The 57,671-nt window shown below is 52.5% G+C and carries 48 protein-coding genes and 1 pseudogene (1 of these 49 only partly in view); 19 read left to right on the top strand and 30 right to left on the bottom strand.

Annotated features, from left to right (window positions below; genetic code table 11):
• Positions 1 to 746, top strand: partial view of a glutamate/aspartate:proton symporter GltP gene (gene gltP, locus AACH44_RS06980; RefSeq protein WP_261847851.1) — the 3' portion only. It extends 571 nt beyond the left edge of the window; the window shows 746 of its 1,317 coding nt (coding positions 572-1,317); the start codon falls outside the window, past its left edge; it ends in the stop codon at positions 744 to 746.
• Positions 747 to 838: 92 nt separating this feature from the next.
• Here gltP and AACH44_RS06985 read toward each other — a convergent pair whose 3' ends face one another.
• The 4 genes from AACH44_RS06985 to AACH44_RS07000 form a co-directional block, all read right to left on the bottom strand.
• Positions 839 to 1,942 (bottom strand): iron-containing alcohol dehydrogenase family protein, encoded by a 1,104-nt coding sequence (locus tag AACH44_RS06985; RefSeq protein ID WP_261847852.1) that lies wholly within the window; start codon positions 1,940 to 1,942, stop codon positions 839 to 841.
• 117 nt (positions 1,943 to 2,059) lie between these two features.
• Positions 2,060 to 2,926, bottom strand: coding sequence for an ABC transporter permease (locus AACH44_RS06990; RefSeq protein WP_261847853.1), 867 nt, complete (start codon positions 2,924 to 2,926; stop codon positions 2,060 to 2,062).
• The gene (locus AACH44_RS06995; RefSeq protein WP_261847854.1) at positions 2,898 to 3,752 is read right to left on the bottom strand and encodes an ABC transporter ATP-binding protein; all 855 of its coding nucleotides are present in this window, start codon (positions 3,750 to 3,752) and stop codon (positions 2,898 to 2,900) included. Before AACH44_RS06995 ends, AACH44_RS06990 begins: the two co-directional genes overlap by 29 nt.
• Before the next feature lie 57 nt (positions 3,753 to 3,809).
• Positions 3,810 to 4,832 carry an ABC transporter substrate-binding protein gene (locus tag AACH44_RS07000; RefSeq protein WP_261847855.1) on the bottom strand — a complete coding sequence of 341 codons (1,023 nt, stop codon included), beginning with the start codon at positions 4,830 to 4,832 and terminating at the stop codon, positions 3,810 to 3,812.
• Positions 4,833 to 5,147: 315 nt separating this feature from the next.
• Between AACH44_RS07000 and AACH44_RS07005 the strand changes: the two genes are divergently transcribed.
• Genes AACH44_RS07005 through AACH44_RS07030 form a run of 6 tightly spaced genes read left to right on the top strand, consistent with a single transcriptional unit; the run spans position 5,148 to position 10,570 of the window.
• Positions 5,148 to 6,170, top strand: a complete 1,023-nt coding sequence (locus AACH44_RS07005; protein ID WP_261847856.1) for a malate/lactate/ureidoglycolate dehydrogenase — start codon at positions 5,148 to 5,150, stop codon at positions 6,168 to 6,170.
• Between the two features lie 58 nt (positions 6,171 to 6,228).
• Positions 6,229 to 7,242, top strand: a complete 1,014-nt coding sequence (locus AACH44_RS07010; RefSeq protein ID WP_261847857.1) for a glycine betaine ABC transporter substrate-binding protein — start codon at positions 6,229 to 6,231, stop codon at positions 7,240 to 7,242.
• Between the two features lie 6 nt (positions 7,243 to 7,248).
• Positions 7,249 to 8,022, top strand: coding sequence for an ABC transporter permease (locus tag AACH44_RS07015; protein ID WP_261847858.1), 774 nt, complete (start codon positions 7,249 to 7,251; stop codon positions 8,020 to 8,022).
• Positions 8,019 to 8,822: an ABC transporter ATP-binding protein gene (locus AACH44_RS07020; protein WP_261847859.1), complete on the top strand. Its 804-nt coding sequence runs from the start codon at positions 8,019 to 8,021 to the stop codon at positions 8,820 to 8,822. Before AACH44_RS07015 ends, AACH44_RS07020 begins: the two co-directional genes overlap by 4 nt.
• A 21-nt stretch (positions 8,823 to 8,843) precedes the next feature.
• Entirely contained in the window at positions 8,844 to 9,857 is a 1,014-nt protein-coding gene (locus AACH44_RS07025) for a D-cysteine desulfhydrase (RefSeq protein ID WP_261847860.1), read from the top strand.
• Complete coding sequence (locus AACH44_RS07030) at positions 9,854 to 10,570, top strand: aspartate/glutamate racemase family protein (RefSeq protein WP_261847861.1); 717 nt, start codon at positions 9,854 to 9,856, stop codon at positions 10,568 to 10,570. The genes AACH44_RS07025 and AACH44_RS07030 overlap by 4 nt, the downstream gene beginning before the upstream one ends.
• Before the next feature lie 84 nt (positions 10,571 to 10,654).
• On the opposite strand, the gene AACH44_RS07035 is transcribed toward AACH44_RS07030, so the two are convergent.
• The 8 genes from AACH44_RS07035 to AACH44_RS07070 all read right to left on the bottom strand — a co-directional run bounded on the left by AACH44_RS07035 (position 10,655) and on the right by AACH44_RS07070 (position 22,852).
• Positions 10,655 to 11,995: an anaerobic C4-dicarboxylate transporter gene (locus tag AACH44_RS07035; protein ID WP_261847862.1), complete on the bottom strand. Its 1,341-nt coding sequence runs from the start codon at positions 11,993 to 11,995 to the stop codon at positions 10,655 to 10,657.
• 751 nt (positions 11,996 to 12,746) lie between these two features.
• Complete coding sequence (locus AACH44_RS07040) at positions 12,747 to 14,102, bottom strand: TolC family outer membrane protein (RefSeq protein ID WP_261847863.1); 1,356 nt, start codon at positions 14,100 to 14,102, stop codon at positions 12,747 to 12,749.
• A 2-nt stretch (positions 14,103 to 14,104) separates the two neighbouring features.
• Positions 14,105 to 15,463, bottom strand: a complete 1,359-nt coding sequence (locus tag AACH44_RS07045) for an HlyD family type I secretion periplasmic adaptor subunit (RefSeq protein ID WP_261847864.1) — start codon at positions 15,461 to 15,463, stop codon at positions 14,105 to 14,107.
• A gap of 64 nt (positions 15,464 to 15,527) precedes the next feature.
• Positions 15,528 to 17,375 (bottom strand): type I secretion system permease/ATPase, encoded by a 1,848-nt coding sequence (locus AACH44_RS07050; protein ID WP_261847865.1) that lies wholly within the window; start codon positions 17,373 to 17,375, stop codon positions 15,528 to 15,530.
• A gap of 250 nt (positions 17,376 to 17,625) precedes the next feature.
• Positions 17,626 to 18,213, bottom strand: a complete 588-nt coding sequence (locus tag AACH44_RS07055) for a heme acquisition protein HasA (protein ID WP_261847866.1) — start codon at positions 18,211 to 18,213, stop codon at positions 17,626 to 17,628.
• A gap of 120 nt (positions 18,214 to 18,333) precedes the next feature.
• Positions 18,334 to 21,030 (bottom strand): TonB-dependent receptor, encoded by a 2,697-nt coding sequence (locus AACH44_RS07060; protein WP_338659535.1) that lies wholly within the window; start codon positions 21,028 to 21,030, stop codon positions 18,334 to 18,336.
• Between the two features lie 259 nt (positions 21,031 to 21,289).
• Positions 21,290 to 22,243, bottom strand: a complete 954-nt coding sequence (locus AACH44_RS07065; protein ID WP_338659536.1) for a FecR family protein — start codon at positions 22,241 to 22,243, stop codon at positions 21,290 to 21,292.
• Between the two features lie 102 nt (positions 22,244 to 22,345).
• On the bottom strand, positions 22,346 to 22,852 hold the full coding sequence (locus AACH44_RS07070; protein ID WP_338659537.1) for a sigma-70 family RNA polymerase sigma factor: 507 nt from the start codon (positions 22,850 to 22,852) through the stop codon (positions 22,346 to 22,348).
• A gap of 259 nt (positions 22,853 to 23,111) precedes the next feature.
• Here AACH44_RS07070 and AACH44_RS07075 point away from each other — a divergent pair, with 259 nt between their 5' ends.
• The 3 genes from AACH44_RS07075 (at position 23,112) to ygjG (ending at position 26,552) form a co-directional block, all read left to right on the top strand.
• Positions 23,112 to 23,273 (top strand): hypothetical protein, encoded by a 162-nt coding sequence (locus AACH44_RS07075; protein WP_338659538.1) that lies wholly within the window; start codon positions 23,112 to 23,114, stop codon positions 23,271 to 23,273.
• Between the two features lie 120 nt (positions 23,274 to 23,393).
• Entirely contained in the window at positions 23,394 to 24,818 is a 1,425-nt protein-coding gene (patD, locus tag AACH44_RS07080; RefSeq protein WP_338659539.1) for an aminobutyraldehyde dehydrogenase, read from the top strand.
• Positions 24,819 to 25,145: 327 nt separating this feature from the next.
• The gene (ygjG, locus tag AACH44_RS07085; protein ID WP_261847872.1) at positions 25,146 to 26,552 is read left to right on the top strand and encodes a putrescine aminotransferase; all 1,407 of its coding nucleotides are present in this window, start codon (positions 25,146 to 25,148) and stop codon (positions 26,550 to 26,552) included.
• Between the two features lie 103 nt (positions 26,553 to 26,655).
• Here the strand turns inward: ygjG and AACH44_RS07090 are convergent, their stop codons facing one another.
• A complete protein-coding gene (locus AACH44_RS07090) occupies positions 26,656 to 27,642 on the bottom strand; it encodes a class I SAM-dependent methyltransferase (RefSeq protein WP_338659540.1) in 987 nt (328 codons plus the stop codon).
• A gap of 66 nt (positions 27,643 to 27,708) precedes the next feature.
• Here AACH44_RS07090 and AACH44_RS07095 point away from each other — a divergent pair, with 66 nt between their 5' ends.
• The 3 genes from AACH44_RS07095 to AACH44_RS07105 all read left to right on the top strand — a co-directional run bounded on the left by AACH44_RS07095 (position 27,709) and on the right by AACH44_RS07105 (position 32,165).
• Positions 27,709 to 28,701, top strand: coding sequence for an AraC family transcriptional regulator (locus AACH44_RS07095; RefSeq protein ID WP_338659541.1), 993 nt, complete (start codon positions 27,709 to 27,711; stop codon positions 28,699 to 28,701).
• A gap of 283 nt (positions 28,702 to 28,984) precedes the next feature.
• Complete coding sequence (proP, locus tag AACH44_RS07100; RefSeq protein WP_338659542.1) at positions 28,985 to 30,487, top strand: glycine betaine/L-proline transporter ProP; 1,503 nt, start codon at positions 28,985 to 28,987, stop codon at positions 30,485 to 30,487.
• Between the two features lie 358 nt (positions 30,488 to 30,845).
• Entirely contained in the window at positions 30,846 to 32,165 is a 1,320-nt protein-coding gene (locus AACH44_RS07105; RefSeq protein ID WP_261847876.1) for a hypothetical protein, read from the top strand.
• Positions 32,166 to 32,329: 164 nt separating this feature from the next.
• On the opposite strand, the gene AACH44_RS07110 is transcribed toward AACH44_RS07105, so the two are convergent.
• The 10 genes from AACH44_RS07110 to AACH44_RS07155 all read right to left on the bottom strand — a co-directional run bounded on the left by AACH44_RS07110 (position 32,330) and on the right by AACH44_RS07155 (position 45,699).
• Positions 32,330 to 33,790: an AMP nucleosidase gene (locus AACH44_RS07110; protein ID WP_261847877.1), complete on the bottom strand. Its 1,461-nt coding sequence runs from the start codon at positions 33,788 to 33,790 to the stop codon at positions 32,330 to 32,332.
• A 136-nt stretch (positions 33,791 to 33,926) separates the two neighbouring features.
• Entirely contained in the window at positions 33,927 to 35,705 is a 1,779-nt protein-coding gene (locus AACH44_RS07115) for an ABC transporter permease subunit (protein WP_338659543.1), read from the bottom strand.
• A gap of 36 nt (positions 35,706 to 35,741) precedes the next feature.
• On the bottom strand, positions 35,742 to 37,250 hold the full coding sequence (locus AACH44_RS07120) for an ABC transporter substrate-binding protein (protein ID WP_261847879.1): 1,509 nt from the start codon (positions 37,248 to 37,250) through the stop codon (positions 35,742 to 35,744).
• Positions 37,251 to 37,260: 10 nt separating this feature from the next.
• The gene (locus AACH44_RS07125; protein ID WP_261847880.1) at positions 37,261 to 38,508 is read right to left on the bottom strand and encodes an MDR family MFS transporter; all 1,248 of its coding nucleotides are present in this window, start codon (positions 38,506 to 38,508) and stop codon (positions 37,261 to 37,263) included.
• A gap of 56 nt (positions 38,509 to 38,564) precedes the next feature.
• Positions 38,565 to 39,410, bottom strand: coding sequence for an ABC transporter ATP-binding protein (locus tag AACH44_RS07130; protein WP_261847881.1), 846 nt, complete (start codon positions 39,408 to 39,410; stop codon positions 38,565 to 38,567).
• Positions 39,407 to 40,240: an ABC transporter ATP-binding protein gene (locus AACH44_RS07135; protein ID WP_261847882.1), complete on the bottom strand. Its 834-nt coding sequence runs from the start codon at positions 40,238 to 40,240 to the stop codon at positions 39,407 to 39,409. Before AACH44_RS07135 ends, AACH44_RS07130 begins: the two co-directional genes overlap by 4 nt.
• 183 nt (positions 40,241 to 40,423) lie before the next feature.
• Complete coding sequence (locus AACH44_RS07140; RefSeq protein ID WP_261847883.1) at positions 40,424 to 41,332, bottom strand: Rpn family recombination-promoting nuclease/putative transposase; 909 nt, start codon at positions 41,330 to 41,332, stop codon at positions 40,424 to 40,426.
• Positions 41,333 to 41,505: 173 nt separating this feature from the next.
• The gene (locus tag AACH44_RS07145; protein WP_261847884.1) at positions 41,506 to 43,299 is read right to left on the bottom strand and encodes an aryl-sulfate sulfotransferase; all 1,794 of its coding nucleotides are present in this window, start codon (positions 43,297 to 43,299) and stop codon (positions 41,506 to 41,508) included.
• Positions 43,300 to 43,315: 16 nt separating this feature from the next.
• Positions 43,316 to 44,125 carry an ABC transporter ATP-binding protein gene (locus AACH44_RS07150; RefSeq protein ID WP_261847885.1) on the bottom strand — a complete coding sequence of 270 codons (810 nt, stop codon included), beginning with the start codon at positions 44,123 to 44,125 and terminating at the stop codon, positions 43,316 to 43,318.
• A complete protein-coding gene (locus AACH44_RS07155; protein WP_261847886.1) occupies positions 44,122 to 45,699 on the bottom strand; it encodes an ABC transporter permease in 1,578 nt (525 codons plus the stop codon). The genes AACH44_RS07150 and AACH44_RS07155 overlap by 4 nt, the downstream gene beginning before the upstream one ends.
• 237 nt (positions 45,700 to 45,936) lie before the next feature.
• Between AACH44_RS07155 and AACH44_RS07160 the strand changes: the two genes are divergently transcribed.
• Positions 45,937 to 47,067, top strand: a complete 1,131-nt coding sequence (locus AACH44_RS07160; protein ID WP_261847887.1) for an ABC transporter substrate-binding protein — start codon at positions 45,937 to 45,939, stop codon at positions 47,065 to 47,067.
• 10 nt (positions 47,068 to 47,077) lie between these two features.
• On the opposite strand, the gene AACH44_RS07165 is transcribed toward AACH44_RS07160, so the two are convergent.
• The 3 genes from AACH44_RS07165 to AACH44_RS07175 form a co-directional block, all read right to left on the bottom strand.
• A complete protein-coding gene (locus AACH44_RS07165) occupies positions 47,078 to 48,016 on the bottom strand; it encodes a LysR family transcriptional regulator (RefSeq protein ID WP_261847888.1) in 939 nt (312 codons plus the stop codon).
• 150 nt (positions 48,017 to 48,166) lie between these two features.
• Positions 48,167 to 48,904, bottom strand: a complete 738-nt coding sequence (locus tag AACH44_RS07170; protein ID WP_261847889.1) for a LuxR family transcriptional regulator — start codon at positions 48,902 to 48,904, stop codon at positions 48,167 to 48,169.
• Between the two features lie 507 nt (positions 48,905 to 49,411).
• On the bottom strand, positions 49,412 to 49,585 hold the full coding sequence (locus tag AACH44_RS07175) for a hypothetical protein (RefSeq protein ID WP_261847890.1): 174 nt from the start codon (positions 49,583 to 49,585) through the stop codon (positions 49,412 to 49,414).
• Between the two features lie 389 nt (positions 49,586 to 49,974).
• On the opposite strand from AACH44_RS07175, the gene AACH44_RS07180 reads away from it, so the two are divergent.
• The gene (locus AACH44_RS07180; RefSeq protein WP_261847891.1) at positions 49,975 to 50,940 is read left to right on the top strand and encodes a chemotaxis protein; all 966 of its coding nucleotides are present in this window, start codon (positions 49,975 to 49,977) and stop codon (positions 50,938 to 50,940) included.
• Positions 50,941 to 51,070: 130 nt separating this feature from the next.
• Here the strand turns inward: AACH44_RS07180 and yghU are convergent, their stop codons facing one another.
• Entirely contained in the window at positions 51,071 to 51,910 is an 840-nt protein-coding gene (gene yghU, locus AACH44_RS07185) for a glutathione-dependent disulfide-bond oxidoreductase (protein ID WP_261847892.1), read from the bottom strand.
• A gap of 119 nt (positions 51,911 to 52,029) precedes the next feature.
• Between yghU and AACH44_RS07190 the strand changes: the two are divergent.
• Together AACH44_RS07190 and AACH44_RS07195 are read left to right on the top strand one after the other, a co-directional pair.
• Positions 52,030 to 52,194 (top strand): annotated as a pseudogene (locus AACH44_RS07190) (helix-turn-helix domain-containing protein); the annotation flags it as partial.
• 6 nt (positions 52,195 to 52,200) lie between these two features.
• The gene (locus AACH44_RS07195) at positions 52,201 to 52,482 is read left to right on the top strand and encodes a helix-turn-helix domain-containing protein (RefSeq protein WP_338659604.1); all 282 of its coding nucleotides are present in this window, start codon (positions 52,201 to 52,203) and stop codon (positions 52,480 to 52,482) included.
• 471 nt (positions 52,483 to 52,953) lie between these two features.
• Here AACH44_RS07195 and AACH44_RS07200 read toward each other — a convergent pair whose 3' ends face one another.
• Both AACH44_RS07200 and AACH44_RS07205 read right to left on the bottom strand, forming a co-directional pair.
• The gene (locus tag AACH44_RS07200) at positions 52,954 to 53,172 is read right to left on the bottom strand and encodes a KTSC domain-containing protein (protein WP_261847893.1); all 219 of its coding nucleotides are present in this window, start codon (positions 53,170 to 53,172) and stop codon (positions 52,954 to 52,956) included.
• Positions 53,173 to 53,446: 274 nt separating this feature from the next.
• A complete protein-coding gene (locus tag AACH44_RS07205) occupies positions 53,447 to 53,695 on the bottom strand; it encodes a GGDEF domain-containing protein (protein ID WP_261847894.1) in 249 nt (82 codons plus the stop codon).
• A 201-nt stretch (positions 53,696 to 53,896) separates the two neighbouring features.
• Between AACH44_RS07205 and dsrB the strand changes: the two genes are divergently transcribed.
• Positions 53,897 to 54,100 carry a protein DsrB gene (gene dsrB, locus AACH44_RS07210; protein ID WP_261847895.1) on the top strand — a complete coding sequence of 68 codons (204 nt, stop codon included), beginning with the start codon at positions 53,897 to 53,899 and terminating at the stop codon, positions 54,098 to 54,100.
• A 66-nt stretch (positions 54,101 to 54,166) separates the two neighbouring features.
• Here dsrB and AACH44_RS07215 read toward each other — a convergent pair whose 3' ends face one another.
• Positions 54,167 to 55,888: a methyl-accepting chemotaxis protein gene (locus tag AACH44_RS07215; protein WP_261847896.1), complete on the bottom strand. Its 1,722-nt coding sequence runs from the start codon at positions 55,886 to 55,888 to the stop codon at positions 54,167 to 54,169.
• A gap of 309 nt (positions 55,889 to 56,197) precedes the next feature.
• On the opposite strand from AACH44_RS07215, the gene AACH44_RS07220 reads away from it, so the two are divergent.
• Positions 56,198 to 57,124, top strand: a complete 927-nt coding sequence (locus AACH44_RS07220) for a DMT family transporter (RefSeq protein WP_261847897.1) — start codon at positions 56,198 to 56,200, stop codon at positions 57,122 to 57,124.
• Positions 57,125 to 57,671: the final 547 nt, after the last annotated feature.

Here is a 57,671-nt window from a genome sequence, read left to right on the forward strand (position 1 = left end):
GCGTGTCGGAAACCATGTTTAAAGTGACACACATGATCATGCGTTATGCCCCGATTGGGGTGTTTGCGCTGATTTCCGTTACGGTTGCCAACTTCGGTTTCGCTTCGCTGTGGCCATTGGCTAAGTTGGTGATGCTGGTTTACGCGGCGATTTTCTTCTTCGGGTTGGTCGTGCTCGGTGCGGTGGCGCGGTTGTGCAAGCTGCGTATTACGGTGTTGATTCGTATCCTGAAAGATGAACTGATCCTCGCGTATTCCACCGCCAGCTCAGAAACCGTGCTGCCACGCATCATCGAAAAAATGGAAGCCTATGGTGCGCCGAAATCGATTACCAGCTTCGTCGTTCCGACTGGCTACTCCTTTAATCTCGATGGTTCGACGCTGTACCAGAGTATTGCGGCCATCTTTATCGCGCAGCTATACGGCATCGACCTGTCGATTGGGCAGGAGATCGTACTGGTGTTGACGCTGATGCTGACGTCCAAAGGCATTGCGGGCGTACCGGGTGTGTCGTTTGTCGTGCTGCTCGCCACGTTGGGCAGCGTTGGTATTCCGCTGGAAGGCCTGGCATTTATTGCGGGCGTTGACCGTATCCTCGACATGGCGCGTACGGCACTTAATGTGGTGGGGAATGCGCTGGCGGTGCTGGTGATTGCCAAGTGGGAACACCAGTTCGATGAAAAGAAAGCACAGGCCTATGAGCGTGAGCTAAAAGGGATAAGTACACAGCCTGCTCAGCAGGGATAGTTCTGGCAACAAGAAGCTGGCAAGAAAAAGAGAAACGGGTGCATTGATTATTCGATGCACCCGTTTCCATTTGGAATGAATGGCGATGCTCACTATGCCGCGTGGCTGTTGATCGTATTCTCTTCCAGCGTTTGTGTTCGCCATAGCGCCTGTTCAATACGTTCGGCATCCGTTGCGAAAGGCAGACGGGCGGCAATTTTCGGTGCAATTTTCACGTTCTGCGCAATACTTTCAACTAATTGTTGGCGTTCACTCAGGCCAAGGGCACTCAGCGTCATTGGGCTACCGTAGCGACGTAACTGTGAGAACAGCTCTTCGCGGTCGGTGTCGTTATCGTGCTCCAGAAACGCCTGTGCGGCCAAACCAAAACCCACTTTCTCGCCATGCAGCCAGTCATGCAGTTCCGGCAGACGTGTCATACTGTTGTGAATGGCATGGGCGACGCCGATACGCGGCACCTCATCTTTCATGCTGTTTGCCACGCCAGCCAGTGCGATAACGGCGTCGATTACGCGGCGTAGGGCTGGCGTGATCAAACCTTGCTCATTATCCGCAAGGGCCTGCTCGCCGTATGCATTAAATGTGTCCACGGCCAGCCGTGCCGCCTGCGCTTTAAGCGCCAACGCCAGCCCATCATCGCCGTGACGCAAATAAGGCTGAAATTCGTACCACTTTGCCAGCGCATCCACGATACCGGCTTTGAGATAGCGTGGAGGGCTGTGGGCGATAATCTCGCTGTCTACCAGCACCCATAGGGGTAAGCGCGTCAGTGGAAAGGGGCCGTTGTGTGCGCCACTGTCACTGTAAATCACACTGATCGGCGACCAGGCGGCACAGGTCGCGGCAATCGTCGGTACGGTGATGACAGGGAACTGCCCCAGAATGTCACCGACGGCTTTGGCTGCATCCAGCACGCGCCCGCCGCCAATGCCTAAAATCAGTTCTGCGCCGAATGTTCGTGCCTGTGCGGTCAGCGCTTCTATCGCTGGTTTGGTGCAATCACCCGGCAAAAATTCGACCTGATACCGTAGGCTATGTTCATTGAGACTGCGCTCGACGGCATCGGCTGTCTTTTCCCACGCCTGCGAGCTGGTCACAATCAACAACGTGCTGGCGTGAGGGGCAACATAGTCGCCGACAGAACGAATGACGCCATCACGATTCAGATAGGTTTGTGGCGCTTGTATTGCAATCATGTTTGCGATCTCTCATCTCTGTGGGAAAAGACAAATCAGTTGTAACAGCGATAGGGAGCGTCGCAAAAGAACAATTCTGGCTATGAATGGGCAGATTTTGCATAACCAGAATGACGTTTAGCGCTGCATTCCCCAGCGTTTCACCGTGACCTTTTCGATAGTGGAAAATACCAGTCCTTCAACCAGCAGCCCGATGATGATGACGGAAGCCAGTCCGGCGAAAACGCGATCGGTATAAAGCTCGTTACGGTTCTGGAAGATGTACCAGCCCAAACCGCCATTGCCGCTGGATGCACCGAATACCAGTTCGGCGGCGATCAGCGTGCGCCAGGCGAATGCCCAGCCGATCTTCAGGCCAGAGAGGATCGATGGCAATGCCGCAGGGATCAGAATGGCATTGATGTAGCGAAAGCCGGTCAGGCCGTAGTTGCGGCCTGCCATACGCAGCGTTTCCGAAACGCCAAGAAAACCGGAATAGGTATTCAGCGCCATCGGCCACATTACGGAGTGGACGAGCACGAAAACCAGACTCTTTTCCCCCAGCCCAAACCACAGCAGCGCCAACGGTAGCAACGCAATCGCGGGAAGCGGGTTGAACATGGAAGTCAATGTACCTAAAAGGTCGCGGCCAAAACGGGTGGACACTGCCAACGCGCTGAGCGCTAGCGCGAGCAGGCTGCCGATGATATAGCCTTTCAGCAGCGTGCCGAGTGAAACCACCATCTTATTCGGTAGTTCGCCGCTAGCGAGATCGTCGCGAAATGCCTGAAACGTTTGCAGGAAGCTGGGCAACATCAGATCGTTATTCTGCCAGCGAGCACCTATTTCCCACAGGAATAGCAGCCCAGCCAGCAGCACGAGCTTGCGAACCCAAGTCTGATTCCACAGGCGGGTTACCAGCGGCAGAGGCTGAGTGAGGGTAAAATCTTTCAGCGGCGCCAGTTCACGCTCATACTCAGGCCGCACGGGGGGCTGAATGCTCATAGGGTTCACCTTGCGTGGATGCGGCAGGCGAACGCGTGTCGGCATCGGTTGGAAAAAGAAGATGGTGAATGCGCTGTGCGGTGGTTTGAAAAGCTTCACTGCCCTGATCGTTCAGTGTGAATTGGTGGCAGTTGATTTCCGCCCGCACGCGGCCTGGGTGCGGTGAGAGCAACAAGATGCGACTGCCGACGATCAGCGCTTCCTCAATCGAGTGGGTGACAAACAGCAGCGTGCAGCGCACCTCTTCCCACAGCGCCAGTAGTTCTTCCTGCATTTTGCGGCGGGTCAGTGCATCCAGTGCCGCGAACGGCTCATCCATGAGCAGCACTTTCGGCTGCATTGTTAGCGCCCGCGCGATGGCGACGCGTTGTTTCATCCCGCCGGATAAGGTATGCGGATAGGCATCGGCAAACTTCGCCAGCCCGACCTTATCGAGAAAATAACGGGCGCGCGCTTCCGCTTCGGCCCGTGTTGCCTGGCGGCTGGCAACCAGCGGAAATAATGTATTCTCCAGCACGGTTTTCCACGGCGGCAACTGGTCAAACTCCTGAAAGACCATGATGCGGTCTGGGCCCGGCCGCGTAACACGCTGGCCGTCGAGGCGGATTTCACCGTCTACCGGAGACAAAAAGCCGCCGATGGATTTGAGCAAACTGGATTTACCGCAGCCGGAAGGCCCTAACAGCACAAAGCGCTCGGCGGGAAAGACGTCAAAACTCACATCATGAGTAGCACGTACCAGACTGTGCCGCGTGCGGTATTCCAGCCCGACCCGATCCACTTGCAATAGCGGTTTGCTGGCAGCGTCGTGAGAGTGGTGTGTCATGCTTGTTCTCCTGCGTAGCGACAAGGGTTCTCGTCGAATGAATCTGACATTGGTCGTTTAGCTACCCGGCTGGTCATGGATTTCAGCAAAGAAATAGTCTTTCCAAGAGGCGGCTTTGTTTTTCAACACGCCAAGCTGTTGCAGTTTTTCGGCATAAACATAGGTGCGCTCTGGCGTGATGGTAAAATCGATCTCAGGATCGGAGACGATACGTTTCACGAGCTCAGGATCCAGCTTCGATTTCTCGACCCGAATATAGGTTTCGGCCGCTGCGGCTTTATCGGCTTTGACGATCTGCGAGGCTTCCTTCAGCGCTTCGTAAAAAGCGCGGTAGGTTTTCGGATTTTCATCATGAAATTTCTGCGTGGTATACAGCACGTTAAATGTTGCCTGACCACCCAGCACATCGTAAGAGCTAAGAATTTTGTGCACATTGGCATGTTCCAGCGCCTGATATTGGAAAGGCGGACTGGAGAAGTGGGCATTGATTTCGGAACCACCCGCGATTAGCGCCGCACTGGCATCGGGATGCGGCAGGCTGACGGAAATTTTGTCGAAGCGTTTGAAATCCTCTGTCCCGTAAAGCTTTGCGGTTTCGATTTGCAGCGTGCGTGACTGGAAGCCAACACCAGCAGCGGGCACGGCGATACGATCTTTATCGCTCAGGTCGCGAATGGTTTTCACCGCCGGGTTATTGCTGAGCAAATAGTTGGGCATAGAACCGAGCGAGGCGATCGCTTTTACATTCTGACGACCCTGTGTGCGATCCCACACGGTGAGCATCGGTGGGACACCGGCGGAGGCCACATCCAACGCGCCGGACAGCAGCGCTTCGTTAATTGCCGTCGCGCCAGACAGCGTGCGCCAGTCTACCTTGATATCCAGCCCTTGCTGCTTACCATGCTTTTCTATCAGGCTTTGGTCGCGCACCACATCCAGAATCAGATAACCAATACCAAACTGTTGTGCAATGCTAATGGTGCCTTCGGCATTGGCACCACATGCCGTTAATGTTAGGCCAATCACAGCGGCAAGGCGTGTGAAACGCGTCGATTTTTTCGCGGGTAGTGAGTGATTCATTATCGGTGTCTCATTATTAATAGTAATAGGGGTGGCAATAAAATTAGAGAAAAACGACAAGGTATTATTTCAATAAATCATTCGTCGGAATAATGAATTAAAGAAGTCATCCTATTTTCTTAGCGGCCCGCTGCTAAAGTGTTTTTTGGAATAAGTTAGAATAAAGGTGATTTTAAATAGCCATGCGCACGAAAAAACAAGCAAGCAACCGCCTTAGCTAAATATTCGCTATAGATAGTTTTATTTTTCAGTTATGGATAAAGACCTGCGCGTTATAGTGAGCCTACATTTCTATTTCAGTATACAGAGAATAATATGCCTGTTTTTAGCCATCATTATTTACGTGATTATTTGCGGGATCGACTAACAGATAATGAGGTAAACGCATCAATTGCAGACATTGTGGCGGATAATCTTGTCGAATCCAGCCTGAAAGGGCATGACTCGCACGGTGTAAGCATGTTGCCACGTTATATCGATGCGATTCGTGAAGGCGGACTTTCACCCCACGCACAGGCGGAAAAAACGCTAGATTTCGGCCCGCTGATTTCCTTTGACGGCCAGCAGGGTTTCGGGCAAGTGGTGGCAAAACAGGCCGTGGCAGAAGGCATCGCTCGTGCACAAACGCATGGTCTGGCGGTGATCAGTCTGGCAAATACTCACCATCTTGGGCGTATCGGCGCATGGGCGGAACAGGCGGCGGAGGTCGGGCTGGTGTCGCTGCATTTTGCCAACGTGTATACCAAACCGGTAGTGCTGCCGTGGCAGGGCCAGCAGGCGCGTTTCGGCACGAACCCGTTCTGTGCCGGTATTCCGGTCGAACAGGGTGACCCCGTAATTCTGGATTTTGCTACCAGCGTGATTGCGGGTAACAAGGCGCGTATCGCGTGGAATGAGGGTAAACAGGTTGCACCTGGCTGTATCGTCGATAATGAAGGCAATCCAACGGTGGATCCACGTTGGCTGATGGAACAGCCGTTGGGGGCGCTACTGCCGTTTGGCGAACATAAAGGGTCGGGGCTGTCGCTGGTTTGCTCGTTACTTGGCGCGGCGTTGACTGGTGGGAAAACGGAACGCACGGCGAAAGGCGAAGGCAAGCAGATTATTAACAGTATGCTGTCTATTTTAATTGATCCGCAAAAATTAGGTGGGGCGGCAACCTATCAGCAGGAAATTCCAGCGTTATTAGAATGGGTACGCCAATCTCGTGATGATAATGAATTATTACTGCCAGGTGACAAAGAAAAGCAAACCTATCGTCATCGGTTGGATAACGGCATTTTTGTCGATGATGTCAGTTGGGGGCAATTATCTTATTTAAATAACAATGCGGCCTGATGTATTGGTTTATTAACTTATTTAACTCATATTTAATTTAACGCCATAGGAAAGAACAATGAAAAATATATTGAGTGCTGTGGGTGTCGGTAGTTTGTTATTAATGACAACATCTGTACTGGCGGCGGAAAAGTATCCTGATGAAGTTCGCGTGGCCTACAGCGGCGGCTCACAGGTATTAGTGTTAGCCAAAGCCGACGGTTCGCTACAAAAAGCATTGGGTGCGCCAGTAAAGTGGGTGCAATTCGCTTCCGGTGCAGATGCGCTGAATTATTTCGCCAGTAACGCGATAGATATCGCCAACTTCGGCTCCAGCCCGGCGACGGCTGGGATTGTCAGAAAACTGCCGGTAGAGATTGTCGGCGTATCCGGCGTGATCGCGACGTATGAGCGACTGATTGCCAAGTCTGGCATCACTACGCTGAAAGAGATCGAAGGGAAGCGCGTCGCCTATCCGCCAAATTCAACGGCGCAGTATGCGCTGGAAGCGGCAATCGCGGTCAACAAGCTCGACCGCAGCAAGATTACCCTTATTCCGCTACGTCCGGCTGAGATGGTAGCGGCATGGAAGCGCGGCGACATTGATGCAGGCTACGTCTGGGCTCCGTTCGCACAAGAGTTGGAGGCTTCCGCCGGACACGCGATTTTCGCGACCAAAGATCTGCAAAAAGATGGCTACCTGATTTACAACAACTATGTGGTCAGGAAGGCGTTTGCCCAACAGTATCCAGAAACGGTGGCACGCTTCCTGCGGGTACATCAGCAGAAAGTGGAGGAGTTCCGTCAGGATCCAGAAAAGGCGGCGGCGATTGTGGCAAAAGAAGTTGGTGCGCCCGTCACAACGGCAACCAATACGCTGTCAGGGCTGGAATATCCGACGCTAGAGCAGCAGGCGACGGAACAGTGGCTAGGTGATGGCACCAATACGGATCGCAGCGGCATCGGTCAGGCGGTCGCCAAAACGGCACATTTTCTGGAGAGTATTGGCGAGGTTCGCCAGCGCGATATTCCCGCGTCGTTCGCTGACTCCATTAATTCCTCTTACCTGAAGCAGGCAGCAAAAGGGAATTAACGGGTCGTGAAAAGAACGCATTATGTGTTATTGAGCATCACTGCTGTGGCGGCGGTGCTCGCGTTGTGGCAATGGGCAGGAGCGGAGCAGTGGGTTGATCCGCTGCTGTTACCGCCGCTGTCGGATATTCTCCTGACCGCTGGAGAACTGGCGCAAGATGGCTATCGGCAGGTATCGCTATGGGAACACATTGCCGTCAGCGTCGCTCGGGCGCTAAGCGCTTTTAGCGTGGCGATTATTCTTGGCGTGCCCCTTGGTCTGTTGATGGGACTATCGCCGCCGATTGCTGCCGTATTTAATCCTTTCGTTCAGTTTCTGCGGCCATTGCCTAAAATCGCGCTGATCCCGCTGGCGGTCGTCTGGCTGGGAATTGGCGAAGCATCCAAATTCTTTCTGATTTTTATCGCGACTTTTCTCAGCGTCGTGGTTGGTGCCTGTGCCGCCGTGGAGCGCGTGGAACGTTCCCGTATCCGCGTCGCGCAAACGCTTGGTGCGAACCCTCGCCAGATCTTTTTTCACGTGGTGCTGCCCGATACGCTGCCGGAGCTGTTTACTACGGTGCGGCTGGCTATCGGTATCGGCTGGACGTCCCTGATAGCGGCGGAAATGGTCGCCGCGACCTCGGGTATTGGCTGGATGGTAATGAATGCCAGCGCTTATCTGCGTACCGATATTGTCATGTTGGGTATCTTACTGTTGGGAGGGATTGGCTATGTGCTCGATCTACTCTTGATCGGAGCGCAGCGCATCTTTGTGCCGTGGGCGGGGAAATCATCATGACAGAACAGGCTCAGCCTACTGCACCCCATATTGCTGTAGAACACGTTAGCCTCACGTTTCCATCACAAAGTGGCACTTTAACGGTGTTGGATGATGTTTCTCTCCAGATCGCCAAAGGTGAATTTGTGGTGCTGCTGGGGCCTTCTGGCTGCGGCAAATCGACCATTCTTAATTTAATCGCCGGCTTTGAAACCGCTGACGTGGGACAGGTGCGATGCGGTGGTGCGCCGGTTCGGCGTCCGGGACCATCGCGCGGCATGGTATTTCAGCAGGCCAATTTATTTCCCTGGCTCACCGTGCTGGAAAACGTGACGTTTGGTCCACGGATGCAGGGCGCAGATAAAATCCGCATTCAACGAGAAGCAAAAGACTATCTGGCACTGGTTGGGCTAGAGGGCTTCGAGCAGCACTCTCCGTGGCAGCTTTCCGGTGGGATGAAACAGCGGGTGGCGCTGGCGCGAGCCTGGCTGCCGAACCCTGAAGTGCTGTTGATGGACGAACCCTTTGGTGCATTGGATGCACAAACCCGTTTGATGATGCAGGAGCTACTGCTGTCCGCCTGGCAGAAAACCGGCACTACGCTGCTGTTTGTTACACATGACGTCGACGAAGCGCTGTTTCTGGCCGACCGCGTTGTGGTGATGTCTGCACGTCCCGGCCGTATCGCTGAGACGATCCCACTGCCGTTTGGTCGTGAGCGGGACATTGAAACGCTGGCTCAGCATCCTGACTATGCCGCATTGAAGCAGCGTATTTTACATCGCGTGCGTGAAGAAGCGCGCCGTCACCTTAATTTGTAATCAATTTCTCAGGAGAACATCATGCACCTTGCCCGATTCCCCCGTTTATCACTCGGTCATTTCCCTACGCCGCTGGAGGCGCTACCGAACTTGTCAGCGTATCTGGGCGGGCCGACGATTTATATCAAACGCGACGACGCGACAGGATTAGCGACCGGTGGGAATAAAACCCGCAAACTGGAGTTCCTGCTTGCCGATGCGCAGCAGCAGGGCGCGGATGTCATCATCACGCAGGGCGCGACGCAGTCTAACCATGTGCGACAAACCATTGCGGCAGCGGCAAAGCTCGGGCTGAAAACCAAGGTGCTGCTGGAAAAACGCGTGGAGGACTACGGTGAAGACTACCAGCGCTCCGGTAACGTGCTGCTGGATAACCTGCTGGGCGGTGAAATTATCGATCATCTGCCAGCGGGTACGGATATGCAGCAGGCGATGGAAACGTTAGCGGAATCACTGCGTAAAGAAGGATTGAAGCCTTATGTCATCCCCGGCGGCGGCTCCAGCCCGGTAGGCGCGTTGGGCTACGTTGCCTGTGCGGAAGAACTGTTGTTCCAGTCCAGCCAGCAGCGTCTGCGCATCGATCATATTGTGCATGCGACGGGCAGTACCGGAACGCAGGCGGGATTGGTTACCGGACTGGCGGCAACACACAGCCAGATTCCACTACTAGGCATCAGCGTCAGAGCGCCGAAAGCGAAGCAGGAAGAGAATGTTTACGCATTAGCACAGCGTACCTGGCAACTGCTGGGGATTCCCGGTGAACTGCCGCGTAGCGCGGTGCAGGTAAACAGCGACTATGTTGGCAAAGGCTACGGCATTCCCACTGAAGGAACGCTGGAAGCGCTCAGGCTGTTAGCGCAGTTGGAAGGCATTTTGCTCGATCCCGTTTATTCAGGCAAAGGGATGGCGGGGCTGATCGATCTGATTCGTCAGGGACATTTTCGCGCCGATGAAAACATTGTTTTCATCCATACCGGTGGTTCGGCGGGGTTGTTTGGCTACCGTCAACTGTTCGAACAAACGGCCGCACAATGAGTACGCCACTGATTGGCGTGCTGGGTGGCATGGGGCCGCTGGCGACGGTCGATCTGTTGCATAAAATCGTTGAAGAAACGCCCGCCAGCCGCGATCAGGATCATGTGCCGGTGGTCGTCTGGAACGTACCGCAAATTCCCGATCGCCAACAGGCGCTGGCAGGCAACGGTGAATCGCCGCTGCCGACGCTGTTGCACGCTATCCGGCAGTTGAATCGCCTGTCGGTCAGCCATATTGTGGTGCCGTGCAATACGGCGCACCACTGGTTTGACGCGTTCGCTGAGGTCAGCCCTGCACCGCTGGTGCATATTGCCGATGCCACGCTGTACGCGCTGACACAGGCCGATGAGGCAAAAGCATCACCGCGTAAAATCGGGTTGATTGCGACTCACGGGACGCTCAATGCAGGATGGTATCAGCAGCGTTTTGCCGCGCAGTTAGGTGCGGAAACCGTGGTGCCGAACGAACAGGAAATGACAACGCTTTTTGTTCCGGGGTGCTATGCGGTAAAGCGTGGAGAATTACAGCACGGTGGGCGGTTGCTGGAGCAGCTTGCGGCACAGTTGGTGGAACGGGGAGCAGAACGTCTGGTGCTGGCCTGCACGGAAGTACCGCCTGCGCTGGAGGCGGTATCGTCACGCTGGAGGGATATCAGCATCGACCCCACGCGTGCATTGGCACAGGCGTGCGTTCGCCTCTGGCTACAGAGATAAAAAAACACCCTGCCAGCGTGCTGCTCACAGGGTGGAGTGACAATCTCATTAAAGCTGCCTATTGCTGGGCGGTTTTTCGGCGGATTACAGGAAGCCGTACATCGCGGCGAACACCCAGCCAAAGACGCAAGAGGTACTTACGCCGATCAAACCTGGCAGAATGAAGCTGTGGTTGATAACGAAACGGCCGATTTTGGTGGTGCCTGAGCGGTCGAACTGGATGGCAGCCAGATCGCTTGGGTAGGTCGGCAGAATATAGTAACCGTAGCAGGCCGGTGCTGAGGCCACGATGTACGCCGGATCGACCCCGATGGCCAGCGCAACAGGAACTATCGCTGCCAGTGCTGCCGCCTGCGAGTTAACGAATTTGGACACGATCAGCAGGATAATGGCGTAAGCCCAGGGATAGACTTTCACCAACGAGCCAAGCGTGGATTTGATTTCTTCCAGATGTGCACCGAACATGGTTTCCGCCATCCAGGCGATACCATATACCGCGACGATGGCAATCATCCCCGAACGGAACACTTCGTTTTTCGAGATTGATGACGGATTGGTTTTGGTTGCGATAATGATGATTGCGCCAGAAAGCAGCATAAACATCTGGATCACCAGGACCATCGACAGCGGCTTGCCAGCGAAAACCGGACGCAGCTCTTCAACCGCCCCGAGAATGGCCACCGCACCGATAGTTGCCAGAAAAATCCACATGGCGATCCAGTTGCTGCGCGGCAGTTTTCTGTCTAGCAGCGTAGCGGTATCGCCATACACATACTGTTTGTTTTCTGGATCGGCGATGAATTTCTGAAAGTCTTCATCCTTGTCCAGATCCTTACCGCGGAACCAACTGAAAATCCCTATCGCCAAGATACCCAGTAGGGTGGAGGGGATGGTAATTGCGAGCAGATCAAGGAATCCCAGATGTTTACCCTGGAAGGTGAAATTAGCCAGCATGGCAACTAGCGATACCACCGCAACAGAAACCGGACTGGCAATAATTCCCATCTGTGCACCGATGGAACTGGCAGCCATCGGTCTTTCAGGACGGATATTATTCTTGATGGCGACATCATAAATAATCGGCAGGATGGTATACACCACGTGGCCTGTACCGCACAGGATCGTCAGAATACAGGTGACAAACGGCGCGATAATCGAAACGTATTTCGGGTTACGCCGCAGCATACGTTCTGCGAGTTGCAGCATGACATCCAGTCCGCCCGATGCCTGAAGCGTTGCCGAGGCGGCCACCACGGCAATGATGACCAACATGACGTCAACAGGGGGTTTACCCGGTTGCAGTTTAAAGATAAAGACCAGAATAACAAGTCCGACCCCGCCTAATAAACCCAGCGCGATCCCGCCTTTTCTTGCCCCGTAAAAAAGGCAGATTAGGACAATGACTAATTGAATGATGAAATCCATAGTAGCCCCATTGCATTGCTTAATATAATGAAATAATTCGTTAGAATTAAAATAGGTAGAGATTTACTGTGGCTACTATATGGACGGGTTGTTATTTGTTTTCTTGATCTAAATCTATTTAATTTTACCTTTATGTTATTTGCTGGAAATAAAAGATCTTGCTCGCAATAATTGAGTATTTTTGATTTATTTAGTTTATTAAGTGTGATTTTAGTTTGTTAATAATGGGTGTGATCGGCGTTTGACGAGGTTGTTAATGGTCTTTGGGGTGTTTTTTAAAAATAATTAATGCTTTGTTTTTATTTTGTTATGGCTTGTGTTGTTTTGGTTTCTGTTTTCGTTAATGTTTACCATAAAAAATGCATCTCGATGTTAATTAATCTACCATTAACGGGGTATTTCCCCATATTCTATTGTTTTTAAATGATTAGTTTAAAAATTGAAAAATGAATCCCTCTTTGGCAATGAAGTCAACATTAGGCCATTGTGGTTTTGTCGGGAAATAAAAATCTGCACGTTGATGCGACTCATTCTAGAAATATAGCTGATGTGTTTTTTGTTATTTTTTCCTTTGATGCGAAGGGCGACTATTTTTATAGAGTGATTGGTTATTAAGATAAAGTTTCTATAAATTTTTTAGAATATCTGGATAGCGGATATTTCCCTTTCAAAGCAGAATATAGCCGAATATCGGTGTGGTTATTCTCTTTTTGAGCGGCACCCGCTATGCGACTAACTATGCACTATGCGACTAACTGTGCGCGAAATAGGTCGCTAACTGGCGTAATGTCTGCTCATCCAGCGTGCCTGCGTAGTAACGCAGTTGTAGCCAGGCTGTTAGCCAGGTATAACGCGCTTCGGTCAGGTCGCGTCGTGCACCGTAAAGCTGTTGTTCGGCATTCAGTACATCAAGGTTCACACGTTCCCCACCCTGAACGCTCTTCTGTGTGGCGGTGACCAGCGCCAGTGCTGATTTTTCTGCCAGTTCATAAGCACGGATTTTCGCCTGACTGCTGGTGACTAAATTGAACTGGCGGCGCAATTCCGTCTGAATGGTTGCCGTTTGTTCGTCCTTTTCCCGTGCGGTCTGCTGATAGCGCTCCTTTGCCTGACGCGTTGCGGCAGAGACGCCACCGCCTGCAAAAATCGGTACGCTAACGCGGATACCAATCGACCGCGTATCGTATTTCTGGTTGTAGCTGTTTTCAGTATCTGATTGCGTGTTACGTGTGCTGGCGACCAGCGTGACCTGCGGCAGGTGACCCGCTCGGTTACGCTCAATGCCGTATTTCGCCACGGCCAGCGATTGATTTAGCGCCAATAGCTGCGCGTTGTGACGGAGCGCCAGCGATTGCCAGTACTGATAGCCCGCAGGGTGAAGCGGTAGCGCTGTGAAATGCGAGGTTAATGCCGCAAGTTGCTCTACGCCAACAGGTATACCCAGCAGCGTTTCCAGTTCACGTAGGCTGATATCCAGATTGTCCTGCGTTTCGATGAGCTGTGCCTCTGTCAGGTTGACCCGCGCTTCGGTTTCCAGCATATCGGTACGGGTGCCTTCTCCCTGCTGAAAAAGACGTTGATTCAGTTGGTATTGTTCGCGATAGGCGCGCTGCTGTGCCTGAACCAGCGCAATCTGTTCGCGGCTAAACAGCACGTTGGTGTAGGCTTGAAACAGGCGAACCAGCAACTGTTGGCTGGCATCACGCAACTGTTCGTCTGCCAGTACGGCGCTGGCTTCACCCTGCTGAAAGCGCGACCACGCTGCGTAGTCGATCAACGGCTGTTGCACGGAAAAGCTGGAAGCCCGGCTGGTATAATCCCGTTCCGACTGTTGGCCACCCGCTGTAACCGTGGAATCGTTGCGGGATTGGTTGTAGTCATAGGTGACTTTTGGCAACAGTCCGGCTCGCCCGATATTCTTCTCTTCGCTGTCGGCGTTGCGTGCATGTACGGCTGCCTGAAAAGCAGGATCGTGCGTCAGCGCCTGTTGCCAGGCTTCCATGAGTCCCAGTGCCTGACTCGGTGCGCTGTAAAGCAGTGTGAGAAAAATGGGTACGGCATAGCAGGAGCGGATCGCCGCGCGGTAAACGGGTGAAAGGCGCAGCATGGTTATTCCTCGGTCAGTGCCAGATGCAGGCGATCGGAAAGCGGTTTGAACAGATAGTTGAGCAGGGAACGCTCACCGGTACGAATAAAGGCTTCCACTGGCATGCCGGGCCGAACATCCAGCCCGGCAAGCTGCTGCTTACCCTGTTCATTGACGCGTATACGTAAGGCGTAATAGGGTTTTCCCGTCTGCTGCTCGACGAGCTGATCGGCACTGATGAGTGTGACAACGCCGGAAGTACGTGGTGTGGTGCTTTGATTGAACGCAGAAAACAGCAGTTCGACGGGTAGCTCGTTGCTGACTCTGTCCACCAGTTCGATAGGCAACTGTGCGTCAATCAATAGCGGTTGCCCATCAGGAACGATCTCCATCAACATCTGCCCGCTGTTCACGACGCCGCCTTCGGTGTGCAGCGCCAACCCGACCACCGTGCCGCTGGCGGGCGCGCGAATGTGCGTATGCTGAAGTTCATAATCCGCCGTTTTCAGCCGCTGGGTGAGATCCTGAATGGAACGCTGGGTATCGGCGAGCTGGGCGCGTACTTCCTTTTGGTATTCGTTCTGGCGCTGCTGAATCTTTTGTTCCAGCTCGACGACCTGCTGCTGGAGTTGCACCTGATTATTGCGTTCCTGCGCAATCGCCCCCGCCAGTTGAGCGGCTTGTCGCTCGACGTCCAACAGGCGATTACGGGCGATATACCCTTCTTGTGCTAATGGACGTAATCCGCGTAGCTGCTCACTGACGATCTGGAACTGCGTTTGGCTGCTGGCAAGCAGCGCCTGTGACCCCTGTGACTGTGCTTTTGCCCCGATGATGGCGGCTTGCATCGCGGCGCGTTCCTGCTGCAACGCCGCACGACGGCTGATGAAGAGTTGCTGCTGGGCGATCTGGATCTGTTGTATGACGGTGCTGTATTGCTCAGTGGGAGCAGGGAAGGGGAGCGTACCCAGATCGTCGCGCTCTGCGATCAAACGCGCTTCACCCGCGTGCGCTTCCTGAAGCTGCGTGACGAGATTATCGCGCTGCGCCTGAGCGGGCGTTTGATCCAGCGTAGCAAGAATCTGCCCAGCCTGCACGCGGTCACCATCCCGCACGGCGAGCGTGGCGATGCGCCCGCTGCTAACAGGTTGCACAGCTTTACGGCTATCCGCGACGACAACTCGACCGGATACGGCGACACCTTTATCCAACGGTGCCATGCCTGCCCAAAGCAGCAGACCACCAAAGCCTGCCAAAACCAGCCAAATGCCGTGCTTCAAATAGCGTCCGGCATCAGTATGTAACGGCATCGCTGCAACGTTATCCGCCGCCTGATGCTGGGAGACGGTCGACAGTGGTGGGACTTCGCGTAGCGCGGACATGGTTATCCTCTTCCTTCCATGATGCTTTCCTGATGACGGGCGTTAGTGAGCAATGTGTTGAGCCTCATTTATCCGGCACGGCACGGCGAGACGTCGGCGCGCTGTACACCATACTCAGCCCGGCTGAACCTGGTTCCTTTGGGATAAAGGTATTCGCGGCGTCGGCTGTTTTAACCGGTGTGGGTTTGGCGTTGGTGGATTGGGTAATAGAAGCCTTAGCGGGTTTAGCTCGCTGTAGTTCTTTCAGCACCTGCTCTGTCGCGCCGAAATACTGGATCTGCCCAGCGCGTAGGACTAATAGCTTATTGGCGCAGGAGAGCAGAGCAGGCTTATGTGTGATTAATATCTGCGTGCTTTGATTTTCCTGCTGGGCAGCAATGGCGGCCACTAAGGCTTTCTCGCCGTCGTCATCCAAGCTGGCATTCGGTTCATCCATGACAATCAGGCGTGGCTGGTTGTAAATGGCTCTGGCGAGAGCGACGCGCTGTTTTTGACCGCCGGATAGCCCGGCACCGCCTTCACCCAGCGGGGTATCGTAGCCCTGTGGCAACCGTAGAATCATTTCATGAACGCCTGCTGTGATAGCGGCGGCGACGATCTTTTCTGCATCCGGCTGAGTGAAACGGGCGATGTTTTCGGCAATCGTCCCGCTGAAAAGCTGTACATCCTGTGGGAGATAGCCGATGAACTGGCCCAGTTCGCCTTTGTCCCATTGGTGCATGTCTGCACCATCCAGCCTGACTTTGCCGCCGAGGGCGGGCATGGCCGCCACCAGCAGGCGGGCGAGGGTGGATTTACCTGAACCGGAAGGGCCTAAAACGCCAAGCACATCGCCGGGAGCCAGTTCAAACGTAATATTGGCGAGTATGGGCGTTCGGGTATTGGGGGCGTTGGCGCTGAGTTGCTCTACCTGAAGCTTACCTTCTGGAGCGGGCAGCGCCATGCCGATCTGTCGTGCTGGGTGATTATCGAGCAAGAGGTTGACACGTTGCCAGGCGAGGCGTGCCTGCATCCACTGTTTCCAGACGCCAATGATTTGATCGATCGGGCTGAGTACGCGGCTTACCAGAATGGAACCCGCAATCATCATACCCGGTGTGATATCGCCATTGACGGCCAGTAGTGCGCCCAGACCCAGCATCAGCGACTGAAGCGCTAACCGGGTGCTTTTCGTCAGCGAGGTGATGTTGGCGCTTTTTTCGCTGGCAACATTCTGATAATAGAGAAATGCGTTGTGCTGCGTCAGCCAGCGCTCACGCATGGCGGGCAGCATTCCCATGGCTTCGATAGCATCGGCGTTGCGCAAATTGGCATTGGCCTGCTGTGTCGCCTGAACGGTATTTTGTGCCGCTAAAGCTAAGGGTTCTCGCGTAAGTTTTTGATTCAACCAGGCCAGCACAATCAGCATAATCGCCCCCGCCAGTGCCATTGCGCCCAGCCAGGGATGAAGTAAGAAGATCACCAGAAGGTAAACGGGAAACCACGGTGCATCAAAGAAAGCGAATAGCGCGTTTCCGGTGGCGAACTGACGCAGAGCGGTAAGATCGTTTAAGGCTTGTCCGGCTCCCGCCGTTCCATTCTTGAGATTACTTTCAAACGCGGCGTTGTAGATGCGCTGATTCAGGCGCATATCCATCTGTGTGCCGAGTCGGATCACCACGGCACTGCGTATCCATTCCAGTAATCCCATTAATAAAAACAGACCAAGCATCATGATCGTCAGCATCGCCAGCGTCATGGTGCTGCTGGAAGGCAGGACGCGGTCATAGACCTGGAGCATATAAATTGCCGGTGCCAGCATCAGCAGGTTGATGACGGCGCTGAACAGGCCAATTCCCCAGAACCCCCGGCGGTAGGCGGCCAGCGCGTCAATAATCTCCCGGCCTGATGCTGCTGGATGGGGTGCGGGCATGGGATGTTCCTTCTTCAATAAAATCGCGCTCATTCCCACTACATACTGTGGACAAGGGGGAAAGCGGTTAGCCGTACCGCTATTGACGCGGTTTGCCAACGGTCATTACACTCAATAAACCGTCGCGGTGCCGTACCCGCCATATTTCGAGCTGCGTCCCTGCAACTCGAATTATTGAGGGTATATACTCTCTCCGTACCGCGACGGTGTTCACTCAAACGGCTAAAAGCGTCATCTTTTAGCCGTTTTCTTATGCCGCCAGCAGATCGGCGGTTTCGGCAACGCCAACAACGTCAACCACGGTATCGGCAGAAAGTACCGCATCTGAGGTTGCTGTCGCGAAGCTCAGGCTATCCAGGCTAGCGTTGATATCAATACCGGCATTGGCTAGCACGTCCAGCAACGGCTGAACCTGACCGCTCATCAGACCGTAAACAACCTGATGCACCACGCCTTCACGGCCGCTATCCACGATGCTGGAGAGATCGAGGCCGCTAAAGGTGACCTGAGGTTCTTGAATGGCATATTCGGTGCTGGTGCCGCCGCTCAGACCGTCACCAAAGGTCAGTGAATCCAGTTGGCCGTACAGAACGTGGTTAGAGAATTGATACGTCAGGTTGCCTTCGGCAACGAAAGCGGAGGTGTCGTTATTCGGGCTGACCAGAGAGTATTGCGTCCCGTTATTCCAGGAGGTGCCACCGTAGAACCCCCCCGAGTTGCTGTCGGTGACGTTACCGTTGGTGTGGTTAGCATTGCCGAATAAAGAGGACCACTCGGTCAGGTACTGGGAGATAGAATAACTGGAAAACTCGGTGTCATACTGAATACTTAAACTCATGTTTTATTCCTCATTAATACTCTATCTGATAAACGGAGGCGTTTTGTACCTCCTCTGACAAACCGCGCATCGTGATGATTCGCGGTTGATTCACTCGCAGGTAATCCCTGCAAAAAATGCTTAAAAGCGATATTCAATTCCGCCCTGGATGGTTCTTCCTCTCCCCAGCGTGTATGAAATCGAATCGCCATAGCTAACGATGTACGCGCGATTAGTGACGTTTTCTATTGCCGCACTGACCTTTACATTATTCGTGACTTGATAGCTGGCGTAGAGATCGAATAGGGTATATTTGGGCCAGTCGGCGACGTAGAAATTGCCAGTCCCTCCCGCCTGATTCACCGCCGAGCGATCCTGATAGCCTCGGTTGTAGCGAATCACTGCGCCGGCATCTAATTTACGATCGAATGCTCTGGTGCCAATCGTGAGACTTCCCCGATCGCTCGGCATATAAGAAGACGAGCTAAAAACGGTGCCGTAATTGCATTGCTCGTAGTTATTCACGTCATCATAGGGTGTGGCGTAATAATTATTTCGACCGCCTTCGCGTATGACGACGCCGCCAAGCCAGGCCGTGTTTGAGCAAAAGTCATTTTTGCCAATCATTCTGGTGTAGGTCAGATCGGCATAAAATCGACCCGTGTCGTAATTCAATTGATATTCGATACCGCGGAAACGAGTTTTTGCCAGATTATTGACATACGCTGCGTTACCGGAACCAGCGCCAGTGTAAACACCGGGTTTAACTCGTCCGATCTCCATATTGATGTAGTTGCTTATCTTGGTATCGAAATACGCCACCTTGGCAACCAGACGATCGGATTCTGTAAGCAGCTCGCTGGCCTTAATATTGAACCCCGTTTCCCACGCGGTTGATCGCTCCGGCGCCAAATAAGGGTTGGGGTATTGCGTTGATGAGGAGTGCGCGCTGCCCGTGGTCAACGTTTCCGTAATGGCGGGTGGGCGCCATGATTTCCCATAATTGCTGAACAGTTCAAGCCACGTTATCCCCGGTTTAACGGCAATAGCGGCGGTGGGCGAAAGCTTTCCGCTTTCGCTATCCACCTTCCAGAAGTGAGTGTTTCTGACGGTCGGGCAGAGTGTTAGACGATTTGCCGTGCAGGGATTATCCACCGTATACGGGAACTCGGTGATCTCCATTCCCGTTGTACCGCGCAGGCGATAGCGGTCATAACGCAGGCCGCCTTCTAGCGTAAGGAAATCCTCATAGCCGTAGGTCAGGTTGGCAAACATGCTGGCTAGGGAACGGTTACCACCTGGTGTGACGCCCGCCATGGATTCGCGTGTGGACTCACTGCTGGACTTATCGTAGAAAACGTCAACGCCGTAGTTGGCGTTCAGTTCATGCTGAGCTGGTAAACTGAAACGTGAGGTGTTCTGTACCTGCACACCGTAAGTACGCATCCGGCTACGCGTCCAATAACTATTATCGATGACGCTGGTACTGTAGGTGTCTGATTTGTCGGTCGTATCGACATAATAAAGTTTGGCGCTAAAATCAAGCCAATCGTGATCGTCTGGGTTTAGGTGGTAATCCAATGCGCTGCTGCGTGACATGGTGTTACTAAACCCACTTTTTTTCCAACCCAGTTCGGGGAACGTGGTGTTCGTTAACATACTGGGATTGGGCGTGTCTGTCTGAGTCTGCAAATAACTGAACTGGATACGTTGGTTGGCGGGAAGATTCCAGCCTACTTTAGCCAGCCGAGAGCGCATCGTGTGGCCTGAGTCAGTCACTTTGCCATGTTTCAGCGAATCGCTGGCGCGAAGCGTGTTCTCATCGCTTCCCGATGCGGTGCGAATATCGCCAATTTTGCCTTTATTGCCCGGCCAGTAATCGCCCAGATGACGCTCGCTGGCTCCGACTAAAATATCACCGCTTTCGTTACCGAGTGCGAGAATCCCGCTGCCGATAAAATGTGTTCCATTGTCTCCCGTGCTGGCGTGCAATTTTCCGCCCAGTTCTTTACCCGGCGCCAGAAAATCACTGGCGCTGACGGTATTAAACGTAGCGATACCGCCGAATGCGCCCGCGCCGCCCATACCGCTCGTGGCGCCTTTCTCAATCGTAGCGCCGGAGAGCAGTTCTGAATCAATATACATTTGGCCGTTACGCTGCCCGTGACCGCTTTTCTGGAAGTTCTGCCGCATACCGTCAATGTTCATATTCACGCGACCAAAGTCCTGTATCCCGCGAATGTTCACCGACAGCGAAGGGTCTTGCTGGCTGACGCTGGAGTACACACCAGCAGATTGTTCCAACATATCGGCCGCGTGGCGGGTAGGGCGCTGATCCATCTGCTCACGTGAAATGACGCTGATGGCGCGCGGTTGTTCATAGATCCAGTCGCCCGGATTGGCGACGGTAAACGCGCGTACCGTCATCACGTCGTCTATTTTTGCCGTATCGACGTTGACTGAACGAGGGCGCAGAGTAATCACGCCATTGCTGCCGATCTGAAAGTCGACCGGGTTAGCACCGATCAACTGGCGTAGCCCTTGCTCTGGCGTGAAGCGCCCTTGAAGCGCGGCGGCCTGCATATTTTCCAGTTTGACGTCAGCAAAAAAGACCTGTAGCCCCGCCTGTTCGGCGAAACGCAGCAACGCGCTGCTCAACGGCTGCGCGCTGATGGAAAAGGCGGTGCTCTGACGAGCCGCTTCCTGAACGCTGGCGGCCTGCGTTTCTGCTTGCGCATAGTGGAGCGAGCCAGACAACGACAGTGCGATGCCGACGGCGAGAGAAAGTGGATTCCGTTGTAACAAGCGGTTGTCTTGCTGTTGTGTTCTTTTAAACATTTTTCGCCTGGTCTGCCATCCGTTAAATCATCAATAAGCATTAATAAACAAAGGGATAATTCACCACATTATTCTTAATGAAAATGATAATAAAAATCATTACCTAAATATGAAGACGGCTGAGATGACAGAACCCGTAAAAAAATATTTAAATTTTTTTCTCCGCAGAGTTGCGGCCTTGTGAACGTGAAGGGAATTTATGCGTGATTACCACGCCTGAGCAGCATGGCAGGAGTGGGTAAGACAGAGGGAGAAAGGATCAGTACAGAATAGTGACGCCGGGCAGAGAAACGGTTTTGGCACCCAGTTCAGTTGCCATGGTTTGCAGTGCGTTATCTAGCTCGTTCAGCGAAAAAATGCCGCTGACCTGACGTTGGCGCAGTGCTGAACGAGGAATGACGATCGTACCAGAGCGGTACTGATTGATACGTGCGATCACGATAGCGAGCGGCTGTTGATCAAATATCAGCAGACCACGCCGCCAATCGCCACGCTCGCGACTATTCCAACCGGGAAGACGCGTTATACCTTGTTCTGTATAACGCGCAGCCTGTTCTTCATCAAGCCGCAGCGCTTGTCCGCTTGCGGCTACCTGAACGCTGTGCTCCACCACGCCGACGGTCGTTATCTGTGATGAATTTTGCACAATAAACTGTGTACCTAGCGCCTGTGTGGTGCCTGATGCCGCCTCGACCAGGAAAGGCCGTTTTTCCTGTGTAGTTGTCGGGGCAACGGTGAACCAGGCCGAGCCTTGCAGCAATGTGACTCGCCGTTCTTGCGCGGTGTAAGCAAGAGCAATCGCGCTGCCTGCATCCATATCAACCTGGCTACCATCCGGTAGCGTAACCTGTTTAACCTGACGATCGGCATGATAATCCGAGCGCAGCGTTATAATACCGTCTGAAATCCACGTCGTGCCGAGACTGAAGCCCAACAGCAATAAGGCCGCGATTTTCCACTGTGTCGCACGGTTGACGCGTCTGCTGGGCAATGTTGCTAGCGGCAGTGGTTGCAGGACCTTTTTTTGCTCGGTACTGAGCGAGCCGAGTCCATGCCAGAGCATCCCCGCTTGTTCCAAAGCATGATGATGGCGGGGGTCTTGTGCCAGCCAATGCTGAAATATCAGTTCCTGTTCATCCTCCAGCGGCGCTTCGGCCAAACGTATGGCCCATCGTGCTGCCTGTTGATGGATTTCAGGGGGATAATCGTTCATGTTATAGGCCTGGAGTGTGTAGGGTCTCTAAATAAGTAGACGTCTGACGGTAATAAACCCGTAAATAATTTGTGATTATTTCATTATTGGCAGCTATTTTCACTAAGAGCGGATCGTCAGCATGGCATGCAGTGTCATAGCAAGATGCTTCTCAACGGTGCTGAGAGAGATATCCAACTGCTGAGCAATTTGCGCCTGTGTCATGTGTTCAAACCGATGCAGATGAAATATCAACTGCGTGCGTTCAGGCAATGTTGCCAGTATGTTTGCCAGACGCTCCAGCTCCTGTTGGGCGATTGCCGCCCGATCGAGTTGGGGTGCGGCATCAGGCAGAGCGTCCAGCGTGGTATCCATGTCGTCAACACCCGTTGCCATCTGCCAGCGTTGCTGATGGCGGACATGGTCGAGCAGCAAATTATTGGCTGTTTTATAGAGATAGGCTTTCTTGTCGTCTACATCATCTTGCTGTTCCAGCCGTTGTGCCAACCGTAAAAAACTCTCTTGCACCAGATCTGCCGCTGCCTGAGGGTCGCGCAGTTTGTGATTGAGATAGCGTTCTAACCGTTCTGCATAGTGGTTGAACAGCATTCTGAGTTCAGACTCTGACATGCCAACGTCCCGCCAGGTGACCTTCCCGCCGACTCTGCGGCAACAGAAATCCTTTCCCTTGTCACGGTGCTGCCCATAAAAATGCGTGGCACTGTCCTCGATGGGGTAAGGCCCTGAATAATAAATATGATGTAATTGATAATTATTATCACATATGACGAAGGGGAAAGCAGAGTTAAATCTTCTTCAGATTGGCGGATTTTCGCCGTCGACTACACTTAATCTTTGTTGACGTATCATTTGATTAAGAGGAATGACAATGACGACAAAGGACGATCCCAAAGACGTGACAGTCAGCGAAGGGCTGGCAAAAGTGCATGAGGCGTCAGATCAACTGACGGAAGAAGAAATTGAGGCGTTGGCGGAAGAAGCCAGACAGTCTGCTACGCAGACGAAGAAAGCGTCGGGTAACACGCCCTAGTCTGATGCCGCCTGTCGCAGAACGGATTGATGCGCAAACATAACGTGGCAAGTTTTTTGCACAGACATTTTGCAGATAGTGATGAAAAACACGATCGTTTTCTCTCTGTAAGGAAAATGTATGCATGACAAACTACTGATAGAAGGCAAGCTGGTCGCAGGAAAAGGCGAAATATTGCCCGTATTCAACCCCGCAACGGGAGAGCAAATTGCCGCCATCGCGCAGGCCGATCTGCACCAGGTTGATGCAGCGGTTCTGGCTGCGGAGTCCGCCTTTGCACACTGGGGGCAGACTACGCCGAAAACACGCGCTACGCTGCTGCTACGGATTGCCGATGCCATCGAGGAAAATGCCGAGACGTTCGCTGAGCTGGAATCACTGAACTGCGGTAAGCCTTATCACGCGGCGCTGAATGATGAGGTGCCTGCGGTGGCGGATGTGTTTCGCTTCTTTGCCGGGGCGGCACGCTGCCTGAGCGGTTCAGCCGCGGGAGAATATCTGGAAGGACACACCTCTATGATCCGGCGCGATCCGGTGGGCGTGGTGGCGTCCATTGCCCCGTGGAATTATCCGCTGATGATGGCATCGTGGAAGTTGGCTCCCGCGTTGGCGGCAGGAAACTGCGTGGTGCTGAAACCGGCGGAGCAAACCCCGCTGACGACATTCTATCTGGCGCATTTGCTGGCGGAGATACTTCCTGCTGGCGTGGTGAATATCCTGTTTGGGCGTGGTGCAGACATCGGTGATGCGCTGACAGGGCATGAGAAAGTCAACATGGTATCGCTAACCGGTTCGATTGCGACTGGATCGCATATCCTTGCCCATACTGCTGCGAGCGTAAAGCGCACGCATATGGAACTCGGCGGCAAAGCGCCAGTGATTGTGTTCGATGATGCTGATGTCGATCAGGTGGTTGATGGAATCCGCAGTTTCGGTTTCTACAACGCGGGGCAAGACTGCACCGCGGCCTGTCGGCTGTATGTACAGCGAGGGATCTACGATGAAGTCGTAGAAGCACTAGGAAAAGCGGTAGCGACGCTGAAAATAGGCGATCCACATGATGAAACCACCGAACTGGGGCCGTTAATTACCGAGCCGCAGCTTGAACGTGTGATAGGTTTTGTGGAACGCGCCAAAGCGCTGCCGCACATCACGGTAGTGACCGGTGGCGGGCGGATGAAAGGGCAGGGATTCTATTTCCAGCCGACGGTGTTGGCGGGGGCGAAACAGGAAGATGAAATCGTCCAGAAAGAGGTGTTTGGCCCCGTCATTTCCATTACGCCGTTTGACGATGAAGCGCAGGTGATTGGCTGGGCGAATGCCTCACATTACGGGCTGGCTTCGTCGGTCTGGACACGAGATATCGGGCGAGCACACCGTCTGGCCGCGTGCCTTCAGTACGGCTGTACCTGGGTGAACACCCACTTCATGCTGGTGAGCGAAATGCCGCACGGCGGACAGAAGCTGTCCGGCTACGGCAAGGATATGTCGATGTACGGGCTGGAGGACTACACCATCGTGCGCCATATCATGATCCGGCACTAAGGATCTTCTGTCTGCCGCAGGGTTCTGTTTATCCTGAACGACAAGCGGGTAAAGATATAGCGCGTTTATCCAGCCCCGGCGTGCCCCAAAAAAGGGCGCGCTGGACAAAAGTGGGGCATCACAAGATGCTTTGATTTTCCTCATACTGGCATTTGCCATGCTTATCGGTTTTTAATTCCGCATATTATTATTTAGTTCAAATCATCTGCTGAATTTTTGGATTAGATCGCATTTTCGTATTTTATTCTGATTTTGGGCGGGCGACTGGCGTGTTTTGTGCATTAATTAAATTGGCATCGCGTGATGTCCGTTTTCAAGGAGCGCATTTTGTCCAGATCAAACGCCCACCTTAACCCGCTAGAGTGTACTCAGCAGGCACTGCATTGGATTCATAGTGATACGCTATCCCACGATGACATAGCGGCACTGAATCAAGAAGTTTTGAGTTGTTTTCGTGAATACGTCAACCCAGGTTTTCTGGAGTACCGAAAATCTGTCACTACCGGCGGCGACTACGGCGCAGTTGAATGGCGCGCCAGCGGCCCGAATACGCTGATTGATACCCAAGGGAATGAATATCTGGACTGTCTGGGCGGTTACGGCATTTTTAACGTGGGGCATCGTAACCCTAATGTGATTGCCGCCGTTGAGAGTCAGCTTGCCAGACAACCGCTACATAGCCAGGAACTGCTCGATCCGCTGCGGGGATTGTTGGCAAAAACGTTAGCGGCGCTAACGCCGGGCAATCTGAAATACAGCTTCTTCTGCAATAGCGGAACGGAATCGGTTGAGGCAGCGTTAAAGCTGGCGAAGGCCTACCAGTCACCGCGCGGTAAATATACGTTTATCGCCGCGACAGGCGCATTCCACGGGAAATCGCTGGGTGCGCTTTCCGCCACCGCCAAACCCGCGTTTCGTCGTCCTTTCATGCCTCTGTTGCCCGGCTTCCATCATGTTGCTTTTGGCGACATCAACGCCATGCGCAAGCAGGTTCAGCAATGCCAGAAGACCGGTGATGACGTTGCAGCCATCATCCTTGAACCTATTCAGGGGGAAGGCGGGGTAATTGTGCCACCGGAAAATTACTTGCCTGCGGTCAGAGCATTATGTGATGAGGTTGGGGCATTGCTGATTCTGGATGAGGTGCAAACCGGTATGGGGCGCACGGGTAAGATGTTCGCCTGTGAGCATTATGGCGTGCAGCCCGACATTCTGTGTCTGGCGAAGGCATTGGGCGGCGGTGTGATGCCGATTGGCGCCACGGTGGCAACAGAAGAGGTGTTCTCCGTGCTGTTTGAAAACCCGTTCCTGCATACCACCACGTTCGGCGGCAATCCGCTGGCCTGCGCGGCGGCGCTGGCAACCATCAACGAACTGCTGACAAAAAATCTGGCAGAACAGGCGGCAATGCAGGGGGCGTTTTTGTTACAGGGCTTACGGCAACTGGCAATTGAGTATCCTCAACTGATTATCGAAGCGCGCGGAATGGGCTTGCTACAGGCTATCGAGTTCAGAAAAAACGAGATCGGCTACGCCTTCGCGAAAGAGTTGTTTCAGCGCAATATATTGGTCGCCGGTACGTTGAACAACGCTAAATCGGTCAGGATAGAGCCACCGCTTACCATCACGCGCGAGCAATGCGCCCGTGTGTTGAAGGAAGCAAAAGAGGTACTTAAGAAACTGAGTGGCACCATGCCTGACGAAAATAAAATGAAGGAATATACAGTAGAGTGAAAAACAAGACGGAAACACGCAGCACACGATTATGGTCATCCCGAAAACCAGTCAGCGCCCACTGACTGGTTTTTTTGTATCGTCACCACTAATGCAGATGCGGTTACCTACGTTTACGGGCAATCAGCACATTTAACGGCGTCATGGGAAATGCCTGATGGCGTCGGGTTTCGACAGAGGTAAAGCCAGCAGCCAGTAACCACTGCGTGAGCTGTCCTTCTCGTGTGACGTGGCGTCCACTCATTTGCATCGGCAGATAAAATGGCAGCACTGGCGCTGCATCGTTGGCTTCTTCGGCAATTTCCGCCTGTGCGAGAACCAGCGTTCCCTCTGGCGCGAGAACGTGGTGAAGCGTTGCCAACATAGCGGGAATATCTTCGACAAAATGCAAGAAGGAGGAGCTCCAGATCAGATCGTATTTTCCGCTGGGAAATGCGCCGCTTTGTGCTGACAGTCGTGCGGATAACCCGGCATCGTCAATATTGCGCTGTGCCACGGCAGCGGTCTGTGGCAGGTCATACACCGTGCCGGAGATCTGAGCGTGACGCAGTGCCAGCGTAATCGCCACCCAGCCGGGACCACCGCCCAGATCGAGAATGTGCCTGATTTGTGGGAAATCTGGCAGGCTGGAGAGGATTTGCTCGGCAATATTTGCCGTTATCGATCGCTGTTCCTGCGCGATTTGTTGTCCTGCCGCCTTGGCCCATGCGGCATCGCGCGGTAATTCGTTCCGTTGCTCAGGCAATAGTTGGCGCATTCCATCCCCGAGTCCCTGACCAAACTGTCGCAGACTGGTCAGGCGAAAGCACCAGGCATCACCGATAAAACGCGGACTGCTGCGACAGAGCACGGCGGCACAGGCCGGAGCGGTGCGATAGCCGTCGTGATGGCGTGTCAATAGCTGCATGCTCCACAGGATCTCAAGCAGAAATCCGGTTTTCTCCGGCTGCCATCCCAGTGCTTCCGCCAACTGTTCCGGCGTAGTGACATCCTCCAACCGATCGAAAATCTGCTGTTCCAACGCAAGATGTAACGCGTCGGCTTGCACACTGCTGGCAGCAAGCTGCCATAACGTTTCTAATGGATTCATAAACGGTCTTTCTCATTGATGGTCAGTCGATAGGGAATATGCTATCTATAAATGAGAATGGTTATTATGTTCATTGTTATGCGAGACGGCGTTTTTCATATGCGAAACGGCGGGGGGAAGATGGCGCAAAGGCAGCAGCAGGGGCGAGAGGGATTATCATCAGGCGATCGATGTCGTGTGGGTGAGGTGAATCGTTCTGATTCGCGTCGAACACTGCCGGTCGTTATCGGCGAATGCTGGTCGGATTTCAGCGGTATCGATACGGATCTGTCGCTGGCTCGTTCGCAATATCGCCCGTGCCGCGACTTGGTGGAAGAAACGCAGAACCCGCATTCGCAACCGATGCTGGTCATGACGTTTGCGCTGGCAGGGGAGTCTGCTTATTACGATTGTGGCGGCTCATCGATCTGGTTTCGTCAACAGCATGTCACGATCACGACGTTTGGTGCCAGCGTAGGCGAACGCCATTATCAGGCTCAACGGCAGGTCGATCAGCTACGACTGCTGGTGGGAAAAACGGCGGCGACTCGCTATTTTGGCGCGAACTGTGCGGAACAGCTATTCAGTGACGATGGGGTAGCGCTGCGTGCGTTTACGCCCCTATCTGCGGCCAGTCAGGTTCATGTCAATGCGCTGTGCGCTGACGCCGATCCGCTGAATCGTCATATCCATGCCTTAAGCCTGCTGGTGCAGTATCGGCACGTCCTGAAACCAGAAGAGAAACGAGGCGGTATTCATCCACAGGAGCGGCAGCAAATAGATCAAGTATGTTGCTGGCTGCGTGAGCATTTGGCTGAACCGCTGACGCTCGCCTGTATTGCGGCACAGGCAGGAATGAGCGAATCCAGACTCAAGCTTGGGTTTCATCGCTGCTTTGCGACCACGCCGGGTCAAATGCTATTGCGAATGCGAATGGAACGGGCGCACCAGTTATTGGAGCAGGGATTTCAGGTGGCACAGACGGCTTGGCAAGTCGGCTATCGACATCCCGCTAATTTCAGTCTGGCATTTACGCGCTATTTTAACCGTAACCCTAAAATGATTGCGGCACGTAAGTAAAATATCCTATTGAAGATAATATGAGCATTTTGTCATAACCTTTTACCATTATTTTCCTTTCATTATATTCCCGTGCGTTATTTAGGCATGTGGTGTCATTCTCGGTCGTGAAACCGAGCCTTTGTGTAAATTCTTCTATACTCCATTCAGTAGCACCAACGTGTAATGAATATTGCGGCCAATAAGCTGTTTATTTTTCAGTGTGCAGTCGGGTGGTTCCTTGTGCATGAAAGAGGGATTTTATTTTTAATAAAGGGTCGCTTTTTAATCAAAGGAAAAAAGGATGAGATTAAAAAAGAAAAAAATTGAACCGATGAAAATTCAGGACATTACCATTATTGATAATGGCAGACTCAAAAAAGCCATTACTGCCGCTGCATTGGGTAATGCAATGGAATGGTTTGATTTTGGCGTATATGGCTTTGTGGCGTATGCGCTCGGACAGGTCTTTTTCCCCGGAGCCGATCCCGGCGTACAAATGATTGCCGCGCTGGCCACGTTCTCGGTTCCCTTTTTGGTTCGGCCGCTCGGTGGGATATTCTTTGGGGCGATGGGGGATAAATTTGGTCGCCAGAAAGTCCTGTCGATCACCATTATTATCATGTCGGTGAGCACATTCTGTATCGGCTTGATTCCGTCCTATGAGTCTATCGGTATTTGGGCACCGATATTACTGCTGTTAGCGAAGCTGGCGCAGGGTTTCTCCGTCGGGGGAGAATATACCGGTGCGGCGATTTTCGTTGCTGAATATTCTCCGGACAGACGACGCGGATTTTTAGGGAGCTGGTTGGATTTCGGCTCGATTGCCGGGTTTGTGATGGGGGCGGGTGTTGTGGTGTTGATTTCCTCCATCGTGGGAGAAGAAAGCTTTCTGGATTGGGGATGGCGTATTCCGTTCTTTATTGCCGCGCCGCTCGGGTTAATTGGAATTTATTTGCGCCATGCGCTGGAAGAAACGCCAACGTTCCAGCAGCACGTTGACAATATTGATAAAGAATCAAAAGACAGCATTCAATCCCCGCCGAAGATTTCCCTGCGTGAAATTGTGACCAAACAATGGAAAGGTCTGCTGATCTGTATCGGGATGGTGATCACCACCAATGTCACCTATTACATGCTGTTGACGTACATGCCGAGTTACCTTTCACACAGCCTGAATTACTCGGAGGATCATGGCGTGATGATTATCATCGCCGTCATGATCGGGATGCTATTTGTCCAGCCAGTGATGGGACTGATGAGCGATCGCTACGGGCGTAAACCGTTTGTTATTTGCGGCAGCATTGGGCTGCTGTTGCTGTCGGTGCCCAGCTTTATCTTGATTAACAGTGATGTAATTGGGCTGATTTTCTGCGGATTACTGATGCTGGCGGTGTTGCTGAATTCTTTCACGGGGGTGATGGCGTCAACGCTTCCCGCCTTGTTCCCCACGCATATTCGCTATAGCGCCTTGGCGATATCGTTTAATGTTTCCGTGCTGGTTGCGGGTTTTACACCAACGGCAGCGGCATGGCTGGTGGAGTTTAGCGGCAATCTGTATATGCCCGCATATTACCTGATGGGCATTGGGCTGATCGGTCTGATTACCGGGATGTCGATGCGGGAAACCGCGAACCAGCCGCTGAAAGGCGCGACGCCAGCGGCATCGGATCGAACGGAAGCCAAAGAGTTGTTGCAGGAACAGTACGACAATATTGAGCAAAAAATAGAAGAGATTGATGAACAGATTGCTGATCTGGAGAAGAAAAGAAAACGGTTGACCGAACAGCATCCTGAAATTAATTAGCTTCGTCTTACTTTTATTTGCTGACAATGTGCGTAGGCAGTGGATAGATCGCAAAGATGCGGCAAGTACGTCCGTTGTAAGCTTGAGCCGCGCAGGTATGAATCTCATCCCTGAGATTCTCCCTTTCAGGGCCGTCGCAAGCGACGTTCAAAGGCGTTCCTGACGCTTTTGCCCCTGGCGCGGACGCTTTACTCTTCTATTCCATTCCCCGGTTTTCGTTCCATAAATAGATTCATCAATGATAGCGCCACAGATGAGATGTGGCGCTTTTGTGATGCCTTTTCCTGTTCGATTAGGGTATCTTTATTTGTTATGTTATAACATATCCAATATTCACAATAACATCACGGAGAGAAAGATGCAGAAAACGACAATCGCAGCGACTCTGGCGCTGTTGATGGGGGCGGGAAGTGCGAGTGTTCAGGCGCACGATCATGAAATACTGCGCGGACGGTTAATCTTTTCCGATCACCAGAAACCGACGCTCAGCGTGCTGGATCTGGATACTTTCAAGGTTACGCATACCTTTGACGTCGGCCGGGCGAATGCTTCGCTGGTGCCTACCGAGGATGGTCGATTTACGATCGTCAACCTTTACGATGACGTGGGTACGATTACTTTCCTTGATACTGGCCTGACCTATGAATCGCACGATGACCATCTGGACGTGCATAAAGGTGAGCCGCGCCTTCTGCCGCTGCGGGTAACGGGAGACAAACCGTCGCATATTACCTCGGAGAATGGCTGGGTGGCCTGGTCGTACGATGGTTTACGTCCGTGGGACGGCGCCAGTAAGCCAGAATCGGTCATGATCCGTTTGTCGGATCTGGATAGCGCGAATCCCGTGGTGGAGAAGCGTAAAAGCCCGGCACCGCAGCACGGCATCACCGCACCGTTAGGAAATAATCAGTGGCTGATTTCTGTGCCGAAAGCCGTCTATGCCAAAGGCGACGATAAAACGGTGACGTCGCGCCCTAACGGTTTTGTCGTTTATCAGCAGGATAAGGACTGGAAAGCGATTGCGGACTTCAATCAGGAGCAGGATCTACAGCGTTCTTGTAAAGAGTTTCACGGCCACAGCGAGTTGAATCACGTTCACGTTTTTGGCTGTAACGTGAAGCTGGCTGACGGGGATACGAAAAGTGACGGCGGCGTTTTGCTCGTAAAACAGCAGAGCGGGAAATGGGTATCGCACAAGCTTGCATACCCTGACGATCGCCGCACCAGCACGCTGAAATCTGGCTTGCAAGGCACTTATGTGGTTGGAAATTATGGCGGACTGGGCGGACAGCCGTTTAACGCGCTGATTCGCATCGATCCTCAGGCCAAAAAGCTCACGGCACAGGATACGTTCTCGGTCCCCGACGGTCAGGCGGTGTGTAAATTTGAGGTCTCCGCCGATGGCAAGCGGGTCGCGAATCTGACGCCGGACGGCAAGTTGCGTTTGTATGACATTGCGCCAAACTGGAAGCAAATCGCCAGCTTTGATGCGGTTGAGGCGTTCGACTGTGCTTATGGCGCGAAAACGCCAACGCCGTCGCTTGCTATTATCGGTGGCAGTGTGTATGTCAGCGATCCAGTGAATCAGCGCATTCGTGAATTTTATCTGAACAGCGCGAAGCAGGGACTGGATATTAAGATTGATGGTGCGCCTACCGAACTGGCAGGCAAGCGCTAAAACATCGATTGGGACAAAAACAGTACGTGGGCAGGGGTGCCCACACTTTCTACCTGTGGGCAGCGCTTAGCGACCAATGAGCCACAACTGAGTACAAAATGGGCAACCGCAGCCGTTAACGGCGGTTGCGTCGCACTGGCCGGGGTGAATAGTTTGCAATCCCATCAGCGAAACGGTGGCTCGTTAAAGGTGCGTAGCTTACGTGAATGCAGCTTGTCGCTTTCCGCCCGCAGCAGATCGATGGCGCAGATGCCAATCTGCAAATGCTCCGAAATTGCCCCTTCATAGAAACGGTTCGCCTGTCCCGGCAGCTTGATTTCACCGTGCAATGGCTTATCTGAGACGCACAGCAGCGTACCGTAAGGCACGCGGAAGCGGTAACCCTGTGCGGCAATCGTTGCACTTTCCATATCCACTGCGACGGCGCGGCTGAGATTAAACCGCAGTGCGGAAGCAGCATAGCGTAGCTCCCAGTTACGATCGTCGGTGGTGACCACGGTGCCGGTACGCAGGCGCTGTTTAACTTCTTCCCCCGGCATTCCGCTGACCATCTTGGTCGCGTCGTACAACGCGCGCTGCACTTCGGCGATGCTGGGAATCGGGATATCCGGTGGTAGAACGGCGTCCAGTACATGATCGTCACGCAGGTAAGCGTGTGCCAGCACATAATCGCCGATGGACTGGCTTTCGCGCAGGCCGCCGCAGTGGCCGATCATCAACCAGGCATGCGGGCGCATTACCGCGAGATGATCGCAGATAGTTTTCGCATTAGATGGCCCGACACCGATGTTAACCATCGTAATGCCTTTCCCGTGGCGGGAAATCAGATGATAAGCGGGCATCTGGTGGTTTTTCCATGCCAGATCGGACACCGTCTGCTCGGGGTTAGGTGTTTCGACGGTGATGTAGATCCCCCCCGCGCAGGACAATGCCTCATAGGGGCTAGCGGGATCGGCAATCTGCGCACAGGCCCAGCGTACAAACTCATCGACATAGCGAGTGTAGTTGGTAAAGAGAATGAATGGCTGAATGTGTTCCACTGGCGTGCCAGTGTAGTGACGAAGCCGGGCGAGCGAGAAGTCGGTACGCAGTGCGTCAAAGTGCGATAATGGCGATGTGGTAGTGGCATGATACAAGCCATCAGCCGTTTCATCCCCAATCTGTGACAGTTCCGTGGTCGGGAAATGTTTCGCGATGCCCGCGCTCATGGAACGATCAAGAATCAGATCGGAACCGTCGAGCACGTAGGGGAACGGGATCTCCTGCTGTGATGGGCTGACTTCAATTCTGACGTCATAGTCCCCTTCAAGCAGCGCCAGCTGTTCCGCGAGATAAGCGCGCAGAAACGCGGGACGGGTGACGGTGGTAGAATAACTGCCGGGATGGGTAAAACGCCCATAGGCACGATGTCGTGGATGTCCGGTTGACTCCCCGTTCCAACTCACGCGTAAGGCGGGATAGGAAAATAATCCTGCTGCACGCGCATTGGCATCGGGTAGCGTGCCGTGATGGATAAAGTCTCCGATGGCGTCGCGCAGTGCCGAGACGGCATCATCATACAGCGCTTCCAGTTTATCCAGAGCCTGAGTGACGGTGAGGCTGATGTGGGATTCGCTGCTATGCATATTCTCTCCTTTAATCACGCTCTACACATATTCAATTTTGTACTTCGGCAGAGATTAGCTAACAGCGTAACTGAAGATGCATTGACCCGCCATCGTGAAATCTGGCGGACAAGTACTGATTAAATGAAGAGTCAGGCTAGTGCTTGTGGCGACCGGAGAGATTCGCTGCGCTCACCGCCAGTATCGACAGCACGCCGAGGGCGGCAGCCGGTGCCAGTACGCCCCAGAAGGCGCGTTCGATATACGGCATACCTTCCGCCAATACGCGTCCCCATTCCGGTGTCGGCGGTGACGCGCCCAGCCCTAAAAAGCCGAGTGATGCCAGCGCCAGCGCAATGCCGGGTAGCCGCAACATGGCGTGACGGAAAAGGGGACCAATCAGCGCTGGCAGAATATAGAACAGGCTGCGCCGTATTGGTCCTATGCCGAGAATTGGCAACATCCGAATATAAGGGCGCGCACTGATTTCGGCGACCAGTGCCGCCGTGTGGGCAGCCAGCGATGCCCAACTGACGGCGATGACGGCAATCGCCGCGCCCGTTGCCGTTGGGCCGTTGATGGCGGCAACCAGCAGCCCAGCAATCACTGGGGGCAGGGCGTTAGTCACTTCGATGGGGCCGGTGAACAGGCGTGGGAACAACCCAACCAACAGGCCAATGGCGAGACAGGCCAGCGACACTGCCAGTGCTAACAGGCAGGTATACAACGTACCGTGTGCCACGCGTGCCAGTAAATCACGACCCATGGCGTCTGCGCCAAAGGGCAGCGCGAACGATGGGGGTTGCAGGCGTAAAAAGGTGGAGGTAATGGGATCGCGCGGCAGGCCAGCGAGTAGCAGAAGTGCCAGCAACAGTATGCAGCCCATCGGCAGCCAGATGGCATGACGTGACGCAGGACTACCGCGTTCTTCCGGCACTGGCATCGCCCCGCTGCGCAGCGCGCGTCCGAGAATCAGTAGCCGCACGGCGCTAGCCGCCATACCCGCGAGCGAAGCGATGAGTAAGAGAATGAGCACGCCGACCTGTAATGCGGGGAGATCCTGTGCGGCAGCGGCACCCAGCGTTGCGCGTCCCAGACCGGGAATAGCGAACACTTTTTCGACGGCAATCGCACCGCCCGTTAGCGATACCAGTACCAATCCTACCAGCGGCATCACGCTGGGCAGCGTGCGTTTCAGCACCGCCAACGCGATATGACGGCGACTTACTCCCGCCACACTCCAGGTCGTTAACCAATTTTCGCTAAAGGTGGCGGAGAGCGCATCGGCAATAATCCGCCCAAGGTAACCGCCTGCCGGAATACCGAGTGCCAGCGACGGCAGCACCGCGTAATGCAACCCCAACCAGCCATAGGGTGGAAACCACTGTAGCCAGACGGCACCAACGATCAGCAAAAACGATGCCAGTAGGAACTCGGGCAGCGCGGTAAATAAGGCGGCAAACAGACCGCCTGAACGGTGAATGTGGCCACGAAGTCCCTGCCGAAAAGTGGGGACGCACAGCACGGCAGCCAGCGTGAAAGCCACCAGCGCCGAAGAGGCCATCAGCGTGAGTGAAATGGCTACCGCCTGCAACATTCCTGGGAGCACCGGTCGACCAGAAACCCAGGAAGTGCCTGCATCGCCGTGCAACAGACCGGTCAGCCAATTCAACAGCAACCGCAGTGGGCCGTGATCCAGACCGAGAGACTGACGAATCGCGTTTAGCGTTTCCGCCGTTGCTTCCTGCTCGCCGGAGCGGGCGCGTAGCAATGCCAGCGCCGGGTCCTGACCGGATAGCCATGGCAGCATACCAATCAGCACCACAATACCCGCCAGCGTGAGCAGTCGCGAAAACAGCGGGATCAGCACGCCATATTGTGGACGCTGCGTCTGGTTAATGTTGGCACAGGTGCGGCAGTACAGCGATTCGCTCATAGACTCTTCATCTTTCTGGTTACCGGTGCGTTACCGTTATTTCGCCGCAGCAATATGCGTGGCTGAATTGATCAGCGTGCGTTCACGCGGGTCGCGCAGTGCGTCTTTTACCTGTGCGCCTTCACCCTGAATGACGCGTTCATGCAGCATTGGGATCGCAGCATCGCTGGCAAGGATCAGATTTTCTGCTTGCATAATGGCCTGACGGCGAGCCTCTCCGGCGGGAATGGCTGCCGCTTTTTGCAGCGCCTGATCGATTTCCGGGCGGCACAACTGAGCGATATTGAACGACCCTTCACAGGCAAAGTCGCTGTACAGGTAAGCAACGGGATCGCCGGAGTCTAGCACCGTTGCACGCGATAAAATAAAGGCGTCAAACTTGCCTGCCAGCGCGTCAGACTCAATCTGCGCATACTCACGTACGACTTGCTTTACCGTAAATCCAGCGGCAGTGAGTTGCTGTGCCAGATAGACCGCGACTTCCGGTAGCTCAGCGCGATCGCTGAAGGTGGCTAGCGTGATGGTTGCCCCTGCGGGTGCGCCGGCATTAACCGGATTCGCTACGGGTTGGCGCAGCCCGGCAGCCCATGGCAGCGCGGGACCTAACAACCCTTGGGCGACATCGGCACGCTTCTCATACACGTTATCTACTAGTTGCTGGCGGTTGATTGCCTCGCGCACGGCAGCCCGCATCGCGGGGTCTTGCATCACGCCATGGCGCGTATTTAGATACAGCGTGTTGGTGCGGGGCATTGGGACTTCATGCACCAGCGATTGATCCAGCAGCGGAGCCTGAGAAACGGGAATGGCTTCGACAATATCTGCGGTGCCAGTCCGTAAGGCGGCAGCCCGCGCGGTACCATCGGAAACAAAACTGACATCGATACCGCTGACCTGTGCTTTCTCACCCCAGTAGCCGTCGAACCGATCCAATACCGCGCTGCTAGTGCCGGTGACGCTACGCAGAGTGAACGGGCCGCTTCCGGTGTTGATCGGATTAACGACGCGATTTTTACCGTATGCCTGCATGGAGAGGATTGCCAATTGCGGGCTGGATAAGCGCTGTGGCAACAGCGGGTCTGGTTTCGCCGTGGAAACGATAACGGCGCTATCGCCATCGGCTTTTATCGTTAACTGCACGCCGTCCAGAATACGCGGCTTGGGCGATGCGGTAGACGCCACGGTCAACGCATTCACTACCGTGGCGACGTTTAACGTGGTGTTGTCATGAAAATGGACGTTCGGGCGCAGTTCAAAACGCCAGGATTTATCATCGATCTGTTGCCATTTCGTCGCCAGCGCGGGTTGGGCTTCTCCGAGTTTGTCGAGCACCACCAGCGTTTCTGCTGTGCTCCAGCGCGACAGTTTAAAGGCGTCATCGCTCAGCGGCGTCAGGCCGGAACGGGGTGGCTGGAGCATCGCCAGTTTGATTCGGCCGTCATGATGTGAAACAGGGTGTTCTTCCGGTTCATTGAAGCAGCCTGAAAGCAGTAGCGTGGCTGACAGCAGGCCGAAAATGGGCCACAAGAAATTAGGCTTATTCATCAATCTGTCCTTATTGATTCACGGTTGAAGCGGATTTAAACGGGCGGCAGATAACCACCATGGCTAGCGAACTGCACAAGGGTACGGCGGCGAGCAGCACCCACGGAATGGCGGCCTGCGGCGATGGTGTCAGCGCGCGATCGAGCTGGCTACCGAGTATAAAGTTACCGACCAGTACCGCGATGCCGCCCATCGACGCCAGCGCGCCATAGTGCGCACCCAGGTTTTTGTTGTTGGCAAAGCGAGGAATGAGATCCATGCCAACGGGGACGATCAGCATTTGTCCTAGCGTCAGCAGGGTAATTAATGAGATAGCCGGAAGCAGGCGTTGCCAGCCTTCAGGCGGCGTAGTAGAGGCAAACAGCGCCACGCTAAAGAACGACGCGGCCAGCAGCGCGAAACCCAATGGCAGCATGCGCGCGGCGCCAATCCGGCGGGCAAAACGCGCCAGTGGGAGCTGTAACCCGATCACCAGTAATGAGGCCAGCACAAACAGCGGGCCGAGATCTTTCTCGCTGCTGCCAGAGCGATGCAGTTCAACTGGGAGCGCTAAATAGAGCTGGTTGTAGCTGAACAGGTAAGCACTATAGGCGATGATGAACGCGACAAAGCGACGTTGGCGGAAGGTTTCCCACCACGGGGCGATATGCAATTCGCCTTGATTTTGCTGTGTCGGCGGTAGGCTGAAAAACAGGATGATAAGCGCGATCACAAAGACACCAGCGCCCGCGAGTGCCACGCGCTGGAATCCGTACCCGGCCAGCACCGAGCCGAGCAACGGCCCGAGCACGGCACCCAGCTCGCCGCAAATGGCAAACAAGGCGAACCATTCGGAGCGGCTACGCTTTCCCTCTTTTTCGCTTTGCGTACCGGCCTGCGCCATCAGTGCTTCAATGGCAGGAGAGAACAGGGCACCGCCAACACCCGTCAGACAGGCGCCGAGGATGATCGGCCATAGCGAGTCGCCCAGCGCCAGCAGTAAATAGCCGCTGATGCGCACCACACAGCCGCACAGGATAATCACGCGTGCACCGAATCTGTCCGCCAGTGCGCCGCCGACTAAAAACATGCCCTGCTGAGAAAAGGTACGTAAGCCAATCACTAGCCCGATAGCCCAGCCGGAAAGCAGCATGTCGTCACGCAGGAAAATAGCCAGAAACGGCACCACGGCATAAAAGCCAATGTTGAAAACAAGCTGACTACCCAGAAGTAGCGGTGGATAAGGCCGTGGGGCGCGGTTGGCGGTAAGGTCTGACATTCAATCATCCGTTATCAAAAATCCCGTTATGGGGAATGGGTTATCGAAGCGATATTTTATGGTAAAAAATGCGTTTCAGTGAGCGAATAGCCAGAGGTTGATAGCGCGGGGACGGCTTGCAACAGACGGGCGGTGTGCGCCTGTTGCGGTGAAGCCAGCACCGCAGCCGTGGGGCGATCTTCAATAATGCGTCCGCCGTCCATGACCAGCATTCTGTCGCACAGCCCGGCAAGCATAGAAATGTCGTGCGAGACCATTAGCAATCCCATCTTGTTTTGTTCAGTGACCTGTTGCAGCAGGGTTTTGATCTGCTCACGTAACGGCAAATCCAGGCCGCTGACGGGTTCATCCGCCAGTAAAAAATCGGGGCGAATAATCAGCGCTCGTGCCAGCGCGACACGCTGCGCCTGTCCACCAGAAAGCTGCCCAGCGGCGTTGTCCAACAGTGTTGTACTGAGTTCGACTTGTTCCATGACGTTGCGCAGGCACACTGGTGCATTTTCATCGGGACGCAAGCGCTTCAGCGGCTCAGTGAGAAGATCGGCGACGCGCTGGTGTGGGGCGAGCGAACCTGCCGGATCTTGCGGAATATACTGAACGCGGCGGCGATACCACAGCAACGAACGTACCGAACCGGGCTTAATCAGGTTACCGTCACAGTACACCGTGCCACTCTCCGGTGCTTCCAGTGCCAGCAGCGTTTTCAGTAATGTGGATTTACCGCAGCCCGACGCACCAACCAGGCCGACACGTTCGTGACGGCGTAAATGTAGTGACAGGTCATGAAAAATCGCGCTGTCAGGATCGGCCTTTTGCCACGGCAAACGTGACGTCTGACGATAGCGGCTGACGTGCTCAAGGCTTAAAAACGGTGAAGGAACCGCATGCAGGTGGTGGTTCATCCGGCAAGCGCTCCGGCAACAGGTAACACATGGGTTGATAAAACATGGGTTGATAAAACATCGTCAGCGCGACGAGCGGCAGCCACCAAACTACGGGTATAGGGGGGCTGTGGTGCATTCAGTAGTTGCACCATAGTACCGGATTCAACGATCTGACCATTTTCCATCACCAGACCGCGCTGGCAGAGTTGGGTGGCGACGGCAATATCATGCGTAATAAACAGCAGTGCAGGTGCATCCGGCTGCGCACTACGTTCCTGTAAGACGCGCAATACCTGCTGCTGAGTGATGACATCCAGCGCGGTTGTGGGTTCATCCGCCACCAGTAGCCGGGTTTTGCCAAGCAGTGCGAGGGTAATACAAATACGCTGACGCTGACCGCCGGACAATTCGGCAGGGTAGCGCTGCAATAGGTTGGGAATATCGTCCAGCTTCATGGCTGTCAGAAGCGCAGTAAGCTCAGCGGAAGGGGGGGCTTTCAACGCCAGCGAGAGCTGTTTCCCTAACGGCATGAGCGGATTGAGCGCCGTCGCAGAGTCTTGAAAAACGGCAGATACCCGACTGGTATGCGGGCGCGCCAGCGCGTTCAACTGACTGACTTCTTGACCATTTACCTTAATACTGCCGCTAATCTGGCAGCCTGTGGCTGGGGTGCCGATCACGGCTTTAGCGGTGAGGGATTTACCGGAACCCGATGCGCCGAGTAAACAGACTCGCTCGCCTGCGAACAGCGTAAAACTGATATCGCTGACTTTGGTTTCGCCACCAATCGACAGGTTAAGGTTCCCCACCTGGAGAATGGTATCTGTGTGTCTGTTCCAGTTAATCATGGTTAACGTATAGGGTTAGTGTAAATGGATATGTAATAACATAACAAATCACAACGAAGTGATGCAAAGGAAATGTGATCCAGAGCGTATAAATAACGCTATCGACGCAGCCCTAATAGCTCGCGTCGATGATGATAGTAGGGAGAGTCAATCGTAGAGAGATACGGTATGTATGCTTAGTGGTTACTCGTTGGGTTCCTGACTGAGCTGTGCCAGTTCCGCCGCGCTTAACTGAGTAATCTGACAAACCTGAGCAGGTTCCATGCCGCTAAGTAGAAGCTGACGAGCAATGTTTCGAGCACTGGCTTTCATTCCTTGCTGTATGCCATGTTTGATGCCTTTTTCAAACCCGATTTTCTCAAGCTGCTGTGCGATGGTCATGATCGCCTCCCGATCCGTTGACAGAGATTGCGCGATAGCCTCAATAAAATCGGCGGGCTTGGATGTATTGCCGCTCCGCGCGATGTAAAACAGTATCGCTCTTTTTTGCGGCAGTGGTATCTGCCAGCGTTCAAATAATAGCCCGATATCCTGGGCCAGTTCCAGCATATCTCGTGTGCGAATGTGTTTTTGCACCAGTTCCAACAGCGCCACGCGGCGATGCGTCTTGATGTCCTCATCCGGTATCACCGTTAGGTCAACTAAAGGAAAGGCGGCGTTGTAGAGTTTTTCTGCCTGAATAGCGTCAGCAAAACCGTCGAGCCAGCACAGCGTATAGGGATAAGGGCTACGCTGGCCGTGATAAAACAGTAAAGGAACGACGAGCGGCAACGTATCGTGACCTTGAGAGAGGTGCTGCTGCATGGCAGCCAGCGCGTAGCGCAGCAGGCGAAACGGCATCAGCTTTTCTGGGCGGCTCTGATGTTCGATCACACAATAGATATAACCTTGCCCTGTGGTAGTCTGAATTGAGTACAGCATATCCGATATTCTTGCGCGTAGTTCCTCGTCAACAAAAGAGGCTGATTGCAGTTGTAGCGAACTGAAGTCGCAGATATGCCTGATTTCTTCTGGCAGGTGGATGGCGAAAAAATCCTTTGCGACGGCTGGGTCGCTGAGAAACTGTTTAAAAATCGCATCATGCGCAGCCATGCTGTTTTTCCGTCCCTGAATAATCTGTAGGCAATGGTAAAAGAAGCGGATATGGGCAGGGAAGAAGCGCAGAGGACGACTGCGTTGGTATGGAAGGATGTACGCAAGAAAAGTGAGAAATGAAAGCAACGATGCGATCTCACTGGGAGCAAGATCGCGTTAAGGTGTGAGGGTTAGCTCTGTTGCGTGGTCAGCCACTGGCGCAAGCGTTCGGGCTGTTGTGCGCCGCTCAGGCGTGCCTGTTCTTCACCGTTTTCAAGCCATAGCAGCGTTGGTAGCGTTCTCACCGCCAGTTTCTCTGTCAGTACAATGTGATGATCGGCGTCCAGATAATGACTTGGTAATTGACGGTATTCCTCATTATCCAGGATCGTTTCTAACTGACGGTAGAGGCTTTTACAGTGGACGCAGCGCTCGGCGCCGACCAGCAGCAGCTGTGGCGTGTCTTGTGCCGCTAACTCAGGCCAGTCTTCAGCAGTAAGCGGAGCGAAGCGTTCACGGTTGACGGCAAAGAGCTTCGGGCTGCGCTTAAGGTCTTCGCTGTCGGTTGCGACGCATAGGGCATCGCCGCTCTTTTTATAAGGGCGCGTACCGTCAATACGAATCACGCTAGCGAAGCCGGGGGCGGCGGCTCCGGGTTGACGTAGCTGAGTATTATCGGGAGCCATCACGGGTGTTTCCTGTGGGCGCGGCAGCTGTGGCACCCATTCATAGGGAACGCGGTAGGCGCGATACAGCATGTTGGTGTTCACCGTTTTGCCCCAGTAAGGGGAAATAAACTCCCAGACAATTTCGTGATCGACGGTGACTTCAAACAGTCGACCGTTAGCCCCTTCGTTAATCAAGGTATTGCCGTTGGGCAGGCGTTGGATATTACTGATATACGGACTGTAAAAACGAAACGCATCGGTCGGATGTGGGATTCCCGCTTCATAGGGCGAGTAGCGCCAGACAATATCCAGCGTCACCGGATTGATTTCCAGCACGCGGGAATAATCACGCCAGGCGTTTTTTACCCCGTCCGCCGATGCCGGATTAGGTGCGCCATAGCCCGCCCAGCCGCCGTTATCAAACACCAGAATATTGCCTGCGCCGGGTAATCCCGCAGGGATCATATGGGCGTGGTGCTGACCGATAATCCAGCCGATGTGTTTGAGTTCAGGCGTGTTGTAATGAGGACCAAGCTGCCAGACGATGTTGCCACTCTGCTTGTCGATGATGGCGATGATGTTGGATTCGCGCGCGTCCCAGATGATGTTATCCGGGTGGAAACGGCTATCACCTTGATCGAACCACGGATTGGGGCCGAGTGCCGACATGGAGTTGATGTGCATCCAGTCGCCCATCCCGCCGCCGCTCTTGCGCAGGTTAGGATTGTTGTACAGCGCGGTTTTTGCGTCGTCATCAAAACCCAGCTCATCGAAATGGTCGCTGCACCGCCATTCCCATAAAATGTTGCCCTGCCAGTCCACCTCAATGATGGTGTCGTCGAGCAACAGTTTGTCGCTGATGCGTTCATTGTGCAGGTTGGTATGCGCCAGCAGTAGCGTGTTGCCGCCAATCGACTGGGGCTCTTGCCCGGGTGCATAATAGCCGACCGGGTTGCCGCTGCGCTGGTAATCATGGTGGACGCGCGCCATCCATTCTGGCGGAAGATCAGGATCGGTTATGTGCTCATACCCATTGAACTTCCAGACGACGTTGCCGTCCCAGTCCACCTGAATCAGGTCGACCATATCTTGCATACCATAGCGCGAATCACGTTCGCCGCTGTGTCCGAGAATGTAGCCGCCGGGCAGAATTTTGTTGGGGAAGCCGTGCAGACCTTCCCACAAACGCAGTTCGGTGCCGTTCATATCTACCAGCACCGCGCCGCGTTCCAGCGCCTGAAAGACGGTGTAGCCGCCCCAGGCTTTTTCTGGGTTATAAATCGTGGTGCCGGTTGGGTAGACGGATGGGTGTCCCATAGTGGTGCTCCAGTATTTACGTGTTCAGAGAAGAGGAGATGGCCGCCGTATCGGCTGGCTGCGTCAGGAGTGTGAGCAGATCGCTGCACTGCTGGTGAAAGTCTTGGCTGTCACGCTGGCGCGGATGTGGCAGCGAAATGGTTGTAATCTGGCGGATACGCCCCGGTCGCGGTGCCAGTACGACAACGCGGTCGGCGAGGTAGACAGCTTCTTCGACGTCGTGCGTCACCAGCAGGGTCGTGGTGCCTTCTGCCTGATGAATACGACGCAACTCCTGTTGCATCTGCTGGCGAGTCAGGGCGTCTAATGCACCGAAAGGTTCATCCAACATCAGGATCCGGGGATTGGCGACGAGTCCGCGCGCGATGGCGACACGCTGTGCCATACCGCCGGAAAGTTGGGCGGGCAGGGCATCGGCAAAATCCTGCAAATGCACGAGCTGAATAAAGTGGTCAATCAAGTGTTGTCGCTCTTTTTCGCTGATCGATTCATTCGCAAGCCCAAGTGCGATGTTTTGCCGCACGGTCAACCAGGGAAACAGGCGCGGTTCCTGAAACACCATGCCGCGCTCGCGTCCGATACCACGAACAGTTTTTCCTTCAACCAGCACGCGCCCTTGATAATCGTTGTCTAACCCGACCAACATGCGCAGCAGTGTGGATTTTCCGCAACCGCTGCTGCCGACAATCGCCACCAGTTCACCGCTGTGAATCGACAGTGAAAAATCCTCAATCACTGTCAGCGATTCGCCCTGTACGCGAAATTGCTTATGCAGATGGTCGAACCGCACCACGGGTGGTGACACATCAGGGGAAGGGGACGTCATGCAATTTCTCCTGCGGAACGCCAGCGCGTCATCCGCTGTTCCAGACCTAATCCGACGCGATCAAGTATCGCGCCCGTTAATCCAATCAGCAGCATGCCGCTGATAATCAGAGGCATATCCAGCAACTGTTGGGCGTTGATCATCAGGCTGCCGATTCCGGTGCCGGATGACATGAAATATTCTGCGCCGATGGTGCCAAGCCAGGCATAAATCAGTGACAGGCGCAGACCCGCGAAGATCGCAGGCGCTGCGCCCGGTAGGATTAAGACTCGCAGGCGGGTCAATAAACGGAGCTGTAACACGTGAGCGACTTCCTGTAATGCCAGTGAACGTTGGCGAATACCACGATGACTGGCAACCAGCATGGGAAAGAAGGAGGCGAGTGCGACAAACGTGATTTTTCCGGCTTCATCGTTACCGACCCAAGCGGTCAGCAGCGGTAGCCAGGCAAACAGCGCGATCTGACGTAGCATCGCGACCGTCGGCGTAAAGAGGGCGTCGCTGGTGGCGTTTAGCCCCAGTAGTACGCCGCCTATGAGGCCGGCGGCAATACCGCATACCGCACCAGCGAGTGCACGAGTCAGGCTGGCCTGCATCGCCTCGGTAAGTGAACCATCGCGAAAGCCTTGTAGCAGCATGTGCCATACGTCGGCGGGCGGAGGAAGCAAGAGCGGATCGATCCAACCGAAGCGGCTGGTCTGCTGCCAAAACAGCAGAAGCAGAAAGGGTAAAACCAGCGCCGATAGGCGGCGAGGCGACGCCGTGGTTAAGCGGCCGATCGGTGGGGGTGGCCAGAAGACCAGACGGCGCTCCAACTGATTGATCAACCACTCCATCGCCAGTCCTGCCAGTCCGATGGTGGCGATGCAAACAAACACGATGTCTAGCTGAAACAGCTGACGTCCCCATACCAGCAAGTAGCCAATCCCCTGAGATGACGCCAAAAGTTCGACCACGATCAGCGATACCCACGCCTGTGAGAGTGCGAGTCGCAAGCCTGTGAGCCAGGTCGGGAACGCCGCGGGCAGGGTTAATTTGATGAGGCGCTGATGCCACGGCAGGCGTAGCGTGCGAGCGACTTCCTGTAGCGCATGCGGCACATTACGCACGCCCGTTTGTGTATGCAGCGTCACGGGGATAATGACGGCCTTGATAATAACGGCCAGCTTCAGGCCGTCATCAATACCGAATAGCACCATAAACAGGGGGATCCACCCCAGCGTTGGGATCTGTGCCAGCACGTACACCGTTGGGTGCAGCAGATGTTCGGCGCGGCGTGACGCCCCCATCAGCGCGCCAAGTAAGGTGCCTGCGAGTAAACCGGCCAGCAGGCCGCTCGCTAAGCGTTGCAAGCTGGTAAAGAGCTGTGGCAGAAGATCGTTGTGCCACAGTTCGACGGCGGTGTTGGCGACAAGATGGGGTGCAGGAAGAATCTGAGCGGGCATCCAGCCGTAGTGGGTGCTGATATACCACAGTGCTAGCAACGCCAGAGGAACGACGAGCGGATAGGCCAGCGCTATCGGCAGCGAAGGCCAGACGATCACGTTTTTTTTCAGCACTATCGACTTATTCATTTTATTCCACGAAAGCATCACTGTTGGATGAATAGGGAATAAAAAACAGGTTTCAGTGGTGAACGCCAATGCAATAAAGCGATGGTCGCCGTGCAATAAATGCATATGCGTAGCCCAAGCCCGTCAGCGCTGATTTATGCTTTTTTTCGCTTAACAAACCTCTAAATGTTATTTAAGCCTGGCGCCAACGGTTCGCTAGTTTCATGGCAGATAAAACGGATTATTGAGGAAAACCGTATGCAGCACGCTACCCCTTTGGATTTGAACGCTACCTATTCTCGCTGGCGGCAGGGAATGAATAAGATGCTAGGTATGACGCTACTGATAAGCGCCGCGCTTGTGTCTACCGTGCAGGCGGACGAGAACGTGAAGCCAGATGCACAGAAGCCGACGGAAATTCGTATCGGTTTGCCGGATCAAAGCGCGGGTAGCAAGCCCTTTATTCGCGGGCCGTTGGGGCTGGCGCATATTCAAAAACAGTTGGAGCAGGAATTTGAGCCGCAGGGCATCAAAGTTCAGTGGTCGTTCTTTAAAGGGGCAGGTCCAGCGGTGAATGAAGCGCTGGCGAACAAGCAACTGGACGTTGTGTATCTGGGCGATCTGGCAGCCATTATTGGCCGAGCTGGGGGGCTGCCGACGCGGGTGCTGGTCGGGTCGCGCGGTTCTAATTCCTATCTGGCGGCGACACCGGAATCGGGTATTCAGCGCATTGAGGATTTACGCGGCAAGCGGATTGCGGTCTACAAAGGAACAGCCGATCAGTTGTCGTTTGAGCGCGCGATTAAAAGCGTCGGGCTGAATGAGCGTGATGTACGGGTCATCAACCTGGATTGGACGGCAGGCAAAGCTGCGCTGGCTGCCAGACGTGTAGATGCGGTGTGGGGCGGTGTGTCTCTGCTGGCACTGCGTAAGCAGGGCATCAATATTGTCACGACCAGTCGAGCGCTGGGCTGGGCGAATACCACGCAGGCTGCGGTGCTGGCGACGCAGGACTTTATCGATCGCTATCCGGGCACAACGCAGCAACTGGTGAATGTGTTGGTGGAGAATGCGCAATGGATCGGCGATGCGCAGCACCTACCGGAATACACGGCGCTGATGTCTGAACAGAGCCAGATACCGCAGGCCATCTTTCAGGAAGAACTGAAAGCGGAAGATCTCCCCTTCCAAAGCTCGCCGCGCCTCGATCCGTTCCTGCTCAGCAGCTTGCAGGACAGTATCGAACGGGCGAAAGCGGCAGGGCTGATTCGCAGCACTTTTTCAGCCAGCGACTGGTTTGCCGGAGAGTTTGCCGATCGGGCATTGAAGGCCAAAGGACTGGAGTCAAATTGGCCGGTGTATGACACCAGCGGTAATCCAACAAAATGATCACGAGCGCTCACAGGGTCGGTAGTGCCGGAACCGGTGAGCGCAGCCTGTCTTGCGCCAATAGCGTTTCGATCATCAATTCGGCCAGCGGCGGCAGCGTTCTCTGGAGACAAGTGACAATCCCGAAGCGGGTTTGCATGTGTCCCCATTCTGGCGGTGTGCCTGTGAGCGGAATTTCGACCAACTGATGGCTTAATCGCCCTAGTGCAAAGCCATCCTCGCTGGCGAAGCTGATGGCCTGCGTGTGCCGCAGGATGCTGAAGACAGAATAGATATGGTCACACTGAATTTGCGGGCGATAGTCAGGCTGACGTGTCAGGGCGGCCAGAATTTTGCGCATGCCGACAGGCATAAAAGGCGAGGCGAGCGGAAAACGCAGGAGGTCGTCCGGCGTCACATTTTCTTGTTGAGCCAACGGGTGTGAGGAATGGCAGATAAAGAAGCACCGCTGCGGGCTTAATGGCTGCACGTGGAGGCCGGTTTCCATTTCGGCCTGCCAGGTATCCGCGACAATAAAAGGCCACTCGTCGGCCAGCAGTCGTTCACGCAGGGATTGCCAATTATCCACGCTGTAAGTGACCTTGGCACGCGGCCGTAGTGCATGAAAATGTGCGACCGCTTTGGGGATCAGCGTGGTAGACGGCGCAGGGCCGCAGCCAAACGTCAGTTCGCCTTCCTGCGCCTCGCTGATCTGCCGCATGTCGGTCATCAGTTCCCAGGAAAGCTCCTGCATACGCCGCGCAAACGGCAGTAACGTATTGCCTTGCCACGTCAGTGCAAAGCGTCGGCTCTGACGATCGATAAGCGGGTGTCCCACCGTTTGTTCCAACGCCTGAATGCTGCGGCTGAACGCTGATTGTGACAGGCAGACCGCTTCTGCGGCCTGTACAAAACTCCCCTGTTCGGCCAGTGCAAGAAAATTGCGTAATTGCCGTAAATCCAGATGCATGTTGCAGCTACCTACCGTATCAATTTTCCTCACTTTTTAGGCGGAGGTCGGATGCCAACGCAATGAACAAAATGTTATAAGTTATAGCGAATTGATTACGCTGGGACCCCAGCGCGCGATTCCACTAGGGTGAGATAGGTGTAGTGAGGGTTATAACGGCTCTGGCTTGATGAGCTGTAATTCCACGCCCAGTCTTATGGCATGTTTGGCATTGAGAACACCGAGTTTTTTTACCACATTGCCGATATGAAATTTCACGGTGCTAATTTTTATATCCAGAATCAATGCAATTTCTGGATAGGTTTTCCCCATGCTCGCCCAGTACAGAATTTCGTTTTCGCGCTGGGAAAATATCTCTTTATCACTTTGTTTTTTGCTCTGTGGGCTTTGTGTCATCTCTTTGTAAAACGTGGTGATTTTTTCATGTACAGTAATAAGCAACATTTGTAATTTGTCTTTGTTTTCCTCAACAATATTTTCCATATCTGTTGGCGAGTTTTCTTCAAACATAATCGATAACGCGGCGAGACTGTTATTGTTGTCATGTAAGACAAAAGTATAGCCATTAACAATATCGTATTCTTTTGACAGATTAAATATTTTGGAAAACTTCAGTTTGGAATTAATAACAATATTATCTTCCCAAGAGAACGGCGAGACTGTGTTGATCGCCGTTAAAATAACAGGATCGATATGCTGATAATTATTTTCTTTATACGTATTCACCCATTCTTGTGGGTAATTTGAAATGATCACAACCTGAGACGGATTTTTCTTGTTCATGATCATGTAGGCGTATTTCAGGTTGCCATACTGTTTTAACTTTCGGCTGAGATAGGTTTTTATCGTGTTATTGATAATTTCATTATCAGAGCAAAATACAGACATGTAACGACCTCAATAAAAGCGAGAATATGCCTATCACATCGACAGGAACATAAAAGTATAGCCCGAACCTATACCTAAGTCTAACTACTGTTACCCCATGATATCACTTATAATTTTTTCATGAATAGGGCAATTTATAAAAAATTTAAGACAGTCTGTTTTTAAAAAAAATTGTTACAAATTAATTTGCCAACCCAGGGAATTACCCATAATTTTGCGTCTATTCTGTTTACTGTATTTAGGGTGTGTGGTGTTAAGCCGTGTGCCCTAAATTCAGTTCTCTCCTCATATTTCAAATCCCCTACGCGTCAACTTTCCTGCGGCTAGGGAACCTCTGCATGGGGAGCGGGATAGTAAATAATCCGTTTTCGCTTATCAAGCCCCATCATCCTTTGATGTTCATTATTGCATCGCGTTTTTCCCGTTTTTCATCGTATTTTACCGACAGTGACGTGGCCTTATGTAAAGAGGCGGTGGTGAGGCTAATGTTTTGATAACATTGCTATATCAAATCCTATTTTGCTCGTCAGCATCGGCTGGCAAGAGTGATGATTTGCTGCTGAGCATGTGCAGAGTGGCATCACTTCCCGCAGCCTGCTCGGTGAACTGGCTGCGACAGAGCAAACGTGCTCGCTCATCTTCCCCAACGTCACTCAGGCTCCAGTCGGCCTCAAAAGCCACCAATTGGCCTAGCCAGCTATCAAATCGCCGAACCTAAAGATGGATTCTGGTTAAGAGGGGCGTGAGGTTTTCTTCTCTGACAGCATTTCTATCACGATTTGGGATAAGGTGTTGGCAAATTTTGCCGATATTAAGGGTTCAGGGAATGTTATCTGCACCTCCCGTTGTACTGAAGAGGGTAGATATCCGTTTACTGATCTAATGATTGTCATCGTTGGATGAGTAAGTTGAGGTACTTAACGGTTTTTTTACGTTTGACGCTGGATAAGATTGAAGAATACGACTATCACGTACAGTGGAGCGGCCAGATGTTAGTTCATGTTTACTCACATCTCGAATGTTGCCTGATTACGCTATACCTATAAATAATGACTCGCACTGAGGAAAGCATGGATAATTTTCAAAAAGAGATTGATGAGAGAACAAACCTCACCTCTGCTAATAAATTCGAACTCTTATTATTCCAGTTGGGCAAATCACCTGAAGGTGGCAAATCTGAGCTGTTCGGCATCAACGTGTTTAAACTGCGTGAAATTGTGCCGATGCCTACATTGACCAAAGCGGCGGGTATGAAATCACCGATGCTGGGTATGGTCAACATTCGTGGGCAAATCATTCCCGTTATCGATCTTCCTGCGGTAGTGGGTAGCGCAACGGAAACCGGGCTGAATATTCTTCTTATCACGGAGTATGCACGTAGTACGCAGGCATTCGCCGTGGAATCGGTAGACGATATCGTTCGTCTGGAATGGAGTCAGGTGCTGACTGCGGAAGCTGGCGTGAGTAGTTCATATATCACCAGTATTGCGCGGCTTGATAACGACAAAGACAGCAACCGTTTGGCGCTGGTGCTGGATGTTGAACAGATTCTGTTTGATATTATTCCCGGCGATCGCGAAACCAAGCTCAAGAATTCAGAAGAGAAAACTTATTCCTATACGCCAGGTGCGATTGCCATTGTGGCGGAAGATTCCAGAGTCGCGCGTTCGTTGCTTGAGCAGGGGTTAACCCAGATGGGCATTCCATTTAGTATGCACATCACTGGACAGGATGCCTGGAACAAGATTCGGCAAATTGCGAAAGAAGCGCAGTCAGAAGGGCGACCGATTTCGGACAAAATCTCACTGGTTCTGACCGATTTGGAAATGCCGGAAATGGATGGTTTTACGCTGACCAGAAACATCAAGCGTGATGAGTATCTGAAGAATATCCCTGTGGTGATCCACTCATCACTGTCTGGTAGCGCGAATGAAGATCACGTCCGCAATGTGGGTGCGGATGCTTACGTCGCGAAATTTGAGATCAATGAATTGTCGACGGCGATTCAGACGGTGTTGAACAAGGCGCGTCGTTAATGAGTTGAACGAGAGTGCGATAGCATTCGGCCTCTGTCTCCTCCTTTGCGGGAGAAAGTAGAGGCCGATTTTTTTAGCCATTAATTATCTGAACAACGCCCCCCCTGATAGCTAGGCAGGCGGCAGAAGATTAATCCAGATCGGATGCCTGGTGGCGCTCGGCGACCTGCTCAGACTCTTCGCCCCAGGTGCGGTTGACCTTGCGACCACGAATCACTGCCGGGCGGGCAGCAATTTCATCAGCCCAGCGTTTCACATGCGTGTATTCATGCACGGACAGAAACTCTGCGGCGGAGTAAAGCGCGCTCTGTACCAGTCCGCCGTACCACGGCCAGACAGCGATATCAGCAATGGTGTAGCTATCGCCAGCCAGATAGCGGTTTTCCGCCAATTGACGGTTGAGAACATCCAATTGGCGCTTGGTTTCCATCGTGAAGCGGTTAATCGGGTATTCAAATTTTTCCGGCGCGTAGGCGTAAAAATGCCCGAATCCACCGCCAACGTAAGGGGCGGAGCCCATCTGCCAGAACAGCCAGTTAAGCGTTTCAGTACGTGTAGCGAGGTCGTTTGGCAGCAGCGCCCCAAATTTCTCGGCCAGATACACCAAAATGGAGCCAGACTCAAACACGCGAATCGGTTTTTCGCTGCTTTGGTCGAGTAACGCGGGGATCTTGGAGTTCGGGTTGACGTCGACAAACCCGCTGGAGAACTGATCGCCATCGCCTATCTTAATCAGCCAAGCATCGTACTCGGCACCTGCATGGCCTAACACCAGCAGCTCTTCCAGCATGATGGTCACTTTCACGCCATTCGGCGTCGCCAACGAATAAAGCTGAAGCGGATGCTTGCCAACAGGCAGCGCTTTTTCGTGCGTCGGACCCGCGATCGGGCGGTTAATATTAGCGAAGGCACCGCCGGAAGATGCGGGCTGCCAGACCTTTGGCGGCACATAAGTTGGGGATGTAGCCATTGAAAATCTCCTTATGCATGAAAAGAGAGCGAGTTAAGTCAACACCATAACAAACTCATGTATTTTACTGATACCGTTCTGTTCTATATGTTCCTCATATTGATATAACGTGAGATCCGCACCTTGCCGAACTGCGTGAACGGGTGCAAAAAACACAAGTTGAAATGGCGCAAGTGCTTGGATTAAAACAACCGACCATGGCGGTAATGGAGAAACTCGGTCGTGGCCTGAAACGTTCTACACTCAAACGTTATATTGAAGCGACCGGCAATGAGCAACGGCTCATTATTCTGGAATGGCTTGCCGATCCTCGATCGCATTTTCCAGAACAGCAGGATGGCGATCTGGTTAAGGATGGGGTATGTGTAGGGTTTATCACTGAGAAGATCGGCCTGAGCCAGCCGACCGTCACCGGTCATCTCCAATATCTAGCGAAAGCCGGAATTTTCACATCGAAACGTATCAAAAGCTGGGTGTTCTACAAACTCGTCCCTGAGCGTTTAGACGAGGCCGTTGCGGTATTGCCCGAGCTTGCACCGGTTGCCTCGCGTCATCATAAGCCGTCAGAATAGGCGTCAAGCCTGGCGCGGTTCGGGCGGAACCATGCTCATCTATCATGGTTTCAAACGTCTTTCAGCGCGAATAACCAGCCATAGTGCTGTGGAGCGGCGATTTAAAATACATGAAAAAGTCATCGGAACCTACATTGAAAAACACGATTACAGCGTAATTGAGTCATAACTCTATTTTGAAGGTATCATCATTTGGTGCAATAGCGCGCTTATTATCCAAGGTAAATAAAGTATTAGCCTCTTGAATATCCGATATCAACTCTTCTTAGTTAGACAAAATAGATACTCGTACAGTATGGAGGGATGCTATCGTAGAGATACCATCTGCATATCTATTTAATTCACATGATTAGTTACGATTTTGGTAGGTTGGGCGGATAAAATGACAAAATGCTACGGTAGCAAAGCGACCTTTTAATCGCCGTTAAGATACGGCGACAAGTAGCACAATGGTTGTTGTTAACATTTAATCTATTTGTTTTTGCGGCATAAAAATTTATCTTTTATCACGCCATCAAAGAAACGGCCTTTAGAAACGACAGCGTCAGAAATAAATTTTTTATAGATAGATTCAGGTACGCCAACATATTGATAGATCTCTTTGTTATGAAATGCTATCTCAAGAATGTGCGTCTTTGGGTCATACCCAATTGAATCAATTCGTGACGATGAAACCTGCTGTCGCTGCAATGCTTGCTTCTCCCTTGTGTAAAATAAGAGCAAATAATAAAAGATTTACCGCATGACGCATTGTCGGCGATTATGCTTATTTATTGAATATGTATCAAATTTTTGGCGGGTTGGTTAGTAAAATCGTTGTTTTAGCATTTTTATGCTGTGAATTTGTTCAATAACGGCAAATTTTTCTGTTTAGTTAGGGGGCGCTGCAAATCTACGATGACGAATAGCGTGCTACTTTTTTCAGATCTAGCCTGAAACGCAGATTTGCAGTAAGCCAGAATAGCTATTCCGGTGCGCATTCGATCCTGTTCCTGCCATTTGCCTTCGCTTGATAGCGTGCATCGTCTGCCGCCTTTATCAAACATTCATAATCTGGATGACCATTATGCACGGCGATGCCTACACTTATGGTCATTGTCACGCTTTCACCGCTTTGAAGATGAATAGTGTGATCCTGAATTTTCTTTCTTAGTCGTTCGATGATGGTGTGAGCGGCAACCTTGGGCGTTTCAATGTTCAGTAGCTCGTTCAACTTTTCATCTCTTTTGCAATTATGTCGGGTGTACTAAGATAGAAATGATCAATTTTTTGCTTGAATAATCGATATTTAATGACAGTGAGGATTAGCATGTCGTTGCTAAAAATTAATCATTTCATATAGGAACTATTATTACCGTTGCTGTAAGTGATAATGCCATTTTTTTAATATTAGAAGTTATTTTGAGATAAATTTATGAAAGTTAATGATTTGGTTACTGTTAAAACCGATGGGAAGACGCGTAGGGAAGGGACTGTTCTGGCTGTGGATACGTTTGAAGAAGGGATAATGTATTTAGTTGCACTAACAGATTACCCTGCCGGTATCTGGTTTTTCAATGAGATTAACAGTAAGGATGGTACGTTTGTTGAGCCAAAGACGCTGCCGGAAAAAGAGTAAAGGGAAAGACCAACAGGCGAGCATTGTCCTAATGAACAATGTTCGCCGCTATTTAGTATCCAGTAATTAGAACGTTTCCCAGTTACCGTTTTTCGTATTGGTTTGGCGGGGAAGGGCGAGTGATGAATGGCCCTTTGCGTGCAGAGCATTTGACCGAGCGGGCGCTGAAGGAGCACTTGATAGATGGCTGGATAACTTAAATGTTGCAACGGCTTGGGTCAGTAATGCAGCTTGCTCCTCTAGCGATGCCGCAGCGGCACTGGCTTCCTGAACGAGTGCAGCATTTTGTTGCGTCACGCTATCCATTTCAGAGATCGCTTGGCCGACCTGCGTTATTCCCCGGCTTTGTTCGTCAGACGCAGAAGCAATTTCACCCATAATGTCGGTGACATTAGTGACTGCATCGACGATCTCTTTCATTGTTTGACCCGCGTTATCAACCAAGACAGAGCCACTATTGACCAGGCTTACTGATTCGGAAATCAGTGTTTCTATCTCTTTTGCTGCTTGCGCACTACGTTGTGCGAGGCTGCGAACCTCACTTGCAACGACAGCAAAGCCACGACCTTGTTCTCCTGCTCTGGCTGCTTCAACCGCTGCATTTAGCGCAAGAATATTGGTTTGAAAAGCAATGCTGTTAATGACGCTGGTAATTTCAGATATTTTCTTTGAACTGCCCGAGATACTGTTCATTGTATTGACAACGTTTGCAACGATCTCTCCACCTTGTTTAGCTTTCCCAGAAGCGTTCGCTGCAAGTTGGCTTGCATGGTGAGCATTCTCTGAGTTTTGTTTCACGGTAGCGGTGAGTTGCTCCATGCTTGCCGCAGTTTGTTCAAGCGCTGCCGCTTGCTGTTCGGTACGTGAGGAAAGGTCTGTGTTACCCGATGAGATCTCTGTCGAACCTTGATAAATAGAATCTGCGCTTTCCCGAACGGTAGTGACGGTTGTGACCAGCGAGGATTGCATTTGTTGAACGTTGCTGGCTAGCGTACCAATTTCATTCCTGCCATAGTGGTCCGTCATTTGAGTCAGATCGCCCTGCGCAATGCGTTGAATTCTCATGACCAACTGGTTCATCGGTTTGATGAGGATTCCTCGCAGAAGGAAGAATGTCAGAAGCGTTAGAATGGTGGCCAGAGCGAAACTGCTCCCCATCAATGAATACCCGAGTAGCGCATTTTTATGTGCAGTTTCGTTTAATTCTTTCGCTCTCTGCGTACGGTAAGCGACAGCTTCGAGTAGAAATTTGTTGTAGGCTGAATCTAAAATACGGGTTTCTTCGGATTCAAGGGTGATGACTTCTTCAAACAGCCCTTGCTTTGCCGCAGTGAGCATTAACATAAGGCCTTGATTGACATATGCGTCATAGGATTTGCGTAGATCGCTGTCCAATGCCATATCCTGAGGTGTTTTAACCGGACGCTCTTCATAGATAAGGAATGCTTTTTTTGACTGTTCCAGGCGTTGTTCAGCCTGCTTCAGGTTGTCATTAAAGACCTGAGAGTCGCCAATGCGTGCTGCTGCTGCTGCCTGGATTAGCAACAGACGGGCAGTGCGAAGGTGGTTAGAACTGTTTGAAATTCCCATTCGGGTATCGATTTCTTGTGTAACGTCATCTAATGATTGATTGCTGCTTTGTAAAAAATAGCTGGATGTGCTGATAGATGCTGCAAATAGCAGCATAATACCACCCAGAATAATGATGAATAAGGGAACTAGCCGTAAATTGCTCAGCATGCCAGCCTCGACGTGCTGCTCAGACTTTGAAGTTATTGTCATATCCATCCACTCATTCTCAGGAAATTATGATTTACCATGCCACTCGCGGCGGCATTAGCGTTTAGGTTTTAGTGTCTACATTAATGACAATCCATTAGCTAAACAACCAATGTAAAAGATAATCGGCATATATTGAGAAACCTTAATCAAATTCGATGCGATCCCGATCACGTTTTTAACGCTTTAAAAAGAAAAGAAAATTACGTGATGTGAAATCATACAATTGATAATAAAAAACGAAGAGTCTGACACACTAACTTTATTTATTTGTACTTCAACGCTATTGTGTGGAGTCTATCTTCGGAGGGATTTTTCTTGGAAAAGCAGACGCATTTTTTTTCTGATAAAAAAATTGTTTTTTTTATCGCCACATTATGTTGTTTACTATGGGGGAGTGCTTATCCTGCCATTAAAAATGGCTATGAGCTGTTTCACATTGCGGATAATGATATTCCTGGGAAACTTGTTTTTGCGGGTTACCGTTTCGCGTTTGCTGGCCTGTTACTGTTGGGGCTCGCGATGCTAAGTGGTCGGTCTATCGGGCGCTTTCAACCGGGGCAGTTAGCTCAACTGACAATCTTGGGAACATTTCAAACATCATTGCAGTATGTTTTTTTCTATATCGGTCTGGCATATACCACGGGTGTTAAAGGTTCAATTATGAACGCAACCAGTACTTTTTTCAGTGTACTGTTTGCTCATTATCTATACAGGAATGATAAGCTAAACCTCAATAAGTTAACTGGTTGTATATTAGGATTCGCTGGTGTAATGGCCGTAAATATTAGCAGTAATGAAATGAGTATTGGTTTCACGCTGCTAGGTGATGGCTTCGTTGTTATTGCTGCATTTATTTTGTCTGCATCGACAATATATGGTAAGCGGATATCACAAACGATGGACCCAACTATTATGACAGGTTATCAATTAGCGATTGGTGGCGTTATCTTAACGGTGTCAGGGTATTGTACAGGTGGATCGCTAGTTATACCCGATTGGAAAGCAGTGCTGATGCTTGGTTACCTTATTTTGCTATCTTCAATCGCTTTTTCATTATGGAGTCAATTGTTGAAATATAATCGGGTCGGTATGGTTGCACCATTTAATTTTCTCATTCCCGTATCCGGTACCGTATTGTCAGCGTTGTTTCTTAATGAAAGCATTCTGGAGTGGAAATATTTCTTTGCACTCATCTTGGTATGTTCTGGCATTTGGCTGGTTAATCGGGTTACGAAGGTGTGATCAGGAAATTATTTTTATTACAACCAGATAATTTCCTAATGTTGCATTCTGAAATGTAATGCTTGAGATCGCGAAGGTCATGCTGTGCTTTGCATGACCTCATACCATAACAGTGCAATCAACCCATATCGTTGAGAGTTTTTTGGGGAAAAAGTGTAAGTTTTCATGAACGGTATAAATTTAATGCACGGCGTGCATATCGGTTATGACGATATTTTTGTATATGCATCATTTACATAGCAAGCGAATTGTTTCTTTTTATTATATCCATACTTTTTTTGTAACGCTTACTGTGCATTTTGAGTGTAAAAATAAGCATGAAAGTGATCTGACCAGATACGGCTTAGTTCATAATGTTTTCATTTATGTGATCTGGATCACATAATGGCTAGAATTCTTCTTCAGTTGCGTTGTATGTGCTACGGATTAGGCGGTACAGTTGCGCTGTTTTAGGATTAATCCTATGCTCTTGGTCGGGTAAGTCTTCATCGAAGGATCAGGAAAGCAGCGGATGAACGGATTCTCCGCGTGATGCGCAAAATTGGCT

The sequence above is a fragment of the Pectobacterium araliae genome (genome assembly GCF_037076465.1).
In the GTDB taxonomy this organism is placed as follows: domain Bacteria; phylum Pseudomonadota; class Gammaproteobacteria; order Enterobacterales; family Enterobacteriaceae; genus Pectobacterium; species Pectobacterium araliae.

Bases quoted from the DNA above. Each gene is read 5' to 3' on its own strand.
- AACH44_RS07065 (WP_338659536.1), bottom strand. From the start codon at position 22,243: ATGAACGATTATCCCCCTGAAATCCATCAACAGGCAGCACGATGGGCC.
- AACH44_RS07135 (WP_261847882.1), bottom strand. From the start codon at position 40,240: ATGATTAACTGGAACAGACACACAGATACCATTCTCCAGGTGGGGAAC.
- AACH44_RS06995 (WP_261847854.1), bottom strand. From the start codon at position 3,752: ATGACACACCACTCTCACGACGCTGCCAGCAAACCGCTATTGCAAGTG.
- AACH44_RS07010 (WP_261847857.1), top strand. From the start codon at position 6,229: ATGAAAAATATATTGAGTGCTGTGGGTGTCGGTAGTTTGTTATTAATG.
- AACH44_RS06990 (WP_261847853.1), bottom strand. From the start codon at position 2,926: ATGAGCATTCAGCCCCCCGTGCGGCCTGAGTATGAGCGTGAACTGGCG.
- AACH44_RS07145 (WP_261847884.1), bottom strand. From the start codon at position 43,299: ATGGGACACCCATCCGTCTACCCAACCGGCACCACGATTTATAACCCA.
- AACH44_RS07165 (WP_261847888.1), bottom strand. From the start codon at position 48,016: ATGCATCTGGATTTACGGCAATTACGCAATTTTCTTGCACTGGCCGAA.
- AACH44_RS07050 (WP_261847865.1), bottom strand. From the start codon at position 17,375: ATGCCCGCACCCCATCCAGCAGCATCAGGCCGGGAGATTATTGACGCG.
- AACH44_RS07095 (WP_338659541.1), top strand. From the start codon at position 27,709: ATGTTCATTGTTATGCGAGACGGCGTTTTTCATATGCGAAACGGCGGG.
- AACH44_RS07055 (WP_261847866.1), bottom strand. From the start codon at position 18,213: ATGAGTTTAAGTATTCAGTATGACACCGAGTTTTCCAGTTATTCTATC.
- dsrB (WP_261847895.1), top strand. From the start codon at position 53,897: ATGAAAGTTAATGATTTGGTTACTGTTAAAACCGATGGGAAGACGCGT.
- AACH44_RS07005 (WP_261847856.1), top strand. From the start codon at position 5,148: ATGCCTGTTTTTAGCCATCATTATTTACGTGATTATTTGCGGGATCGA.
- AACH44_RS07070 (WP_338659537.1), bottom strand. From the start codon at position 22,852: ATGTCAGAGTCTGAACTCAGAATGCTGTTCAACCACTATGCAGAACGG.
- AACH44_RS07160 (WP_261847887.1), top strand. From the start codon at position 45,937: ATGCAGCACGCTACCCCTTTGGATTTGAACGCTACCTATTCTCGCTGG.
- AACH44_RS07060 (WP_338659535.1), bottom strand. From the start codon at position 21,030: ATGTTTAAAAGAACACAACAGCAAGACAACCGCTTGTTACAACGGAAT.
- AACH44_RS07110 (WP_261847877.1), bottom strand. From the start codon at position 33,790: ATGCATAGCAGCGAATCCCACATCAGCCTCACCGTCACTCAGGCTCTG.
- patD (WP_338659539.1), top strand. From the start codon at position 23,394: ATGCATGACAAACTACTGATAGAAGGCAAGCTGGTCGCAGGAAAAGGC.
- AACH44_RS07115 (WP_338659543.1), bottom strand. From the start codon at position 35,705: ATGAGCGAATCGCTGTACTGCCGCACCTGTGCCAACATTAACCAGACG.
- AACH44_RS07000 (WP_261847855.1), bottom strand. From the start codon at position 4,832: ATGAATCACTCACTACCCGCGAAAAAATCGACGCGTTTCACACGCCTT.
- AACH44_RS07155 (WP_261847886.1), bottom strand. From the start codon at position 45,699: ATGAATAAGTCGATAGTGCTGAAAAAAAACGTGATCGTCTGGCCTTCG.
- AACH44_RS07130 (WP_261847881.1), bottom strand. From the start codon at position 39,410: ATGAACCACCACCTGCATGCGGTTCCTTCACCGTTTTTAAGCCTTGAG.
- AACH44_RS07035 (WP_261847862.1), bottom strand. From the start codon at position 11,995: ATGGATTTCATCATTCAATTAGTCATTGTCCTAATCTGCCTTTTTTAC.
- AACH44_RS07120 (WP_261847879.1), bottom strand. From the start codon at position 37,250: ATGAATAAGCCTAATTTCTTGTGGCCCATTTTCGGCCTGCTGTCAGCC.
- AACH44_RS07025 (WP_261847860.1), top strand. From the start codon at position 8,844: ATGCACCTTGCCCGATTCCCCCGTTTATCACTCGGTCATTTCCCTACG.
- AACH44_RS07215 (WP_261847896.1), bottom strand. From the start codon at position 55,888: ATGGATATGACAATAACTTCAAAGTCTGAGCAGCACGTCGAGGCTGGC.
- AACH44_RS07040 (WP_261847863.1), bottom strand. From the start codon at position 14,102: ATGCTGCGCCTTTCACCCGTTTACCGCGCGGCGATCCGCTCCTGCTAT.
- AACH44_RS07020 (WP_261847859.1), top strand. From the start codon at position 8,019: ATGACAGAACAGGCTCAGCCTACTGCACCCCATATTGCTGTAGAACAC.
- AACH44_RS07170 (WP_261847889.1), bottom strand. From the start codon at position 48,904: ATGTCTGTATTTTGCTCTGATAATGAAATTATCAATAACACGATAAAA.
- AACH44_RS07140 (WP_261847883.1), bottom strand. From the start codon at position 41,332: ATGGCTGCGCATGATGCGATTTTTAAACAGTTTCTCAGCGACCCAGCC.
- yghU (WP_261847892.1), bottom strand. From the start codon at position 51,910: ATGGCTACATCCCCAACTTATGTGCCGCCAAAGGTCTGGCAGCCCGCA.
- AACH44_RS07125 (WP_261847880.1), bottom strand. From the start codon at position 38,508: ATGTCAGACCTTACCGCCAACCGCGCCCCACGGCCTTATCCACCGCTA.
- AACH44_RS07150 (WP_261847885.1), bottom strand. From the start codon at position 44,125: ATGACGTCCCCTTCCCCTGATGTGTCACCACCCGTGGTGCGGTTCGAC.
- AACH44_RS07030 (WP_261847861.1), top strand. From the start codon at position 9,854: ATGAGTACGCCACTGATTGGCGTGCTGGGTGGCATGGGGCCGCTGGCG.
- AACH44_RS07075 (WP_338659538.1), top strand. From the start codon at position 23,112: ATGACGACAAAGGACGATCCCAAAGACGTGACAGTCAGCGAAGGGCTG.
- AACH44_RS07045 (WP_261847864.1), bottom strand. From the start codon at position 15,463: ATGTCCGCGCTACGCGAAGTCCCACCACTGTCGACCGTCTCCCAGCAT.
- AACH44_RS06985 (WP_261847852.1), bottom strand. From the start codon at position 1,942: ATGATTGCAATACAAGCGCCACAAACCTATCTGAATCGTGATGGCGTC.
- AACH44_RS07105 (WP_261847876.1), top strand. From the start codon at position 30,846: ATGCAGAAAACGACAATCGCAGCGACTCTGGCGCTGTTGATGGGGGCG.
- AACH44_RS07180 (WP_261847891.1), top strand. From the start codon at position 49,975: ATGGATAATTTTCAAAAAGAGATTGATGAGAGAACAAACCTCACCTCT.
- proP (WP_338659542.1), top strand. From the start codon at position 28,985: ATGAGATTAAAAAAGAAAAAAATTGAACCGATGAAAATTCAGGACATT.
- AACH44_RS07090 (WP_338659540.1), bottom strand. From the start codon at position 27,642: ATGAATCCATTAGAAACGTTATGGCAGCTTGCTGCCAGCAGTGTGCAA.